The following is a 57671-nucleotide window of genomic DNA, read 5'->3' as shown; positions in this document are numbered from 1 at the left end:
CGATGATGGGTAGTGGTATTGCGAAAGGTGAAGACCGAGCTGAAGAAGCGGCTGAGATGGCAATTTCTAGCCCACTTCTAGAAGATATCGATCTTGCTGGTGCTCGCGGTGTTCTTGTTAACATCACTGCTGGTCTGGACATGCGTCTTGATGAGTTTGAGACAGTTGGTAACACAGTGAAGGCATTTGCATCTGACAATGCAACCGTGGTTATCGGTACTTCTCTAGACCCAGATATGACAGATGAAATCCGTGTGACTGTAGTTGCGACAGGTATTGGCAATGAAAGAAAGCCAGATATCACGCTAGTCGCTGGTGGTAAAGCAAAAGTAGCTTCGGCTCCTCAAGCTCAGCCACAACAAGTTGCGGCAACGCAAGCTGAAGAAAAGCCGGCACAAACTTTGCAGAATCAAGTGCAAGAGAAGCCACAGGTAACTCCTCAGCCGACAAACACAGTTTCTTCTTCTCCTGCCGCGGGCCAAAGCTCAGCAGCACCAAAGCAAGAGAAAGAAAGCGGTTACTTAGATATCCCGGCATTTTTACGTCGTCAGGCTGATTAATCTTTAACCCATAAATTTGACATGGCTCAAAATTATGGTAGCATTCACGGTCGACGTTACAGACGACCGTGTTTTGTAGCATATTTTAGAGAGGCAAGCAGATGATCAGACAACGTACTCTGAGAGAAATAGTGAAAACTACTGGTGTGGGTCTCCACTCTGGTCGTAAAGTCACGCTTACTCTGCGCCCGGCTGCTGCAAACACAGGTATTATTTACCGTCGTACAGATGTAAATCCACCTGTAGATTTTCCAGCTGATCCAGCTTCTGTTCGTGACACTATGCTTTGTACTGCATTAGTGAACGACGAAGGTGTGCGTATTTCAACGGTTGAACACTTGAACGCTGCACTTGCAGGTATGGGCATCGACAACATTATTGTTGAAGTTGACGCTCCTGAAATCCCAATTATGGATGGTAGCGCAAGTCCGTTCGTTTACCTGCTTCAGCAAGCGGGTATCGAAATGCAAAACGTTCCTAAGCGTTTTATCCGCATTAAAAAGCCAGTTCGTTTTGAAGATGGCGATAAGTGGGCAGAATTTGTTCCATTTAACGGCTTCCGTATGGACTTCGAAATTGACTTTAACCACCCTGCGATTGAATCAGACGAGCAGCGCCTGCTGTTTGATTTCTCATCTCAAGGTTTCGTTCGCGAAATTTCTCGTGCACGTACGTTTGGCTTTATGCGTGATATCGAGTACCTACAATCTCAAAACCTAGTTTTGGGTGGTAGTTTCGATAATGCTATCGTATTGGACGATTACCGAATTCTGAACGAAGAAGGTCTGCGCTTTGAGAACGAGTTTGTTACTCACAAGGTGTTAGATGCAATTGGCGACCTTTACATGTGTGGTCATCCAATTATTGGTGAATTCCGTGCTTATAAATCAGGTCACGGTTTAAACAACCAACTTCTACGCGCAGTATTGGCGGATCAAGAAGCATGGGAATGGACAACTTTCGAAGAAGAAGTCGGTTCTCCAGTCGCTTTTGCAGAGCCAAACATGGTGCTAGCATAAGTTAGTCAAAGAATATTAAAAACCAGGTTTCGACCTGGTTTTTTTCTATCTAAATTTTACCGAACTTGATGATGGTGGATGGTTATTGGCTAGATTTTTCTGCCATATCTGCGAGCCTTTTTAGTCGCTCTTGGATTTTTGGTGGGGCCATATCAGCGATGGTCATCAGTGATTGAGCTGCTGACTCAGTGAGTGGCGGGCGTTTTGGCCTATCGTCTTTCTCGTATCGATTACGATAAAGTGAAGGGTTGATCCGAACGTCTACACTTATCAATTTTGCATAACCTTGTGTGCGCAGTTTGTTTAAGATCATTAGACGATCGTAGTCGATCTTCATTTTGATGGCCGCGCTAGATACGTCTATCAGAAGATGGCCATTGCGAATATTTGCAACTCGGCAATGATCTGCCGTCCCTTTTGGTAAAATTGTTTGTAGAGCTTGGTTAAGCTGCAAGATTTCTCCGGCATGTTCTTGAATTTGCTTAAATTGAGACTCAGCAATTACATCCTCTGTCGAGGTTGGTCGATGATCACGCATAGGTAAAATCTAATTTTGTTGAGATATGACTATTCTAGAGCAGCTTTCTCACTAGGTATAGTTTACATTAACGTCTTTAGCCTCTGTTTTACAATGGAGATGGATTGAACGTGGTAAAGTCCTGTTTTTGCCAAGTTTCGTCGTGTAGCAGCTAATAATATTGGCTAATCCATCACCACTTTAACTAAAAATTTCAGAGTGCTTCAAACAAATACGTCTATTTATGGTTGTATCGATGAAAAATCCTTACACTAAGCCACATTGTTTCGAAACTTAGCCTTGAAATATGAATGTTTGAACTCAATATCTTTGATAAATGATTTATCTCAGTATTCTTAGTTCCAAACTGGCAGAGACTGAAGGCATTACGAGTAGATCGGGAACGGTCTGATTAAAGAGAGATTCACGAAAAATGATAACTAAGCTACTGACAAAAGTAATTGGCAGTCGCAACGACCGAACACTGCGCCGCCTTAGAAAAATTGTAAAAGAGATCAATAACTACGAACCAACATTTGAAGCACTTTCAGATGAAGAGCTTAAAGCGAAAACTGTTGAGTTCCGTGAGCGCCTAGAGCAAGGCGAAACTCTTGATAAGCTACTTCCAGAAGCTTTTGCTACTGTTCGTGAAGCGTCTAAACGTGTATACGGTATGCGTCACTTCGACGTGCAGCTCATCGGCGGTATGGTTCTAAATGCAGGCCAAATCGCAGAGATGCGCACGGGTGAAGGTAAAACTCTAACGGCAACTCTTCCTGCTTACCTAAATGCACTTCCTGGTAAAGGCGTACACGTTGTTACGGTCAACGACTACCTCGCTAAACGTGATGCGGAGACAAACCGTCCGCTATTTGAATTCTTAGGTATGACGGTTGGTGTTAACGTGCCTAACATGCCTCCTCAAGCGAAAAAAGAAGCGTACCAAGCTGATATTCTATACGGAACAAACAACGAGTTTGGTTTCGATTACTTGCGCGACAACATGGCTTTCCGCAATGAAGACCGTGTTCAGCGCGAACGTTTCTTTGCTGTGGTCGATGAGGTGGACTCAATCCTTATCGATGAAGCTCGTACTCCTTTGATCATCTCTGGTCCGGCAGAAGACAGTTCAGAACTTTACACTCGAATCAACCTGCTTATCCCACACCTACAGAAGCAAGATAAAGAAGATTCTGAAGAGTATCGTGGCGATGGTCACTACACTGTTGATGAAAAATCAAAACAAGTTCACTTGACTGAAACGGGTCAAGAATACGTAGAAGAGCTATTGGTTAAAAATGGTTTGATGGAAGAAGGTGATACATTGTACTCACCAGCGAACATCAGCTTGCTTCACCATGTAAATGCTGCTCTACGAGCACATGTGCTGTTTGAGCGTAATGTGGATTACATCGTTAACGATGACGGCGAAGTTGTGATCGTTGATGAACACACTGGTCGTACAATGCCAGGTCGTCGTTGGTCAGAAGGTCTTCACCAAGCTGTCGAAGCGAAAGAAGGCGTTAAGATCCAAAACGAAAACCAAACGCTAGCTTCTATCACATTCCAGAATTACTTCCGTCTATACGAGAAACTGTCTGGTATGACTGGTACAGCGGATACTGAAGCGTTTGAGTTCCAATCTATTTATGGCTTGGAAACTGTTGTTATCCCAACCAACAAACCAATGATTCGTAACGATATGCCGGATGTGGTGTACCGTACCGAAGCTGAGAAGTTTGCTGCAATCATTGAAGATATCAAAGAGCGCGTTGCGAAAGGTCAGCCAACATTGGTTGGTACAGTATCGATTGAAAAATCAGAACTACTCTCCAACGCCTTGAAGAAAGCGAAGATCAAACACAACGTTTTGAACGCTAAGTTCCATGAGAAAGAAGCGGAAATCGTTGCTGAAGCAGGTATGCCTGGTGCGGTAACTATCGCAACAAACATGGCGGGTCGTGGTACAGATATCGTGCTAGGTGGTAGCTGGCAAGCAAAAGTTGAATCACTACAAGATCCAACGAAAGAGCAAATCGACGCAATCAAAGCTGAGTGGAAAAAAGTTCACGATCAAGTTTTAGATGCTGGTGGTCTGCACATCATCGGTACTGAGCGTCATGAATCTCGTCGTATCGATAACCAGTTACGTGGCCGTTCTGGTCGTCAAGGTGATGCGGGTTCATCTCGTTTCTACCTATCGATGGAAGACTCACTACTGCGTATCTTCACTTCAGATCGTATGGCAAGCTTGATTCAAAGCGGTATGGAAGAAGGCGAAGCAATCGAATCTAAGATGTTGTCTCGTTCTATTGAAAAAGCACAACGCAAAGTGGAAGGTCGCAACTTCGACATCCGTAAACAGCTTCTTGAATACGATGACGTGGCGAACGATCAACGTAAAGTGGTTTACGAACTGCGTGATGAGCTCATGAACGTTGACGATATCAGCGACATGATTGAACAAAACCGTGAAGATGTGCTCACAGCGATCATCGACGAATACATTCCACCACAATCTCTAGAAGACATGTGGGATGTGGAAGGTCTTCAAGAACGTTTGAAAGCAGATTTCGATCTAGACGCGCCAATCAAGCAATGGCTTGAGGAAGACGACAAACTGTACGAAGAAGCGCTGCGCGAGAAGATTATCAGCCTAGCCGTTGAAGTATACAAAGCGAAAGAAGAAGTTGTGGGTGCACAAGTGCTTCGTAACTTCGAAAAATCAGTGATGCTTCAAACACTCGATACGCTTTGGAAAGAGCATCTGGCGGCGATGGATCATCTGCGTCAAGGTATCCACCTACGTGGCTACGCACAAAAGAACCCGAAACAAGAATACAAACGTGAATCGTTTGAATTGTTTGAAGGTTTACTTGAAGCGCTAAAGACTGACGTTATTACTGTTCTGTCTCGTGTCCGCGTTCAACAGCAAGAAGAAGTTGAGCGTATGGAAGAGCAACGTCGTGCACAAGCAGAAGAAGCTGCTCGTCGTGCGCAGGCTCAGCATGCAGCTGCGGAAAATCAGTTGGCTGATGGTGAAGAGTCTGAGGGCTCAAATCAACCTGTTGTTCGTGATGAGCGTAAAGTAGGTCGAAACGAACCTTGTCCATGTGGTAGTGGCAAGAAATACAAGCAGTGTCACGGTCAGATCAATTAATCTAACTTGATAACTTAATAAGAAAGAGTCGCTTAGGCGGCTCTTTTTGTATCGATAGATCCTAGGTAAATATCCATGAAAAGAATTCACATTGTTGCAGCGATCATTTTCAATCAAGATAAGTCGCAAATCTTTATTACTAAACGTCCTGATGATAAACATAAAGGTGGTTTTTGGGAGTTTCCGGGCGGTAAAGTCGAGCTAGGAGAAACAGTTGAACAAGCGATGGTTCGTGAGCTTGAAGAGGAAGTGGGGATTCGAGTGATTGAACAAGCACCGTTTGAACACCTTGAATACGATTACCCAGATAAGTCACTAAAATTTGATTTTATTACCGTCTCTCAGTTCGAGAACGAACCTTATGGTCGAGAAGGTCAAGAAGGGCGCTGGGTCGCAGTTGGTGAATTAGGGGATTACACCTTCCCTGAAGCGAACGTGCCTATCTTACAACGTGTCGTAAAAGAGTTCGCTTAAGCCCAATGAACGTGCTTGTGGTTAACACAGTATGTTGTTAGTTTAAAAAGATTCAGCGAAACGAAAGAGAACGAGAAGCCTCGTTATCCAGAGAAGGAGAGAAAGCGCAATGGTTCGTATTGCAATCGCAGGAGCTGCTGGCCGTATGGGTCGCAACCTAGTCAAAGCCTCGCACATAAACCCAGATGCATCTGTAACGGCAGGTTCAGAACGTCCAGAATCTTCGCTTGTCGGTGTTGATATCGGTGAACTTTGTGGTGAAGGAAAGTTCGATGTTTTCCTGACCGATGATCTAGAGAAAGAGGTCGACAATTTTGATGTTGTTATCGACTTTACCGCTCCAGTAAGTACGTTAGCGAACTTAGAGTTATGTAAACAGCATGGGAAGTCTATCGTAATTGGTACCACTGGCTTTAGTGAAGAAGAGCGAGCACTGATTGATGCAGTTGCGAAGCACGTACCTGTTGTGATGGCGCCTAACTACTCTGTTGGTGTGAACCTAGTATTTAAGTTGCTTGAGAAAGCTGCAAAAGTAATGGGTGATTACTGCGATGTCGAGATTGTCGAAGCTCATCACCGCCATAAAGTTGATGCTCCGTCAGGTACTGCGATTGGTATGGGAGAGGCGATTGCTGGCGCTATGGGCAACAAGTTAAGTGATGTTGCGGTGTATGCGCGTGAAGGCATTACTGGTGAGCGAACTAAAGATGAAATCGGTTTTGCAACCATTCGTGCAGGTGACATTGTCGGCGAGCACACAGCAATGTTTGCTGATATTGGTGAGCGAGTCGAAATAACGCACAAAGCGACGGACCGCATGACTTTTGCTAATGGTGCCGTGAAGGCTGCTGTGTGGCTACATTCCAAGCCGGCGGGCTTTTATACCATGACCGATGTGCTTGGTTTGAATGAGCTTTAAATACATAATTATTCGCCGGCGTAAGCCGGCTTTTTTGTATTTGAAGAAAGTTATGTAAATAAAATGAGTATTGTAGAGCGTCAGTTTTGAACTTGTTTGTGTGTATTTTTGCTGGCTTGGTTGCTTTATTTGTCTTAACTACTTAAAAGTTGATGTTTTTTTGTTGTGATTAACGTTTGCGTGAAAATCTCATAAAAATTTGTGATCTATAAAAAGTTCAAATTTGTAAAATCTAAAAAAAGAACCATCTTCAAAGTTTGCAGGTGGTGGAAACTTGTGTTTTTAGGGCTTATTGCTAGTAAATGCTATTACTCTTTAGAAAAAGATAATTTATTTTTCATTGTGTGTTGACAGGTTTGCAGTCCATCTTTAGAATACCGCCAATTTGTCTGAAATACCTATTTATGTAGATTTTATAGGTAAAGGAAGGCATGATTGCGGTTTGATTTATTTTTTTTTGCATTTTTATTCTGGAGGTTGTCTTGAGTAAATTAGCACTGTTAGTCCTAGAAGATGGGACAGTGTTCCGCGGAGTGTCCATTGGGGCAGATGGCGTTTCCGTCGGTGAAGTCGTTTTCAATACCTCGATGACGGGGTATCAAGAAATCCTCACTGATCCTTCCTATTCTCAGCAAATCGTTACTCTTACTTACCCTCACATTGGCAATACCGGAACCAATTCCGAAGACGAAGAATCCTCTTCCATTCATGCACAAGGCCTTGTGATTCGCGATCTCCCTCTTATCGCTTCTAACTTCCGTAATGAACAATCCCTTTCTGATTATCTTAAGTCGCAAAACATCGTCGGCATCGCAGACATCGACACGCGTAAGCTAACTCGTATCCTGCGTGAAAAAGGTGCTCAAAACGGTTGTATCGTAGCTGGTAACAATCTAGACGAAGCTTTGGCGCTAGCGAAAGCAAAAGAATTTCCTGGTTTGAAAGGTATGGATCTTGCGAAAGAGGTTACAACAAAAGAAGCGTATCAATGGAAACAAGGTTCGTGGACGCTTGAGAGTGGACTTCCAGAAGCGAAAGACGACAGCGAGTTGCCATACCACGTTGTTGCTTACGACTTCGGCGCAAAACGCAACATCTTACGAATGTTGGTTGACCGCGGCTGCCGCCTAACGGTTGTTCCTGCTGAAACGTCAGCCGAAGAAGTTTTGGCTCTGAATCCAGATGGCGTGTTCCTATCGAACGGCCCTGGTGACCCAGAACCATGTACCTACGCGATTGAAGCGACCAAAGTGTTCCTAGAAAAAGGCCTACCAATTTTTGGTATCTGTCTAGGTCACCAAATTCTGGCGCTAGCGTCGGGTGCGCAAACGGTGAAAATGAAGTTTGGTCACCACGGTGCGAACCACCCAGTAAAAGATTTAGAGCGTAACGTTGTGATGATCACTTCGCAAAACCACGGCTTTGCGGCAGATGAAGCAACATTACCGGAAAACTTACGTGCGACTCACGTATCACTATTTGACGGTTCTCTACAAGGTATTCACCGCACAGACAAGCCAGCATTTAGTTTCCAAGGTCACCCAGAAGCAAGCCCAGGTCCACACGACGCGGCACCGCTATTTGACCACTTTATCGAACTCATCAAAAAACACAGCGCTTAATTCGGAGTAGTAGATAATGCCAAAACGTACTGACATTCAAAGTATTCTAATTCTTGGTGCTGGTCCGATTGTTATCGGTCAGGCATGTGAGTTTGACTACTCTGGCGCACAAGCGTGTAAAGCTCTTCGTGAAGAAGGCTACCGAGTTATTCTAGTTAACTCTAACCCAGCAACCATCATGACAGACCCTGAAATGGCAGATGCAACATACATCGAGCCGATTCAGTGGGAAGTTGTTCGCAAGATCATTGAGAAAGAACGCCCAGATGCAGTATTGCCAACAATGGGTGGTCAGACGGCGCTTAACTGTGCGCTAGATCTAGAGAAGCACGGCGTTCTTGCTGAATTCGGCGTAGAGATGATTGGCGCAACGGCTGACGCGATTGATAAAGCAGAAGACCGTTCTCGCTTCGATAAAGCAATGAAGTCTATCGGCCTTGAGTGTCCTCGTGCTGATACCGCGAAGACGATGGAAGAAGCTTACAAAGTTTTAGACATGGTTGGCTTCCCTTGTATCATCCGTCCATCGTTCACCATGGGTGGTACGGGTGGCGGTATCGCGTACAACAAAGAAGAGTTTGAAGAAATCTGTCGTCGTGGTCTGGATCTTTCTCCGACTAACGAACTTCTTATCGATGAATCGCTAATCGGTTGGAAAGAGTACGAAATGGAAGTAGTTCGCGACAAAGCGGACAACTGTATCATCGTATGTTCAATCGAAAACTTCGACCCAATGGGCATCCACACCGGTGACTCAATCACGGTTGCTCCAGCGCAAACTCTGACTGACAAAGAATACCAGCTAATGCGTAATGCATCGCTAGCGGTTCTGCGTGAAATCGGTGTTGAGACAGGTGGTTCAAACGTACAGTTTGGTATCAACCCGAAAGATGGCCGTATGGTTATCATCGAGATGAACCCACGTGTATCTCGCTCTTCTGCTCTGGCATCAAAAGCAACAGGTTTCCCAATCGCTAAGATTGCGGCGAAACTGGCTGTTGGCTTTACTCTAGACGAGCTGCAAAACGACATTACAGGTGGTGCAACTCCGGCATCATTCGAACCTACTATCGACTACGTAGTGACCAAGATTCCTCGTTTTAACTTCGAGAAATTTGCTGGCGCTAACGATCGCCTGACGACTCAGATGAAGTCAGTTGGTGAGGTAATGGCGATTGGTCGTAACCAACAAGAATCTCTTCACAAAGCATTACGTGGCCTAGAAGTTGGCGCGACTGGCTTTGATGAGATGGTTGACCTAGATGCACCTGACGCACTGACTAAGATTCGTCACGAACTAAAAGAAGCTGGCGCAGAGCGTATCTGGTATATCGCAGATGCATTCCGTGCGGGCATGTCAGTGGATGGCGTGTTTAACCTGACGAACATTGATCGCTGGTTCCTAGTTCAAATTGAAGAGCTAGTTAAACTAGAAGAGCAAGTGAAAGCCGGTGGCTTTGCTGGTCTAACAGAAGAAGTTCTACGCCAGATGAAACGTAAAGGTTTCTCTGATGCGCGCCTATCTAAACTGTTAGGTGTGGCTGAAAGCGAAATCCGTCGTCTACGTGACCAGTTTGACATCCACCCTGTCTACAAGCGAGTGGATACGTGTGCGGCTGAGTTCTCTTCTGATACGGCTTACATGTACTCATCTTACGATGAAGAGTGTGAAGCAAACCCAACAGATAAAGACAAGATCATGGTACTGGGCGGTGGTCCAAACCGTATCGGTCAAGGTATCGAATTCGACTACTGTTGTGTACATGCATCACTAGCGCTTCGTGAAGATGGCTACGAAACCATTATGGTGAACTGTAACCCAGAAACAGTATCGACAGACTACGATACATCTGACCGTCTTTACTTCGAACCAGTAACTCTTGAAGATGTGTTGTCTATCGCCCGCGTTGAAAAGCCAAAAGGTGTGATTGTTCAATACGGTGGTCAAACGCCACTTAAACTGGCTCGCGCTCTAGAAGCTGCAGGCGTGCCAATCATCGGTACAAGCCCAGATGCGATTGACCGCGCAGAAGACCGTGAGCGTTTCCAGGCTGCAGTTGAGCGTTTAGGTCTTCTACAACCACAAAACGCAACAGTAACGGCGATGGAGCAAGCGGTTGAGAAATCTCGTGAAATCGGCTTCCCACTCGTTGTTCGTCCATCTTACGTTTTGGGTGGTCGTGCGATGGAAATCGTCTACGATGAACAAGACTTGCGTCGTTACTTCAACGAAGCAGTAAGCGTATCGAATGAATCTCCAGTTCTACTAGACCGATTCCTAGATGATGCAACAGAAGTGGATATCGACGCTATCTGTGACGGTGAGCGCGTGGTTATCGGCGGCATCATGGAGCACATTGAGCAAGCGGGCGTTCACTCTGGTGACTCTGCATGTTCGCTTCCTGCTTACACACTAAGCCAAGAAATCCAAGACAAGATGCGTGAGCAAGTTGAGAAGCTGGCGTTCGAACTTGGTGTACGTGGCCTGATGAACACTCAGTTCGCAGTAAAAGACAACGAAGTTTACCTAATTGAAGTAAACCCTCGTGCTGCGCGTACGGTACCATTCGTATCGAAAGCGACAGGCGCACCACTAGCGAAAATCGCTGCACGTGTAATGGCGGGTCAATCTCTGGAATCACAAGGTTTCACTAAAGAGATTATTCCACCTTACTACTCAGTCAAAGAAGTCGTTCTACCTTTCAATAAGTTCCCTGGCGTTGACCCTCTATTAGGTCCTGAAATGCGCTCAACAGGTGAAGTGATGGGTGTTGGTGCTACGTTTGCAGAAGCTTACGCAAAAGCAGAGCTTGGCTGTGGCAGTGTGTACCCTGAAGGTGGTCGTGCGCTACTTTCTGTTCGTGAAGGTGATAAGCAGCGTGTAGTTGACCTTGCGTCTAAGCTAGTAAAATTGGGTTACCAATTGGATGCGACTCACGGTACTGCTGTAATCCTTGGTGAAGCGGGTATTAACCCTCGCCTGGTAAACAAAGTACATGAAGGTCGTCCACACATTCTTGACCGCATCAAGAACAACGAATACACCTACATTGTGAACACGGCTGCAGGTCGTCAAGCTATTGAAGATTCGAAAGTTCTACGCCGCGGTGCTCTAGCAGAAAAAGTGAACTACACAACAACGCTAAACGCTGCGTTTGCAACGTGTATGTCTCACACTGCTGATGCAAAAGCGTCAGTAACTTCTGTTCAGGAGCTACACGCTAAAGTAAAAGCGAGTCTGGAAGCGTAATAGATAAAAATCAATAAGCCCGGTAACTAGGGCTTATATGACAACCTCATTGCCCGCTCATTTGAGCGGGCTTTTTTATTTTAGGCCTACCTAATTGAAGCGTGCTAAGAGCTTTTGATATCTAAGACTCTGTACAGCGCTAAACTTGTTATGGAAAATGATATGTTATAGAACCACTATTTTTTAATAAAATTGATACAACAAGTGCGAGGGGATTGATTTGGTGGTAATCCAGTGTATTTTCTCTGAAATGCGCCCCTCTTTTTTAAAGAATATTCGGAGGGGAAATGATAACTATGATTACGAATCATAATAGAAAGATATGCAATGAATTCTATTCATTGAGTGAAATGGGTTTATTTATTTTAAATTATTATTTTATTTTCAGGTATGGTCTCAGTGTTAAATGTAAAAATATACTCTTGATATGTTAATTATTTTAATGGGTTTTCTGCGTTATTTTAAGTTTTCTTATGTGTGACTAAGTTTTATACCTTCCAAAAAGAAAAGTACTTTTTAATGTACCAAATACTCCGGTTTAAAATGTTGATACCAGTTACTTTTTAAAAATATAAACTCTATCTTGTAACCAAGACTTGTCTTCGTCAATCGAGAAAGAATAACCTTGTCTTATTAAGTGTTCTTTAGTAAGAAACATAAGTGCAGTTGGCGCTACAATTGTTATGATTGAAAAGGAAATTATAACCCTTACGAAAAGTGCTTCTTTTTTGTGTGATAACTTTCTTTTATTTAAAAATACAGTTATTAAAAAAATAAAACAAGATATAAATATCCAGCTTCCAAATAGTCCATAAAGTGCGCCCTGAGAAATGACTATAACTTCATCTTTGTTATATATATATTTTACATAGTTAATTACATCGTTGTAAAAGAAGTAAATGCAAGATAAGCCTAATAAAAGAAATAACAATGATATCAACAGTGTTGATGTTAAATCCAAGTCATCTTCTTGTTTCATAAAAATACCCCATTCTTTATGTAACTTCTACCTATCACATCGTTGATTCTCATTTCTTCTTTTTTTAGTGATTCATTCAATGTTTTCTCTAGTGCTAGTTTGAATTTTTGTGTTATCTCATATTTATTATCAATGTGGTTTAAAATATTCCCGACAACCAAGCTTACACCTATAGCCAAAAATAATGGGCCAGAAGTTAGAGCAAAAATAGTAGTCGCTCCAGAGATTCCTTTTACAGCAATTGCTGCTATTGCGGATGAAATTCCCAGTTTTATGATGTCACTAGTTATTGTTCCAAACAGACTTAATAGTGTGGTTTTATTATTTTCTGAAAAGAAATGTTCTAGTGCTCTGAAAGAACTAACTAACACTACCGTAATAATTGTCCCACTTTTTATCGATTGAATTGCCTGTTTTGAACCAACAGCAAAGTTTGCGATTATTGGCGTTGGGGCACGAGAACCTAACACTCTTAGTTTTATTTTTAGTGCAGGAGTTCCTGTAAATACAAAATGTGCTTGGCCTGAATAATAATTGATATAGACTGGGTTTACAGCGCCGGTTAGGTTATTAGCTAATCTCGATAAAAATACAAGGTCATCTGCTGTTGCATAGTAATTGGCAGTATTATCAAATTTATCTTTTAGAATTGTCCATTTTGATACTATATCTTTCCTTTTGATGTTAATGCTAATTAAAGAGTCGAGTGTGTTAACTGATAATATATGTATTTCTTTGGCGTTGCTCGTTTTGTCTTGTTGTATTACAGGATACATGTTTTTCTCCATGAATTCGTAATGATATTAGACCTGACTAGAATTTCATAGGCAATGAAAATACTATTTTTATGTATAATCTTGAGGCAAGCCTCCTTTTTTTATGAAAATATAAATGAAATTTTCGCAAAGGTGAAAATATGGAATAGGTTCATATCTCGACTTTCCTTTTTAGTTTGAGGTGTTAAGTGCTACCGTTTAGCTCTTTTCGTATTTTTGAGCAAGGAAGTGTAAGTGGAGCTTACTTTAGAAGTATTAACCGCGTTGTTTTTGGTTGCATCTGTGGCTGGTTTTATTGATGCAATGGCTGGTGGGGGAGGGCTTCTTACGCTCCCTGCGCTTTTGGCTGCGGGATTGAGCCCTACTCAAGCTCTAGCAACCAACAAGTTACAAAGTTCGTTTGGCAGTTTCTCTGCTAGCTGGTATTTCGTGCGTAACGGTATTGTCAGCCTAAAGGAAATGCGTTTCGCGATACTCTGTACTTTTATTGGTGCTGCAATCGGTGCCGAGGCTGTACAGTTTATTGATGCTAGCGTACTCACCAGTTTGATTCCTATTCTTCTAATTGCGATTTCTCTTTATTTTTTACTCGCACCAAGTACTCGAAAAATCGATGGAGAACCAAAACTTGCCGAAGCGATGTTTGCATTGTGTATCGGTGGTGGAGTTGGTTTCTACGATGGTTTCTTTGGCCCCGGTACGGGCTCGATTTTTACTGTGTGCTTTGTTGCTCTTGGCCACTTTTCTCTCGTGGATGCAACAGCACGAACTAAGATTTTGAATTTCACTTCAAATATCGCCGCATTGTTGTTTTTCGTTATCGCAGGGTTACCTGTATGGGAAATTGGTTTGACGATGGCGGTCGGTGGCTTTATTGGCGCTCAACTTGGCGCAAAAGTGGTGGTTACCAAAGGTCAAAAGTGGATTCGACCTCTAGTGATTACCATGTCTATGCTGATGGCAACAAAACTTCTTTGGCAACAACATCAGCAATGGCTTCTAACACTGTTTTAATTCGCTGATTGCGGTATGTGTTGTGGCGAAGACAGATGTGTATTGGGCGAATTAGAGGCTCTAGTTCTTCGAATTCAAAACAGAAATTTGATGCGATGTTGAGTGTTTTGATGATGGATTTAGGTATCAGTGCTGGTGCCATACCTTTTAAAGCTAATTGCGCTGCCGCAGTGTAGGAGTCCATCTCCATCAAAGGTTGGATCTCGTACTTGGACAAAATGGCTTGCTGATATGTATTGGCTGGGTTATTCAAATCGTTAGTTAAAATCGCTTTTGGTAATTGAGTTAGCGGGTACTTACTTATTATAGAGAAAGGCTCATCGGCGAGATGAACGCTCATCAAACCGTGATGAGAAGGTAAGTAACCAGCGCAGAATCCTAGGGTTGCTCGCCCTGATTTTACGTTTTCAACGATTCTCGGAGTGTGATTGGTAGAGATTCTGAGATAAGGATCGCGTGCCAGTTGCTCTTCCATAATCATACTCAGATAACCTGCGACGAGAGTTTCTGAGCAATCCATTTTTATTAATGACGTATCTTCGAGCTCTTGCTGATCGTAAATCTGTCCTCGTAACTCATTGAATGTAGGCTCTATCGTATTGATAAGGGCCAGAGCATCCGAGGTTAGTTTAATGTGTCTGCCGTTTGGCTCGATCAGTTTCTTTCCTAACTTTTTTTCTAAATTGGCGATACGTTTACTCACCGCAGATTGGCTGATGTACAGCTGACTACCAGTGCGGCTCATGGTTTTTTCTTTACTTAGTACAAGTAACGTTTCAATGCCTTCTAATAACATAGCAATTAATGAAAATTAGGAATGAGACGGATAATTTAACGAATTGCTGAGGGATAAGCGAATCGTGTTAATTAAAATGCGAAGAGCCGAGATAAAGTCGGCTCTTTAGATTGAAAGCTGTACTTGAATTGCTTAGCGGTTGATGGCGAAAGTAGGTAAAGATAGATGCCAACGAATCGCACCAAGGCGAATCACCAGTGTTGAGATAACACCTGCGAGCAGGGCCGTGGAATGATCGTAACCCATACTCACAGCCATCGTATGGAAGATGCCACCAATGATACAGGCTGTGGCGTAGACTTCGCTTCTTAGCACCATAGGTACCTCTCGGGCCAAGACATCTCGGATTATGCCGCCACCGCAACCGGTGATTACACCCATGATCACGGCAACCATGCCGGAGGCGTTGTAGGCGAGCGCTTTTTCTACCCCAATTCCCACAAATACGGCCAGACCGATGGCGTCACACACGGGTAAAACCCACCAAGCTAACCGTTTTGGTCTGCGAACCAAGATCATAGTTAACAAACAGGTGATGAAGATAACCCAAAGATAAGTGGTATCGGTAATCCAAAAGACGGGGGTCGCACCAAGTGCCATATCACGAATAGTGCCACCGCCAATGGCAGTCACGCTGCCTAGGACGATAACACCGAAGGGATCCATTTTTAATCGGCCAGCGAGTAAAACACCAGACACAGCGAAGATTGCTGTACCGAATAAATCGATCATATAAAGCAGCATGGAATCCATGTTACTTGGTACCTATAAAAAGTGTGAGAACAAAAATGGGCGGAAATTGTACGGTATTTCCAACGAAAACGTTAGCGTTTTCGTCTAACGCTTTCAAAGTGTTCACACACTTCAATGATAGCGTTGAGTGTGCGTGGTGTTGGGCGATTTATCCAATCAGAATTGAGTGACCAAACATGATTGTTGCGCAGAGCTGGCAGTTCATTTTTCCATTGAGCCCACATTCCATCATCACTCATAGCATGACGAGAGGTGAAGAGTACTTCAGGTTGACGTGTGATCACTTGCTCGATACTAACTTGAGGATAGGGTGCTGCTGTATTGGCAAATACATTTTCACCACCACAGAAGTTAAACACTTCGCTCGGCCAGTTTTTACCTGCCACAGTAATGATCGGCTTTTCGCTGAGTTGATAAAAATAGCGGACTTTCTCTGTGGTGTTGTATGTCGCTTTGAGAGCAGTTAGCCCCTCTCTAAAGTCCCGTGCTGCTTTTTGACCTTTTGATGGCTCATCACTGTATTGACTCAGCTGCTCAATATTATTTGCGATGTCTTCTAAAGTACCCGTGGTTGAGTAGTAGATAGGTACGCCAAATTGTTTTAACTTTTCGAGCTCTTTGGCGGGGTTACCCGCAGGCCAAGCAATGACGAGATCGGGCTGAAGGGCAATGATGCGTTCCAACTTTATGCCTTGGTAATTGGATACTTTCTCCAGTTCACCAGCTTCCTTCGGATAATCACTCATCTCACTCACAGCGATCAGTTTGTCACCTAAGCCAGCAGCATAAGCAATCTCTGTGGCGTGAGGCGCTAAACTGATCACTCGTTCAACGGGTTCGTTCGCCATCGTAAGAGAGGAGAAGAAAAGGGGGAGGGATAGGCAAATTTTGTTCATCATAATCCTTGATAAATCAGTCCTAGAAGAAAGCTTTGAATCACAATCCAAGCAAAGATGCGCCAAACCAGCAAAATTTGGATTTGTGCAAGATGAATAGCAGAAGGCACAATGCGTCCACCAATCTTGGTGCGTTCTGCTCTGACGCCTTGGTATAGAGCTGGGCCTCCTAACGAAAGCTGGAACTTATTGCCGATAGTACACAGCAACCAAGCAGGCCCTGGCAATGGCCAAGATTTCACTTGTTGTTTGAGTCCATTAAGCACTGCGGACATATTGTGACCAGCAAGCAACAGTAGGGCAAATAATCTTAATGGAATGAATTCTAAAACGGCAACGATTTGAATGGCAGGTTTCCCAAATGGCGCATACTGACGACGGCTAGGAGACCAAGCTCGTGTTAGCTCCATGGTTAAGCGGTACATGAGCGCACCAATCCCACCTGCGATGGCATACCAAAACAGTACACACACTACATTGCGACCAAAGCCCATAATGATGGTTTCAGCTCCGGCTTTACCTATACCGACAAGCGACAACGTTTCGGTATCACGATTCACAAAAGGCTTGAGCAGCTCGCGACAGCGCGTTTTATCCTCACGCGACAAGGCGAGGGCAAGTTGTTTGGTGAGGGTTTCGCAACTTCGCCAATCTAACGCTAATAGTAACAAGGCAAGTTCGTACAGAGGCTCTTGCCAAACTAAAGGCTTTAGAGCGATTAAGAGCACCAAACACGGCAATGTCATCAAAATAAGAGCGAGGCTTCCTGAGAGAATGCTTTGTGAGTAGCTATGGTGGTTATTTACTTTCTCTGCTAATTGTTCGGCTACCTTGCGCCATAAAGTCGCAGGGTGAGCGGAATGAGGAATAGGGAGGATCAGGTGAAACAGTAATGCGCCCCACATCACGAGGAGCGCACCGTTAGCATAGAATTGCTGAAAAATTTCTTCCATGAATGACTTGGATTACTTAACCAGTTCCAGCATCTTGAAGACCATTTCTGAAGAGCTTTTTGCTGCTAGAGGCAGGAATTCTTCAAAGCTCATTGGTGATTCTTTATCAGCAACGTCAGAGATAGCACGTACAACAACAAATGGTGTGTTGAACTGGTGGCAAGTCTGAGCAATAGCTGATGCTTCCATTTCAACCGCAATAACGGATGGGAAGTTTTCACGAATGAACGCTTGGCGCTCAGCCGTGCAAACAAACGCATCGCCCGTACAGATCAAACCGCGAACAGCATGTGTATTTGCCATTTGCTCGAGTGCTTTTTCCGCTAGGTCCATCAGTTTTTCATCCGCTTTGAATGCTGCTGGTTGACCTGCCATTTGACCAATTTCATAGCCAAAAGCAGTCACGTCTGCATCATGGTGGCGCACTTCTGTAGAAATCACTACGTCACCTAGATTTAGGCTTGAATCGAAACCACCAGCAGAACCTGTGTTGATAACCACATCTGGTTGGTATTCATCAAGAAGAATTGTTGTACCAACTGCCGCAGCAACTTTACCGATACCAGATTGTAGTAGCACTACATCTACATCGTTAATTTGACCAGAGAAAAACGTACAACCTGCTTTGTTTACGGTTTGGCAGTTTGTCATAGCTTCTTTCAGGATGGTCACTTCTTGTTCCATCGCCCCGATGATACCAACTTTCATAGCACTCTCTTTAGGTAAAATATTTAATCGGCGAGAGTATAGCACTCCCTGTCAGCAGTTTTCTATTTGATGAGTTCTGCTTTAGAAAGTTCGGTTCGTAATTGCTCGGCCCGTTTTCGATTGACGCCAAAGTCGGAATACCCTACGCGTGATTCTGAACGCACGATCAGAGTATGCCCGTCGATCTTTAATTCGAGATCATCCACGAAGCGCATGATTTTAGATGTGCATTCAATGCGCAGATAATTGCCATCTTTCTCTGCTGTTTTAGCCCCCGGTAGTTGCAGTGCTGCTTGCTCAATTGCATCCAATGTGGCGGATTCGGTGAGAGTAAAAGGTTCGAGGTGGTGTTCTTCTCGTTGGTCTTGTGTTGAAACGCAGTTAGGTTTGTTTCCACATGGGGTTTGAGTTCTATCTGGCATCGAAGTGACTCCTTGGCTGCATGCGGTTAAGCCGAGAAAAGTGATGAGCATCAGAGCGGCTTTTTTCATGAGTTCTATTCCTTAACAGAGGAATTTAATTATATGTAATAAAAGAAAAAAGGATCCAATCTTTGGATCCTTTTTGAGTGTTGGGACGAGGCTACACGTCTAAGTAATCAAGAATACCTTCTGCTGCTTTTCGTCCTTCATCAATGGCGGTTACCACTAAATCAGAACCGCGAACCGCGTCTCCCCCAGCGAAGATCTTTTCATTGCTGGTTTGATATTGAAACTCTTGGTTGTTGGGTGCTTTGATTCGCCCCCATTGATCAAGTTCAACATTGAACGGAGTAAGCCAGTTCATTTGATGAGGTTGGAAACCAAATGCCATGATGACAGCATCGGCAGGCAGTACGTGTTCACTTCCTTCTACAGGTTCTGGGCGACGGCGACCTGCGTCATCAGGCTCGCCTAAAGCAGTTTTGACCACTTTCACGCCTGAAACTTTGCCATACGCATCAACCTCAATACCTAAAGGCTGAAGGTTAAACATGAACTTCACGCCCTCTTCTTTGGCATTTTTCACTTCTCGACGGGAGCCTGGCATGTTTTCTTCATCACGACGGTAGGCACAAATCACGTTAGATGCGCCTTGACGGATCGAAGTTCGCACGCAGTCCATCGCGGTATCACCACCACCAAGCACTACGACTTTTTTGCCAGCCATATCGATAAACGGTTGGTTATGTTCTAGCTCCATAACCTTATAGGTATTGGAAATCAAAAATGGTAGGGCGTCATAAACGCCCGGCGCGTCTTCATTTTCCAAACCCGCGCGCATGTATTTGTATGTGCCCACACCTAAGAAAACCGCATCGTATTCATCAAGCAGTTCTTGCATCTGCACATCTTGGCCGACTTCCACATTCATGCGGAACTCAACGCCCATTTCGGTAAATACCCGACGACGATTTTCCATGACCCCTTTTTCCAATTTGAAAGAAGGAATACCAAAGGTAAGTAGGCCACCAATCTCTGGGTAACGGTCAAATACCACAGGTTTTACACCGTTACGAACTAAGATGTCTGCTGCTGCCAGACCAGCAGGGCCAGCGCCGATGATTGCCACCTTTTTATCCGTCCACTCCACTTTGGACATGTCAGGTTTCCAGCCCATTTCAAAGGCTTTGTCGGTGATGTACTTTTCAATGTTACCTATCGTGACTGCACCAAAATCATCATTTAGTGTGCACGACCCCTCACACAAACGGTCTTGCGGACACACTCGGCCACACACTTCAGGCAAGCTGTTGGTTTGGTGTGAAAGTTCCACGGCTTCTAAAATTCGGCCTTCATTCGCCAGTTTTAGCCACTGGGGAATGTAGTTATGGACGGGGCACTTCCATTCACAATATGGGTTACCGCAATCCAAACAGCGATCGGCTTGCGCCGTAGCTTGTTGTTTCGTGAACGGCTCGTAGATTTCAACAAACTCAATCTTACGAATCTTAATTGGTTTTTTCGCCGGATCTACGCGTTGAACATCGATAAATTGGTAAACGTTCTGACTCATGATTCAAACATCCTCCATGATTTATTGGGCTTGAACGCGCAGTTCAGCAGCGCTGCGGCTTTGGTGACCAAGTAGCGTGTTTAAGTCAGCCGCTTGAGGTTTCACCAAGTAGAACTTCGGAATCCATTCGTCAAAGTTCGCCAAAATATGTTCTGCATGGCTAGAGCCAGTCTCTTCGAGATGCTCCGCAATTAGGCCGCGCAAGTGCTCTTGGTGGATGTATAGATCCGACAGTGAAATGGCTTCCACTGATTCGTTGTTTACACGACCTTGGAAGTCTTGATTTTCATCCAACACGTAAGCAAAACCGCCCGTCATACCAGCGCCGAAGTTCACTCCTGTGGCGCCAAGAATAGCCACAATGCCGCCAGTCATGTATTCACAAGCGTTATCGCCAGCACCTTCTATGACGGCGATGGTGCCAGAGTTACGAACACCAAAACGCTCTCCTGCTTTACCCGCAGCAAACAGTTTGCCTCCTGTCGCGCCGTACAAACATGTGTTACCGATAATGGTGGCTTCGTTACATTTAAATGCAGTGCCTAGGTGAGGTTTAATCGCGATCTTACCACCAGCCATGCCTTTGCCTACGTAGTCGTTCGCATCACCAGTGAGGTAAAGCTCTACGCCGCCCGAATTCCAAACGCCAAACGACTGGCCAGCCGTACCATCAAGATAGATTTTGATTGGCGAAGCTGCCAAACCTTGGTTGCCATAGCGTTTTGCTATCTCACCAGATAAACGCGCGCCAACAGAACGGTCGGTGTTGATGACGTTGTAGAAGAAACTTGCTGATTGGCTGTTTTCGACAGCATTCAAGGCATCATCAACGATTTTTTGGTTGAGTTCGGCTTTATCAAACGGTTTGTTTGGCTCCGTCCAAAATAGTGGATGACCTTCGGTTGAAATAGGAGCTTCTAAGATGTTTGATAGATCCAACTTGGTTTGCTTCGCTGTGAACCCCTCGACGGCTTCAAGTAAATCAGTACGACCAATTAAGTCTGTCAGCTTCTCTACGCCGAGTGTTGCGAGTAACTCACGTACTTCATCGGCAAGGCCAGTAAAATAGTTCATTACCATTTCAGGTAAGCCTTTAAAGTACTCTTTACGAAGGGTTTCATCTTGAGTTGCCACACCCGTTGCACAGTTGTTCAAGTGGCAAATACGTAAGAATTTACAACCCATAGCAACCATTGGTGCGGTACCAAATCCGAAGCTTTCCGCACCAAGAATCGCGGCCTTAACAACATCTAGCCCTGTTTTTAACCCGCCATCTACTTGAAGACGAATCTTATGGCGAAGGCCATTTGCAACCAGTGCTTGTTGGGTTTCTGCGAGGCCAAGTTCCCAAGGACTACCTGCGTATTTCACCGAAGTCAGTGGACTTGCGGCCGTACCGCCATCGTAACCTGAGATAGTGATGAGGTCGGCGTAAGCTTTTGCGACCCCTGTGGCTATGGTGCCAACACCAGGCTCGGAGACGAGTTTCACCGAAACCAGGGCATTCGGGTTGACTTGTTTTAGGTCGAAGATCAGCTGGGCTAAATCCTCGATCGAATAAATATCGTGATGTGGAGGAGGGGAGATTAACGTCACCCCTTGCACCGAGTAACGCAGCTTGGCGATTTCTGCCGTGACTTTGTGCCCTGGTAGCTGACCACCTTCACCAGGTTTAGCTCCTTGCGCAACCTTGATTTGCAGTACGTCTGCATTGGTTAGGTAATGAGGCGTAACCCCAAAACGGCCTGATGCGATCTGCTTGATTCGCGAGTTACGCTCGGTGCCAAAACGACGAGGATCTTCACCACCTTCGCCAGAGTTAGAGTAACCACCAAGACGGTTCATCGCCGTTGCAAGTGCTTCGTGTGCCTCTGGGCTCAACGCTCCGATAGACATGGCGGCAGAATCAAAACGTTTGAACAATTCTGTTTTAGGTTCGATTCGTTCAAGTGGCAATGGCGAGTCAGTTTTTTTCAGTGCCATTAGGTCACGCAACATCGCGACAGGGCGCTCGTTTACTTGTTTGGCAAAACTTTGATAATCGTTACTTTCACCAGATTTTACCGCTTTTTGCAGTGTGCCTACCACATCAGGGTTGTAGGCATGGTACTCACCGCCATGTACGTATTTGAGTAATCCACCATGTTCAATCGATTTACGTTTTGCCCACGCCTTGCGGGACAAGTTGGTTAAATCTTGTTGGAAATCATCAAAGTTTGCGCCTTCGATGCGAGTGGTTACGCCTTTAAAGCACAAGTCGACCACTTCCCGGCTCAACCCAACAGCTTCGAACAATTGTGAGCAACGGTAGGAGGCGATGGTCGAAATACCCATCTTCGACATGATTTTGTACAAGCCTTTGTTGATGCCGTACTGATAGTTCTGCATAACATCGCGGTAGTCTTTATCTAGGGCACCATCGTCAATCAACTTGCCTAGCGCTTCATAAGCTAGATACGGATAAACCGCCGTAGCGCCAAAGCCTAGCAATACGGCAAATTGATGAGGGTCACGTGCGGTTGCGGTTTCCGCGACGATGTTGGCATCACAGCGAAGGTTGGCTGTAACTAAGCGAGTTTGCACGGCGCCGACAGCCATGGCGGCTGGAATTGGTAACTTGCCTTTAACTAATGCGCGGTCGGAAAGAACCACTAAGACGGTACCTTCTCGCACCACTTGTTCAGCTTGATCACATAAGTCATCGATCGCTTGTTTGAGATCTTTCTCTTGTGGATCGTAGTTTATGTCGAGAATGGTATTGTGGTAGTGATCGTCACCCAGCTCAAGCAACTGCTGCATGTCAGAGTAAAGTAGCACTGGAGAATCAAATGTCACTCGATGCGCGTGGCCGTCGGTTTCACAGAAGACGTTCATCTCCTGACCTATACTGGTGGCTAACGACATAACATGCTTTTCACGTAGTGGATCGATAGGCGGGTTAGTGACCTGAGCAAACTTCTGGCGGAAGTAATCGGTAACCAAACGCTCTTTCGAAGACAGTACTGCCATTGGCGTGTCATCGCCCATAGAGCCTACGGCTTCTTGACCCATATCGCCAAGTACGCGCAGAACCTGATCCACTTCTTCATTGGTCATGGCGAACTGCTTTTGATAGGTCTTAAGCAAATCTTCATCGAAGCTTCGCTCACCCACTTGATCTTCAGGTAGCTGAGAGAATGGCGTTAGTTTGCGAACGTTGTTTTCCATCCATTCGCGGTATGGGTGACGAGATTTGAGATCGTTATCGATCTCGCTTGATTGCCACAGTTTACCTTTACGAGTATCGACAACTAACAACTCACCAGGGCCAACACGACCTTTTTTCGCAACTTCGTCTGGTGCGTAATCCCAAATACCGATTTCAGAAGCCAGCGTGATCAACTTGTCTTTTGTGATCACGTAGCGAGCTGGGCGCAGACCGTTTCGGTCGAGGTTACATGCTGCGTAGCGGCCATCGGAAAGTACGATCCCTGCTGGGCCATCCCAAGGCTCCATGTGTTTGGAGTTGAAATCGTAGAAGGCTCGTAGATCGGGATCCATATCTGGGTGATTTTGCCATGCTGGTGGAACAAGCATTCGCATGGCTCGGAAGATATCCATGCCGCCGGCCAAGAATAGATCCAACATGTTATCCAGACTTGAAGAATCCGAACCAGTCTCATTTACAAACGGAGCTGCGGTTTGTAAATCGGGCAGCAATGGGGAAGAGAATTTATAAGCACGCGCTCGGGCCCATTGGCGGTTGCCTTCAATGGTATTGATCTCACCGTTGTGAGCAAGATAACGGAACGGCTGCGCCAGTGGCCAGCGAGGTTGAGTGTTGGTTGAAAAACGCTGGTGGAACAGACAGATAGCTGATTCCATGCGTAGATCAGCAAGATCAAGGTAGAAGCGAGGCAAATCCGCAGGCATGCACAAACCTTTGTACACCAGCACTTGCGTCGATAAGCTACAGATGTAGAAATCAGGATCTTCGGTGATCTGTTTTTCAATACGGCGACGGGCAATATAGAGACGGCGTTCAATGTCGCGCTCACGCCAGCCCGCTGGAGCTGAGATAAAGACTTGCTGAATATTGGGCAGTGAGTTGGCCGCAATCGGGCCGAGTACTGCAGAATTTGTTGGAACTTCGCGCCAACCCGCAACCGTTAAGGTTTCTTGAGCGAGTTCTTTATTGACGATGTCTTTAGATAATTGAGCTTTAACCGGATCTTGGCTGAAGAAAAGCATCCCTACGGCATATTGTTTGCCTAGGTTGAAACCATTCTCTTCGGCGATAAGGCGTAAATAGGAATCGGGCTTTTGTAAAAGAAGACCACAACCATCACCTGTTTTACCATCGGCGGCAATACCACCACGGTGGGTCATTCGGTCAAGTGCAGAAATTGCTGTACGAACCAGCTTATGGCTTTGCTCGCCTTCCATATGTGCGATCAAGCCAAATCCACAGTTGTCTTTCTCAAGACTTGGATCATAAAGAGCCATTGCAATTCTCCCTTTGCTTATCTGTCATCCCGACAGATACATCAACACTGCTTACGTTGATAGTGATGACTAACTATGCGTCACTTTTATATTTTTGTGTGTATTTATTCAGTTAATTTAGAAAAATATTTAACAAAATTTGTGTGTTTTATTTTCATCAACTTCACAAGCTATAGCTTATTGTAAAAAAGGTCAAGTTATTAGTGGATAATCATGTGAATATGCGATTTACCGTTTAATTGCCTAAAATAGTGTAATAATTTCAATGAGATAGAAAATTGATTGTTACAAAAAAGTAACATTTGATACTGGGGGGAATAAAAAAGACCAGCATAAAATGCTGGTCAAAAGATAAAGATTGGAAGGAATTGTTTTCTTTCTTGGTCTTTAGCCATCGATATCGCTGATGGCTAAGTGATGACTTTGAAAGAAGGAAGCGTGAATGCCCCCTTTATGCTGAAAGCATTAGCGAATTTGCTTTTGCTTCAAGGTTAGTGCCACCCATCAGGTATTCATCAATAGCACGAGCACATTCGCGACCTTCGTTGATACAACGAACCACCAAAGATTGGCCAGTACGCATATCACCTGCGGCGAATACGCCTTCTTGATTCGTCGCGAAACCTTGTGTTGCAACGTTGCCGCGATCATCGAGTGCGATATCCAGTTGAGCAAGCACGCCAGTTGGTTCTGGGTGCAGGAAGCCCATCGCTAGGAAAGCCATGTCACATGGGATCACGCGCTCGCTGCCTTCTACTTCTTTAAAGCTTGGGCGCTCGCCTGGTTTCGCATCTTCCCAAACGATATCTGCAAGACGAAGACCTGTAACTTCACCTTTGTCGTTACCGATGAACTCTTTGGTCAAGATGTTCCAGTGACGATCGACACCTTCTTCATGAGAAGTCGAAGTGCGTAGGATCATTGGGTATTGAGGCCAAGGCATATTGGCTGGGCGCTTCTCTGGTGGAATCGGCATGATTTCAACTTGAGTTATGCTTGCTGCGCCGTGACGGTTTGATGTACCCACACAGTCTGAACCGGTATCACCACCACCGATTACGACAACATGTTTTTCTGCTGCGTGAATTTCTTCACCTTTTAGATCTATGTTGTTTGCTCGGCGATTGTTTTGTCCGAGGAACTGCATTGCAAAGTACACGCCTTTTAGATCGCGTCCCGGAACAGGAAGATCGCGAGGAACGGTTGAGCCTCCAGTCAGCAGTACCACATCGTACTCTTGACGCAGTTGTTGCGCGTTTACATCGACACCAACGTGTTGATTTACTCTAAACTCAACGCCAGCTTCTGCCATTAGATTGATCTTACGATCAATGACTTCCATGCTCAGTTTGAAATCTGGAATACCGAAACGCAGCAGACCACCCACTTTCTCGTCACGTTCGAATACGGTCACGGTATGGCCTGCGCTGTTTAGCTGCTCGGCAGCCGCAAGACCCGCAGGGCCAGAACCAATAATAGCGACTGTTTTACCAGTGCGAGAACGCGGAGTTTTTGGTTTGGCGTATCCTTCACGATACGCCGTTTCCACGATGGTTTTCTCAATATTACAGATAGTGATTGGGTCTTGGTTAATGCCAAGCACACATGCACTTTCACAAGGAGCGGGACAAACTCGACCAGTAAACTCCGGGAAGTTGTTGGTTGAACTTAGAATGTTCCATGCTTCTTCCCAGCTATCACGATAAACCGCATCGTTAAATTCTGGGATGATGTTGCCGATAGGGCAGCCGTTATGACAAAACGGCACACCACAATCCATACAACGAGAAGCCTGAGTATTGATTTTGCTACCAAACTCCTCGTTCAGAACGAACTCTTTGTTGTTCTTGATACGTTCAGCTGGGTCGATCTTCTGTGGTAGTTCACGACCATGCTCTAAAAATCCAGTAGGCTTACCCATTACACTGCCTCCGCTTGAGTTTCATTTCCTTGAGACTGAGCCTCCTCAGCTTTACGCTTTTGAAGAACCGCTTTGTAGTCACGCGGCATCACCTTAACCATAGAGGCTAGGCTTGCTTCAAAGTTATCTAGGAAAGACTGAGCGACTTCACTTCCTGTGAATTGAACATGCTTGGTTAGCATGTCGAGTAATAGATCTTTGTCTTCTTGCTCGATTGGGTCTAGGTCAACCAGCTCTGGGTTTAGTTTCGACTCAAAGTCACCTGATTTATCCCATACGTAAGCCACGCCGCCACTCATACCTGCAGCAAAGTTACGACCTGTTGAACCAAGGATGATGGCTGCACCGCCCGTCATGTATTCACAACCGTGGTCACCGACACCTTCTACAACCACTTTCGCGCCTGAGTTACGAACACAGAAACGCTCACCTGCCATACCGCGAATGAAAGACTCACCCGAAGTTGCACCGTAGAAACATACGTTACCAACTACGATGTTGTCTTCAGCGACAATACTGGATTTCGCGTCAGGGTAGAGCACTAAAGTACCGCCAGATAAGCCTTTACCCCAGTAGTCGTTTGCATCACCTTCCACTTCGAACTTCACGCCCTTAGCGAGGAATGCGCCGAAAGATTGACCTGCAGAACCTTTGAATTTGACATTCATTTGTTGAGGTAGACCTTGGTCTTTGTACACTTTCGAAATTTCGTTAGACAGCATGGTTCCGACAGAGCGGTCTGTGTTAACGATAGGGAAGTCAGCACTTACTGCTTCACCTTTTTCTAGAGCTGGAATTGCGGCTTGAATCAGCTTACGGTCTAGTACTGCTTCAAGGTTGTGGTTCTGCTGCGCTTGGTTAAACACGCCATCAGCTTCGCGAGGCTGTTCAACATGAAGTACAGGAGATAGATCCAGGTTCTTGTATTTCCAATGAGAAACGTCTTGGCGAACTTTCAGTTTTTGACCTTGCCCTACCATCTCATCGATAGTGCGGAAGCCAAGTTCAGCCATGATTTCTCGCAGACCTTGGGCCATGTATTGGAAGAAGGTTACGACGTCTTCTACGCGACCATCAAAGCGCTCGCGAAGTGTTTTGTTCTGAGTCGCGATACCAACAGGACAGGTGTTCTTATGACACTTACGCATCATGATACAGCCTTCAACCACCAATGCTGCGGTTGCTACGCCCCATTCTTCTGCGCCTAGTAGTGTTGCCACAGCAAGGTCGCGAGGTGTCTTCATCTGACCATCTGCTTGAACAACGATACGGTTACGTAGGCCGTTCTTCAGTAGCGTTTGGTGGGTTTCTGCCAAGCCCAGTTCCCAAGGAAGACCAGTATGACGGATTGAAGACATTGGTGACGCACCCGTACCGCCATCGAAACCTGCGATAAGCACAACGTCCGCTTTCGCTTTCGCAACACCAGAAGCGATCGTACCTACGCCCGCTTCCGATACCAGTTTCACGTTTACACGACCAGCGCGGTTGGCGTTTTTCAAATCGTAGATCAGCTGAGCCAAATCTTCGATTGAGTAGATATCGTGGTGTGGCGGTGGTGAGATCAGACCGACGCCTGGAGTCGAGTGACGAGTGGCACCGATCCAGTCATCCACTTTATCACCAGGTAGCTGACCACCTTCACCCGGTTTCGCACCTTGAGCCATCTTGATTTGAAGTTCTTCAGCGTTAGTCAGGTAGTAAGACGTCACACCGAAACGACCAGAAGCCACCTGTTTGATTGCAGAGCGTTCCCAATCACCATTTTCTTTGCGCTCAAAGCGCATTGGGTCTTCACCACCTTCACCTGAGTTGGACTTCGCGCCTAAGCGGTTCATCGCAACTGCCAGTGTTGAGTGCGCTTCATAAGAGATCGAACCAAACGACATTGCGCCTGTTGCAAAGCGTTTTACGATGCTTTCGATTGGTTCTACTTCATCGATAGAGATAGAGCCCGCAGGGTTCTTGATGAATTCCAGTTGGCTACGTAGCGTTACCGCGTTGTCACCTTGTTTATCGACGGCACTCGCATACTGCTTGAACTGCTCGTAATCTTTGTTGCGAGTTGATTGCTGGAGTAGAGAGATAGTTTCTGGGTTGAATAGGTGTTTCTCACCACGTTGTTTCCACTGGTAAACACCGCCCACATCCAGCATTTGAATTGGGATTTCGCGTTGTGGGTAACCGATGCGGTGGCGGATCAACACTTCTTTCGCGATGTCATCCAGAGTCAAGCCTTGGATGCGAGAAACCGTACCAGTGAAGTATTTGTCTACCACTGACTTGTGGATACCCAATGCTTCGAAGATTTGCGCGCCATGGTACGACTGCAGGGTTGAGATACCCATCTTCGAGAAGATCTTCAGAAGGCCGCCATTGATCGCTTTACGGTAGTTGTTGAACAGATCGCGAGGGTTCGCTTCTGGATCCAACTTCTTAGTACGTTGAAGTTCAATGATGGTTTCAATCACTAGGTAAGGGTTAACCGCATTTGCACCGTAACCAAGTAGCGTTGCAAAGTGGTGTGTTTCACGCGCGTCACCAGTTTCAACCACGATGTCACACTTCGCTCGTAGACCTTTACGGATCAAATGGTGATGTACTGCACCAACTGCCAGCATTGCTGGGATCGCTGCGTGGTTTGAGTTCACTGCACGGTCAGTTAGAAGGATGATTGAGTAACCATCGATAACCGCATCTTCCGCGTATTGGCAAATACGTTTCAGTGCACGTTCTAACTTACCTTTGTCTTCACTGGCCTGGAATACAATATCCAGTGTTTTCGCTTGCAGGTGTTCGTTATCGATAGCACGCAGTTTTTCAAGCTCAGAGTTAGCCAGTACAGGTGATTCAAGCTCAACTTTCTGACAGTGAAGCGGTGTCTCCGTCAGTAGGTTTTGGTCTTTACCAAGGTAAGTGTTCAGTGACATAACCATACGCTCACGGATCGGGTCGATCGGTGGGTTAGTCACCTGAGCAAATAATTGCTTAAAGTAGTTCGACAGATGCTGAGACTGGTGAGACAGCACGGCTAGCGGCCAGTCGGCACCCATTGCAGATAGTGGCTCTTTAGCATCATTTGCCATTGGAACGATGATTTCGTTCACTTCTTCAGTACTTACGCCAAATGCTTGTTGACGGTGTAGAAGATGTTCTGGCTTAGGTTGGCTGAACTGGTTGCTCGCATCAGGCAGCTTCTTCAAGCTCAGCAGGTTGTCTTTCACCCACTGTTCATAAGGCTGTGAAGTTGCGATGGTGTCTTTCACTTCTTCATCAGAAATGATGCGACCTTGCTCTAGATCCGCAACGAAGATACGACCTGGTTGCAGGCGACCACGGAACTCTACGTTCTCTGGTGCAATATCCACTACGCCAGATTCTGATGCCATGACTAAGAAATTATCTTTGGTCACTGTGTAGCGAGAAGGGCGTAGACCGTTGCGGTCGAGCGTTGCACCTACTTGAACACCATCGGTAAAACAGACAGATGCCGGGCCATCCCACGGTTCCATAATGTTTGCGTGGTACTGGTAAAACGCGCGACGCTTAGGATCCATGTTTTTATTTTCTTGCCATGCTTCAGGGATCATCATCATTAAGGCATGTGGCAGGCTACGACCAGAAAGAACTAGGAGCTCAAGTGCCATATCAAAGTTTGATGAATCCGAGCTGCCTTCCTGACAGATAGGAAGAAGCATGTCGATTTCAGCCTGAGTAAACAGGTCTGATTCTAGGATCGCTTCACGGGCTTTCATCCAGTTCAAGTTACCGCGAACTGTGTTGATTTCACCGTTGTGAGCGATGTAACGGAAAGGCTGTGCAAGACGCCATTTCGGGAAGGTATTGGTAGAGAAACGAGAGTGTACCAGTGCCAGAGCGGTCACCATGGTCGGGTTTTGCAGATCAAGGAAGTACTGAGGCACTTGCTCGGTCGTTAACTGACCTTTGTACACCAATGTCTTGTAAGACATTGAGTTAATGTAGAAGTCGTCACCAATGTTCGAAACGCTTTCTAGGCAAACGCGTACGGTGTAATTACGAAGTACGTAAAGTTTGCGTTCTAGCTCTTCAGGTGTGATGCCAGGACCGCCGGAGATAAACACGTGCTCAAATTGAGGCTCTGTGCTTAGAGGGTCGGCACCAATCATGGAGTTGTCGGTTGGTAATACGCGGTAGCCGATGACTTCGAGATCTAAGCGTTTGGCATTACGCTCTAAAATGTCACGGCATTGTTCGCGTTTGTATTCGTCTTTTGGGAAAAGAACGACACCAACGCCATACTTTTCAAACGAAGGCAGTTTAATGCCTAGTTTAACGGCCTCTTCTAATAGGAATTCATGAGGTTTTTGCAACAAAATACCCGCACCGTCACCGCTGCATGGGTCACAACCTTGACCGCCACGGTGTTCCATGCGAGCCAGCATATCCAATGCTTGAGTCACAACTTCATGAGATTTACGGTTTTTAAGGTGAGCAACAAAACCGATACCACAAGCGTCATGCTCCAATTCCGGAGTGTATAGACCCTGTGAATTTTGCTCTCTATCTACCATAGATACATCCTTCCAGTTCAATGCGACGCAAAGGTACGAGGCAGACCGAAGTTGCCTTGTGACACATAATGCGTCTTGTCCTTTATATTTATTATCGCCACCAGTCGAGGTTGACTGGTCTTGATTCCTTTCCGTATCTCGCAGGAAAAGTATTGCGAGAAAAACAATCCTTGGTGATATCCCTTTATTTATTCTCACTATTTAGTGATTTATATAGGTGGGAGTGGGATAACACCGACAATTCCCGCTGCGCGTGCTGTAATAAAAGTCACAAAAAATGCGGGGTTGTGTAAGTATCCTACAATTTTGTTACTTCGGATTGCAATGAAAAGTCGCCTCTGTGACCCAATTTTTTCGTTTAAATATGCATTTTTAGTTTAACATTTACGCAACATGACGCTTTTTTGTCTGTATTTATGCAAGTTTATTGATTTCACACCGATTGGGCGTTGTTTGAATTGAGTAATATTGTTTGTTTTTTCTTGCAGGGATGTAATTTAGTTACACAAATCGTAGTGAGAGTCATTACGGTTTACTATTGGTGAGAATCTATGCAGTTACATGAGTTGGTCAACACATTAGGCCAAGATCTACAGCGTCGATACGGCGAAAAAGTTCATAAGCTGACGTTGCACGGTGGTTTCAGTTGCCCAAACAGAGACGGAACAATCGGCCGTGGTGGGTGCACTTTTTGTAATGTAGCGTCGTTTGCTGACGAAGCTGTACAAATCAAAAGTATTCATGAACAGTTGAAAGATCGTGCTGGTGAGATCCATCGAGCGAAGAAATATCTGGCGTATTTTCAGGCTTACACCAGTACTTATGCAGAAGTACAAGTACTGAAAAATATGTATGAAGAAGCGCTCAAAGCTGCTGATATTGTGGGTTTGTGTGTGGGAACTCGCCCAGACTGTGTGCCTGACTCGGTATTGGATTTGCTGTCAGATTATGTAAACCAAGGTTATGAAATTTGGCTCGAGCTAGGTCTTCAAACTGCAAATAACGATACGCTCAAACGCATCAACCGCGGACATGATTTTGAATGTTATGCGGAGATCACTCAGCGAGCTCGAGCCTTAGGGATCAAAGTTTGTACTCATTTGATTGTTGGATTACCGAAAGAAACCCGCGACGATAATATTGAAACGCTGCAAAAAGTGTTGGCCGTGGGCACTGATGGCATCAAGTTACATGGCCTGCATATTGTGGAAGGCAGTACGATGGCGAAAGCTTGGAGAGCTGGCAGATTAGAAGCTCCTGGATTGGAAGAATATGTTGCGATTGCCAGTGAAATGATTCGTATGACGCCCGCTGATGTTGTGTTTCATCGTGTCTCTTCCGCAGCTCGTCGTCCAACGTTGTTGTCCCCGCTTTGGTGTGAAAACCGTTGGTTAGCCATGACTGAAATTGGTCGCGCATTAAATAAAGATGGCGCTCAAGGCTGCTTAATAGGAAAGCCTTTTATCTACACGAAGCCGGAATTAAAAGCAGATTGCTCAATAAATAACTGATATATTTTTAGCAGTTTGCTTTATAGGTGGAAAAATGGATCAGTTACTTAATTGGCTTTGGAATGGGCAGGAGAGTTATGGATATATTGTCCTGCTATCGATAGTCAGTGCGATTGCGATAGCACTTATCTACTTTCGTTTCCAAAACGCACTTAAGCAGCTTATTACTGATTCGCCTTATCCAGTGCTGGTGCTAGATGCCAGCCATGGACAAATCCTACTTTCGAATCAAGCAGCGATGCAGTTGCTTGGCATTCGATCTCTGGGTACAGGCTTTTTGTACCCAGCCTTGTTTGAGCTTCACAAACTCTCTTCGTTGCTAGATAGTTTTTCCAGTCGCTATTTCCGTCACCAAGTCTTTGATTGGCGTTTATCTGAAAACGAATCTATTAAGGTTGAATTGTCCGGCCGAAAGAGTTTGCTACGTGGTCATCGTGTTTGGATCATGTACGCGCAACCTTATCAAGTCACTTTACAAGAGCAGCAGCAAGAGTTGGCGCAGTTAGAGATGGCTCGCTCAGCGCTAGATTCGCTGTCCGAGTTGATCTGCTTGCAAGATTGTCAAGGTAACTTATTGACGACGAATCGTGCCTTTGACCAGTTTTGGGAGGGGCGACGAGAAGAAGCCATCACTGCAACGGCGAGCCGAGTCGCTACCCGTAAAAGTGAACGAAAATGGACGACGGACACGCAAGGTCGCAGCTGCTTGCTTGAAGTGAATTTAAGCTCGTTAGTATCGCCAAGTGGTGAGCTACTCGGAACGTTGTCTATTAGTCACGATGTGACGGAATGGCATAAGATTCAACAGAACTTACGTGATGAAATGGAGCGTCGTAAAGACACTGAAGTCGCTTTGGCTCAGCGTGACACCATTCTTCAAACAATCTTAGATGCAAGCCCTGACTCTATCGGTATTTTTAATGAGAATATGGTGTACCAAGCGTGCAATAAGCCATTTGTAAACGCTTTAGGTATATCTGAAGTTTCTGATTTGATTGGAAAGCGTCTTCAAGATGTCATTCCCGTTGAAATGTACACGCGGTTGGAAACGAGCGACCTACATGCTCTACGACAAGCGGAACCGGTAAGGTACATCGATAAGGTCGTGAGTAGTGATGGCCATATTACGTGGTTTGATGTGGTGAAATCGCCGTTTAAAGACAAGGCATCGGGTACGAATGGCGTTCTTATCATGGCGCGTGATATTTCAGAGCGTTATCTCGCCGAGCAAAAACTTGAACAAGCGAACCTTGAACTTGAGAAATTGAGCTTTATGGACAGCTTGACGCAAGTGGCGAATAGACGCCGATTTGATGAACGTCTTCATGTACTTTGGTATCACCACATTCGTGAAAAATTGCCTTTGACTATCATGTTGTGCGACATCGACTTCTTTAAAGATTACAACGACTGTTACGGACACCAACAAGGCGACGAGGCGTTGATTCGTGTCGCGGCGGTCTTCAAGCAAGTGATCAACCGTTCTTCAGACTGCGTGGCTCGATACGGTGGTGAAGAATTTGGTTTTATCTTACCAAACACGACAACAGAAGGCGCAGAGCAAGTCGCTCAACGCATTCATCAACAAATTAGACAGCTTGATATGGAGCACGGTAGTTCGGAAGCTTCAGAGCACCTGAGTGTGAGTATCGGCTTTGTTTCTTACGTTCCTCAGCATGGTGATGAACCTGAAATGGGCATCGCTATGGCCGACAGTGCGCTATACCAGGCCAAAGCCGATGGCCGTAATCGCACCTGCATCCACCCTAGTTCCTTCTAGCGCTTTGTGACCGCTTGCTCTAAGTTGATAGCAAGCGGTTTAAATCACCGTATTAAACACGTTAAACTGCTTATACCTTGTGTTCTCGTCTGTGATCCTCTGATTGTCGCCAGTTCATCAAGGTGAATGCCTCAAAATCAAACAGACCTAAATTGCGTTAGGCCTTGTACATCTGCCCGTTTTCAATATGTCGGGTTGATAGCTTGCTTGTGCCATGGAGTAGTGAATGAAGCCCATGAAAAATCTCGCCCAGTACTATGTAGACTTACTGGTGAAACTAGGGATTGTCCGTTTTTCAATTTTGTTAGCCCTAGCGCTGGTGGCACTTGCTGTCGTCGTACAAGTTGGTATCACTTTGGCTCTCAAAGGGCGCGTCGATGATATCGACATCGTACGTTCCGTTTTCTTTGGTTTGTTAATCACGCCCTGGGCCGTTTACTTCCTATCTGTGGTGGTAGATCAGTTAGAAGAGTCTCGTCAACGATTGACTAAGCTGGTTTCTAAATTGAAAGACATGCGTTCACGCGACCAAGAACTGAACTTCCAACTACAGCAGAACATCGAAAAGCTCAATCTAGAGATTGAAGAGCGGATTAAAGCGGAAGAAGCGCGTGAAGAGGCGATGCAGGATTTAGAAAATGAGGTTTTCCAGCGTGAGCGAACGCAATTAGAGTTAGCAGAGCGTACCGCTTTGTTACGTTCATTCATCGATGCGTCACCTGATTTGATTTATTACCGTAATGCCGATGGCGTCTTCTCTGGTTGTAACCGAGCGATGGAAGAGTTAACGGGCAAGAAAGAGCATCAACTTGTCGGTTTGAGCCCGTGGGATGTCTACAGTAAAGAAATTGCGCAACCAATCGTAGATACCGACCAAAAAGTCTTTAGCGACAACCAAGCGATCACTTACGAGCAATGGTTGGAATACCCTGATGGGCGAAAACACTATTTTGAATTGCGCAAAGTACCATTCTATAGCAAAGACGGTCGCCACTTAGGATTGGTTGGTTTTGGGCGAGACATTACTGAGCGTAAGCGTCACGAAGAATCTCTAGAAAAAGCCAGCCGAGATAAAACGACGTTTATCTCCACAATTAGCCATGAACTTCGCACACCGTTAAACGGCATTGTTGGCTTGAGTCGAATGTTGCTTGATAGCCCGCTGACGGAAGAGCAGCGTAAGCACATGCAGACGATTAACGTGAGTGCGATTACGTTGGGGAATATCTTCAATGACATCATCGATATGGACAAATTCGATCGTCGTAAGCTTGAACTGTTACCTGCGCCATTGAACTTTGAAGACTTTGTCGCCGAGATAGAGAGTATTTCGGCGCTCATGGCGGAACAAAAAGGACTGCGTTTCGACTTAGAACGTTTGAGTGACCTACCAAAAGCGATCGAGGTGGATGCGACCCGTTTACGTCAGGTGATTTGGAACCTAGTGAGCAACGCGATGAAGTTCACCAAAGAAGGGGGCGTTGTGATGACAGTCAGCGCTGATGTCGAAGAAGACTTCGCGACTATCATTATGGAAGTCGAAGACACTGGCATCGGTATTCCTGAAGCTGAACTGGATAAGATTTTTGCTATGTACTATCAAGTTAAGTCGGGTAAAGACAACTTGCATGCAGTAGGTACAGGTATTGGGTTAGCGGTTTCGAAACAGCTGATCAATATGATGGATGGGGACATTACGGTCACAAGTGAAGAAGGCTTTGGTAGTACTTTTACTGTGTCGATTCACGTTCCTATTGTTGAACTCGAAGAGCCGGTAATCGATGCGAAGCGCGACAATGTGCATCTCAACATCTTTATGGTTGAAGACATTGAACTTAACGTGACGGTGGCTAAGTCGCTGCTAGAAAGTTTGGGGCATTCCGTGACGGTCGCGATGACTGGGGAAGAAGCGTTAGTCAACTTTGTGCCGGATCAATACGACCTTGCGCTGTTGGACATTCAACTGCCAGACATGACAGGGTTTGATGTGGCGAAGTACTACCGTGAGCATTATGACCACTTACCTCCGTTGGTGGCGTTAACGGCGAACGTGATGAAAGATCGTCGAGAGTACTTAGAAAATGGAATGGATGACGCAATCAGTAAACCATTAGCTGTGCATGCTATTCAGTCAGTGATAGATAAGTTCTTTGTTGATCGAGTCGATAAACCCGCGGTGATTGTTAAGCCTGAAGTCAAGGAAGAAGCGGCGCCTTCTCCTGTGATTGAGACACATCTACTGGATCTGGATATGCTAGAGTCTTATGTGGATATTGTCGGCGTTAAACCCGTGTACGACAGCATCAAGATGTTTGAAGACATGATGCCAGATTACATTGAGGTATTAGACTCAAACATGACCGCAAAAGATCAGGATGGCATTGTTTCTGAAGCGCATAAAATCAAAGGTGCGGCAGGATCTATTGGTCTTAAACGTATCCAAAGCGTTGCTCAAAAAGCGCAATCCCCGGATATGCCGGCATGGTGGGAAAATATTTCTGACTGGGTCGAAGAGATAAAGAATGAATACCAAAACGATATTCAGGTACTCAAAAGTTGGTTAGATCAAAGGAAATAACATGAAGAAACTTGCACCCGTAGCCTTACTTATTGCATCGCTCGTAGGTTGTAGTTCTGTTCCTCAAGTGAACTGGCAACAAGGCAGCCAAATTACGATGAATCAGGTGAATGTTGAACTAAAGAGCAATCTTTGGGTGAACTTAATGCCTGCGATTGAGGAAGAACCCGTGCAAGACGTTCAAGAGTTGAGTATTCAAGGTGCTCTGTATCTGGAAGGCGACAAACAGCTGCCTGCGAATTTGACTGCTGAGGCTCTGATTATAAAGCAGGGTACTACCGAGTGGATGATTGATGGTGGGGACTTGGAAACTCGCACTCACAGCGAAAATCAGTGGGAAGTGACGTTTACTTGGCAAGTTGAAGCCGATACAGATAAATCCGTCGATTTGGCGTTGCTGCTTGATGATGCGGGTAAACAACGTTGGCTTGTTGAAAAGCACGTGAAGATAAACAAGGTTTATTAGTTTCTTTCCCGCATAGAAAAAGGGCTTGCTCCAATGAGCAAGCCCTTCGTATTTCTAGCAGACTGAATTAGTCTTCTAAGTCTCCACAGAAGCGGTAGCCTTCACCGTGGATAGTCGCGATGATTTCTGGCGTACCAGATACTGATTCGAAGTGTTTACGAATACGGCGAATCGTTACGTCGACAGTACGGTCATGTGGTTTAAGCTCACGGCCAGTCATCTTCTTAAGAAGATCAGCACGTGTTTGGATCTTACCTGGGTTCTCACAGAAGTGCAGAAGTGCACGGAATTCAGAACGAGGCAGCTTGTAGCTATCGCCAGCAGGGCTCACTAGTGAGCGGCTGTTAATATCTAGCACCCAACCGTTGAATTCGTATTTTTCTACTGAGCGCTTTTCTTCTTGAACTGCGTTAGTGCTCATTGAGCGGCTTAGCAGGTTGCGCGCACGAATAGTCAATTCACGTGGGTTGAATGGTTTTGTGATGTAGTCATCAGCACCAATTTCAAGACCTAGGATCTTGTCTACTTCATTGTCGCGGCCTGTTAGGAACATCAGAGCGATGTTCGCTTGCTCACGTAGTTCACGTGCTAGCAATAGACCATTCTTGCCTGGAAGATTAATGTCCATAATGACCAAGTTGATAGAGTTGTCAGACAACACTTGGTGCATCTCTTCACCGTCACTGGCTTCAAAAACAGCGTATCCCTCTGCTTCAAAAATACTCTTAAGAGTGTTACGAGTTACTTGCTCATCTTCTACGATAAGAATCTGCGGGGTTTGCATTGGCGGTACCTAAATTTGTGACAAAATTGTGCTAATAGAATAAATTCTAGGCAAAAATATAACATACAGGTAATGTGATTTTGATAATAAATCAAGTTGATCAAAAAAACACTTCTTTCAGCTATCCGCCTTCCTTGGAATTTTGCCAACTCACCAGTATCCAATGGCGACGTTTATTCTATAGGGCTTGTTTACCTTTCAGTTCCTTGCTTTGCAGGGCATGAAACGTAAACACCCTAAGATATGGAGCGGATTTTATATTGTTAACAGCATGCTAACAATGCTCAAATGTTAATTCCATTCAGTTTGTTGATTTACATCAATTGATGAAATGTAACTGTTATTAATCGTTTAAGAGTTATGATAGAAAAAAGTAATACGAACATAGATGTATCGTTATGGAATGCTTATTCAGAATCTTTTTTTCATTTTGAGGCTGAATGGCATACGTCAAGTTATGCGGTGATAACTGCTTGGAACCCCTACAGTAATTTGCGGTCAAAGAAAGAGAACTGCATAAGTAATCAAGAGTTAGAAAAACAGCTTAAACACGCGAATTACGTGCTCGTTAACGTAGGTGATCGCAGCTTTGAATGGTGTGAAGAGAGTTTTGCGGCGGATATATCATTAGAAGAGGCTGTGCGATTGGCAAAGGCGTTTCAACAAAATGCCATTTACTATGTGATAGATGGTGATCTTTACTTAGTTGCGTGTGCGGCACCGAGCAAAAAACATTGGCTAGGAAAAATTAACGACAGGCTCGTATAACAGGATATCTCTCGTTGGGGTTATGCCCGAGCGAGCAAATTCACGGAGGAAATATGAGAGACATAACACCAGATATTTGTGACCAATTTGAAGACCAAGTGACGTTGCTAAATTTACCACTACAGAACTTTGGTCAACGTACCGCCTTTCATGGCGAAATTGTCACAGTGCGTTGCTATCACGATAATTCTAAAGTACGTGAAGTTCTAGAACAGGATGGCACTGGCAAAGTCTTGATTGTTGATGGACACGGTTCCTGCCAAAAAGCGCTGCTTGGTGATCAGCTGGCGATACTCGGTATCGAAAATGGTTGGGAAGGCATCATTGTGTACGGAGCAGTGCGTGATGTGGCACAAATGTCGCAAATGGACATAGGAGTGCAAGCGTTGGGTACATGTCCGTTTAAAACGGAAAAGCGTGGTGTGGGTGAAGTCAACGTGACGTTAACGATGCTGAACCAAATTGTTCAACCAAAGCATCATGTTTATGCCGATTGGAATGGGGTGTTGATTTCAAAAGAAGCACTCGATTTTTAAAATCGGAAACCTAAACCTACCTCAAAGCCTTGTTGCCAATCTTGGTAATCCAACGTCGCGTGAATGTCTAACTTATCGGTAATTTTCACGCGGCTAGAAAGTTCAGCAGCGAGGCTACTGTCTTCGGTTTGAATGCCGTTGCTATTCTCAGATTTGTAAGATCTTACGGTACTTTTTACGGTGACACGATCATTGAAGTGGTAGCTGATCCCGCTGAGAAAGCCGCTTTGGTTTTGAGTCGGAGAGTTATTGACTCGCGCACCTACATAAAGGTCAACAGAATCAAAAAGTTCATAGGCGTAGCCACCATCAATATTCCATACATCAAAGCTGTCGGTTTGGTAACTTTCACTCGAGATAAAGAGTTTGTGAGGAGACGTGCTTGTTTTCCCTGGAAGGGGAGGGAGATCGTTAGCAAAAGAAACGCCAGACACTAAAAACAGTAACAGAAAAAGCCATTTTTTCATGTCCACCACTCCTTGTGTCTAACTTTTTTATTAGTATCTGCTAAAAGCTTCTCACTATTAAAGCATAGAATATGAAAGCCAACACATCTATTTTCTAAATAATTCAATCCTAGGAACATTGATCACAGTTAAGTTGTTGTTAACTAGAAACAACACCGTCTAAATGTTTGATCTTGCGCTTTATGAGAAAGATCCGCTTACCTATGGCTCCTAATCACCCTTCGTTTAATGGCATTAACTCCTGAAGTTAGAAAACAAGGATGTTTTTCTTAAAATCAAGCGTAAGTAATTACACTTATATATCAATGACATTACGCAGAATAAACCTCTGGAAGACTGGAAAATAAACAATTTTTTGTTGACTCTGAATAGGAAACTCGGTAAACGTAGATATAAGCAAACACGATTAACGTTGAATATTTATTTATGCCATCTAACAGCCTAGTAGTAATGACCACGACCATTATTATTACCGACACGACAAATGTTGGGGCAGGCTGCTGAGCGAAAGAAATTCACAAAAAAGGCCTGTATCCAACAAGATACAGGCCTTTTTTTATGCGTTTTTAGACAGAATTTAGACAAAAATTAAGAAAATACATCGGAGGAAGGGATGCGAGTATTGAAGTTTGGCGGCTCATCACTAGCGGATGCAGATCGCTTTTTAAGAGCGGCAGATATCATTGCCAATAACGCTCAACAAGAAGAAGTGGCCGTTGTACTTTCGGCGCCGGGTAAAACGACGAACAAGTTAGTAGCAGTCATTGAAGGTGCACTTCGCAATGGTGAAGCTGAGCTGCAAATCAATGAGTTGGAAGAGTCGTTTAAAACTCTTTTTGCTGATATCCAAGCGGTATTGCCTAACCTAGAAGGTGCGGCGTTCGATAACCAAGTTAAAACCTCTCTTTCTCAACTGCGTCAGTTTGTGCACGGCATTAACTTACTTGGTATGTGTCCAAACAACGTCAATGCTCGCATCATCAGTAAAGGTGAGCGAGTTTCGATTCAATTGATGAAGGCGGTACTGGAAGCCAAAGGGCAAAAAGCGAACCTCATTGATCCTGTTGAATATCTGTATGCGAAAGGCGATCACCTAGAAGCCATGGTGGATGTTGATGTATCGACACAGAACTTCCGTCAAAATCCTCTTCCTAAAGATCATGTGAACATCATGCCGGGCTTTACTGCGGGTAATGAAAAAGGCGAATTGGTGACGCTGGGTCGTAACGGTTCTGACTATTCAGCGGCAGTATTAGCGGCTTGTTTACGTGCTGATTGTTGTGAAATCTGGACGGACGTGGATGGTGTTTACAACTGTGATCCTCGATTGGTTGAAGATGCACGACTGCTTAAGTCACTGAGCTATCAAGAAGCAATGGAGCTTTCTTACTTCGGTGCATCCGTTCTGCATCCGAAGACCATTGCTCCTATCGCGCAATTCCACATTCCATGTCTGATCAAAAACAGCTTTAACCCTCAAGGTGCGGGTACGCTTATCGGCCAAGATACTGGTGAAGATAATCTTGCGATCAAAGGTATTACAACGCTTAACGACCTAACCATGGTTAACGTATCAGGCCCAGGTATGAAGGGGATGGTAGGCATGGCGAGCCGAGTATTTGGTGCGATGTCTTCTGCTGGTGTCTCTATTGTATTGATTACTCAATCATCGTCTGAGTACAGCATCAGCTTCTGTATCGAGGCCGATGATAAGCTGAAAGCTCAACAAGTTTTGGCAGATGCGTTTGAGCTTGAACTAAAAGACGGTCTATTGGAACCGGTTGATTTTATCGATGATGTTTCTATCGTTACCTTGGTTGGTGACGGCATGCGTACATCCCGTGGTGTTGCTTCACGTTTCTTCTCTTCTCTTGCGGAAGTGAACGTTAATATCGTCGCGATTGCGCAGGGTTCTTCAGAGCGTGCTATCTCTGCGGTAATTCCGGAAGACAAAATTTCTGAGGCGATCAAAGCGTGTCACGAAAACCTATTTAACTCCAAATACTTCCTCGATGTGTTTGTTGTTGGTGTTGGCGGTGTTGGCGGTGAGCTGGTGGATCAGATCCAACGTCAGCAATCCAAACTGGCAGAAAAAGGTATCGTGATTCGAGTGTGTGGTTTAGCAAATAGCAAAGGCTTGCTACTCGATAGTGAAGGCTTACCACTAGAGCACTGGCGCGACCGCATGTCAGCGGCAACAGAAGAATTCAGTTTAGCTCGTTTAATAGCGTTGGTTCAGCGCAATCACATCATCAACCCTGTACTTGTGGATTGTACGTCTAGTGAAGACATTGCAAATCAATATGCAGACTTTCTAGCAGCAGGTTTCCACGTGGTCACGCCAAACAAAAAAGCAAACACAGCAAGCATGGCGTACTACCATCAGCTTCGAGATGTCGCTCGTAGCTCGCGTCGCAAGTTGATGTACGAAACAACCGTAGGGGCAGGCCTACCGGTTATCGAAAACTTACAAAACCTGATTGCAGCAGGCGACGAGCTTGAACGATTTAGTGGCATTTTGTCAGGTTCACTGTCTTACATCTTCGGTAAACTTGACGAGGGTATGAGCCTGAGCGAAGCGACGAATATTGCGAAAGAAAATGGCTTCACTGAGCCAGATCCTCGTGATGACCTTTCTGGTATGGACGTTGCGCGTAAGCTGCTCATCCTAGCTCGCGAAGCAGGTATGTCATTAGAGCTTGAAGATGTGGTCGTTGACCAAGCGCTACCACCAGGCTTTGATGATTCAGGCAGTGTTGATGAATTTATGGCTCGTTTGCCAGAAGCGGATGCGTACTTCAAAGAGTTATCTGCGAAAGCGGCAGAAGAAGGCAAAGTGCTACGTTATGTCGGTGAAATTAATGATGGCAAGTGCACTGTGAGCATGGCCGCTGTCGATGAAAATGATCCAATGTTCAAAATTAAAGACGGTGAAAACGCGTTGGCGTTTTATAGTCGCTACTACCAGCCAATTCCTTTAGTGCTGCGTGGTTACGGTGCCGGTACAGAAGTGACGGCAGCAGGCGTATTCTCGGATGTAATGCGTACTTTAGGTTGGAAACTAGGGGTATAACAAGAATGAGTTCAAGTGATATGGGCGTAGTGGTTTATGCCCCAGCTTCAATTGGTAATGTTAGCGTAGGTTTTGACGTGCTGGGGGCTGCAGTTTCTCCAGTTGACGGCACTTTGTTAGGTGACCGAGTTCAAGTAAAAGCAGGGACTGAGCCGTTCACTTTAAACACTGCTGGGCACTTTGTTTCGAAGTTACCAACCGATCCAAAAGAGAACATCGTTTACGATTGTTGGGTGGTGTTTGCTCGTGAACTGGACAAAAAAGGCATTGAGCTAAAACCACTTGAAATGACGCTAGAGAAAAACATGCCTATTGGTTCTGGTTTGGGCTCAAGTGCTTGTTCTATTGTGGCAGCGTTGGACGCGCTAAACCGATTCCACGACCAGCCTTTGAATGAAACGGAATTGCTGGCTTTAATGGGTGAAATGGAAGGCAAAATTTCGGGTGGTGTTCACTACGACAATGTTGCTCCATGTTACCTTGGTGGTGTTCAGTTGATGCTTGAAGAGCTGGGCATCATCAGCCAAGAAGTCCCTTGCTTTGACGAGTGGTATTGGGTGATGGCGTATCCGGGCATTAAAGTGTCGACGGCTGAAGCGCGTGAAATTCTACCATCTCAATATCGTCGACAAGATATCATTGCTCATGGCCGTCACCTTGCGGGCTTTATTCATGCATGTCACTCTGGTCAGCCAGAGCTTGCTGCAAAAATGATCAAAGACGTGATCGCAGAACCGTATCGTGAGAAACTGCTTCCGGGCTTTGCGAATGCGCGTCAGTACGCAGCATCAGCAGGCGCGTTAGCAACTGGTATTTCTGGCAGTGGTCCGACACTGTTCAGTATTTGCAAACAGAAAGATGTCGCTGAGCGAGTTGCTCGCTGGCTAGAACAAAATTACGTACAAAACGAAGAAGGATTCGTCCATGTTTGTCGTTTAGATAAGCAGGGTTCGAAAGTAACAGGAAGTGAGCTATGAAGCTTTACAATATAAAAGAAAATGATGAACAAGTTTCCTTTGGCCAAGCCGTTCGCCAAGGATTAGGTCGTAATCAAGGCCTATTTTTCCCATCGGAATTACCAAAACTTGAAGACGTTGATGCGTTGCTAGCAGAAGATTTTGTTTCTCGTAGCACCAAGATTCTATCAGCACTGATTGGTGATGAACTGGCGGAAGAGCAAGTTAACGCAATGGTTGATGCTGCATTCCAATTCCCAGCACCAATCAACCAAGTAAAAGAAGGCGTTTACGCGCTAGAACTTTTCCATGGCCCGACGTTAGCATTTAAAGATTTCGGTGGCCGCTTCATGGCGCAATCCCTTGCGGCAGTTTCTAATGGCGGCAAGATCACCATTTTGACCGCAACGTCAGGCGATACTGGCGCAGCTGTTGCGCATGCTTTCTACGGAATGGAAGACATTAATGTTGTGATTCTTTACCCGAAAGGCAAGATCAGCCCGCTGCAAGAGAAGCTGTTTTGTACACTAGGTAAAAACATCCACACTGTAGCAATCAATGGTGATTTCGATGCATGTCAAGCATTGGTGAAACAAGCGTTTGATGATGCGGAGCTGCGTGAAGAGATCGGTCTGAACTCTGCAAACTCAATCAATATCAGCCGTTTGATGGCACAAATCTGTTACTACTTTGAAGCTGCGGCGCAAATGAGTAAGCAAGAGCGTGAAAACCTCGTGGTTTCTGTACCAAGCGGTAACTTTGGTAACCTAACAGCAGGTCTATTAGCAAAAGCGCTAGGTTTACCTATCAAACGTTTTATTGCTGCTACCAACGCGAATGACACGGTGCCTCGTTACCTCGAAACGGGTAAATGGGAGCCAAAACCAACGGTTGCAACCACTTCAAATGCGATGGACGTAAGCCAACCGAACAACTGGCCGCGTATCGAAGAGCTATGCCGTGTGAAAGAGTGGGGCCTTGAGACACTAGGTAAAGGCGCAGTTTCTGATGAGCAAAGCGCACAATCAGTAAAAGACTTGTGCGCATTAGGCTACCTATGTGAGCCACACGGTGCGATTGCTTACCGTGTATTGGAAGAGCAACTGCAAGAAGGTGAAACGGGTCTGTTCTTGTGTACTGCGCACCCAGCGAAGTTCAAAGAGGTTGTAGATGATATTCTTCAGACGGATATCGAACTGCCTGCACCATTAGCTAAACATGCTGCAATGGAGTTGTTGTCTGAAGATCTTGATGCGGATTTTGATGCACTAAAAACAGTATTACGTCGCGTTCAGTAACCAAAACTGAATGTGCGTTAAAAGGTGGGGCATTGTCTCCGCCTTTTTGTTTTTATAGGGCTGGTCTCGGGCAGAAATCGAACATAAAAAAACGGCGCTCATTGAGCGCCGTTTTTAAAACCTACCTGAGCGTACTCTATTATAGAGTCTCAGTAAATGTACGAGCGATAACATCACGTTGTTGTTCTGGCGTTAGCGAGTTGAAGCGTACTGCGTAACCAGAAACACGGATTGTTAGCTGTGGGTATTTTTCTGGGTGAGCAACTGCATCTTCTAGCGTTTCACGTTTAAGAACGTTCACGTTTAGGTGTTGACCACCTTCGATGCGAGGTGCAGTTTCGATAGCTACTTCGCGGCTTTCGTATTCACCTAGGTCGCTGATTGCGATAACTTGGTCTGCTTCGTAACCAGTTGCTGCAGCAACACAACGTGCTTCATTCTTCTCGCTATCTAGTAGCCAGATTGAGTTTAGTAGTTCGTCGTTTGCTGCTTTAGTAATTTGGATACCTTGGATCATCACTATCTCCTAGACCACTTACGTGGTGATTATTGGTGTTAATTTTCGAATTTTTGTTGAGCTGAGTATTATATAGCTAATATCCACTATTTTAATATTGATTTAAGTCAAAAAACAACCAAAAACATTATTTTTATTAAGGTGATTTTGTTGAGTTAAATCAATAAAACCTTTGAAAACATACTAATTACAATTTATTTGATAATATAAAAAATATTTAATAACTCAGATTGTTGTAAATTTACTACAAATTGAGCTTAAAATTTAAACTGATTAACGCAACTATCTGTATTTGGGTAGCGATACTGAAAGTCTAAAGTGATTAAATGACAAACATGAAAAACAAGTTTGGTAATAAACTCATAGGTGCACATGTCTCTGCTGCTGGTGGGGTCGATCAAGCGCCGTTGAGAGCTCGCGAAATTGGTGCGAATGCGTTCGCACTATTTACAAAAAACCAACGCCAGTGGGTGGCGAAGCCTTTAGAAGCAAAAACCATCAGTGCATTTAAAGCGAACTGTAAAATGCTGGGTTTCGGCGCAGAACATATTCTCCCGCACGACTCATACCTGATTAACTTAGGTGCTCCAGAAGCGGACAAGTTGGATAAGTCACGCGCTGCATTCATCGATGAAATGGAGCGTTGTAATCAGTTGGGACTGACTTTGCTTAACTTCCACCCGGGTAGTCACCTAAAGAAAGTCTCTGAACAGGAATGCTTGGCAACGATTGCTGCATCAATCAACTTAGCGCACAAAACTGTACCGGATGTGGTAGCGGTGATTGAGAATACTGCGGGGCAGGGCACAAATCTTGGCTGGAAGTTTGAGCACTTAGCTGAAATCATCGAGCAAGTGGAAGATAAAGATCGTGTCGGTGTTTGTATTGATACCTGCCACACCTTTACGGCTGGTTATGACTTGCGTACAAAAGAAGATTGCGAACGCACTTTTGCTGAATTTGACCGTATTGTGGGTATGCACTATTTGCGAGCAATGCATCTAAATGATTCAAAAGTAGAGTTTGCTAGCAAAGTGGATCGTCACCATTCTTTAGGTAAAGGAGAGATCGGGTGGGATTGTTTCGAGTACATTGCGAAAGACTCTCGTTTTGATGGTATCCCTCTGATTTTAGAAACAATTGATCCGGACATCTGGCAGCAAGAGATCAACGCACTGCGTCAGTTTCATTTAGCCGCTGTTAACAACCAATAATGTAATCGCAAAGTTGGCACCTTTCTTTCTTAGTCGCTTAAGTCAATTTGAATTAAGAAAGAAGGATGCCACTATGTCTCGACCACTCTCTTTTGCTCCCTATGCTTACAGTCGCCGCGTACTGCGTCTGCCGATGCCTAATCGCCACATTACTGGGCAAGGTCATTTTAGAACGCCGCAGAAGCATTAGTCTTTTATTGCTGTTCTCAAGTTCGTGGTAAGTTTTTTGTTTGTTTGGGTTTCGCTCGTTAGAATAGAAGCAAAATTTAGGACAGGAACTTTCCATGAATCAGTCACCCACTTGGCACGATGTGATCGGCGAAGAGAAAAAGCAGAGCTACTTTGTAGACACGTTGAATTTTGTTGAAGCAGAACGAGCAGCAGGCAAAGCGATTTACCCGCCAGCAAAAGATGTTTTTAACGCATTTCGTTTCACGGAGTTTAACGATGTGAAAGTGGTGATCTTAGGACAAGACCCATACCACGGTCCAAATCAGGCGCATGGTTTGTGCTTCTCTGTGCTTCCTGGAATCAAAACGCCACCGTCGCTCGTGAACATGTATAAAGAATTGGCTCAAGATATCGAAGGATTCCAGATCCCTCAGCACGGATTCTTGCAAAGCTGGGCAGAGCAAGGCGTATTGTTGCTCAATACGGTTTTGACGGTTGAGCAAGGCAAAGCGCACTCACACTCTAAAACAGGGTGGGAAACATTCACAGACCGAGTGATTGAAGCGATAAACCAGCATCAGCATGGGGTCGTGTTCCTTTTATGGGGATCTCACGCTCAGAAGAAAGGGCGTTTCATCGACCGCTCGAAGCACCATGTATTAGCCGCGCCGCATCCATCGCCATTGTCTGCTCATCGAGGGTTCTTGGGTTGTAAGCATTTCTCCCAAGCAAACCAATTACTTGCTTCGCAAGGAAAAGAGCCAATCAACTGGCATTTACCGTTAACGGTATAAAAGAAGAGACAGCGATCATGGTGCTATGATCGCTGTTTTTTTGAGCATGCTCGAAGCTGGTAGCGAATTTCTCATGTACACTTATTGAAAGTAGGTGTTAAGGAGAGACGCTATGATGATCGAAAGAATTCGACGCGAACACGGCTACATGGTTCGCCTGCTGGCCATATTGCGCCATAAACTCAACGAAATAAAAGAAGAAAACGCCATTAATTACTCGCTAGTAAGCGAGATTGTTGACTACCTCTCAAACCATTCGGAAAAAATTCATCATCCGAAAGAAGATATTCTCTACCATCATTTCCTCAAGCATTACGGTAAGCAACAAACCATGGAAAACTTGGAGAAAGAGCACCAAGAGCTCGCCGAGAAGACCAAAGAGTTTTCGATGCTCATTGAGATGATTTTGCAAGATGCGGTTGTTCCTCAAGACATCTTTATTGCTCAGCTAGAAGATTTCATTGAGTCGCAAAAGCGTCACCTTGAGCTCGAAGAGAGAAAAATCCTGCCATTAATTGAAGAGCTTTTTACTACTGAAGACTGGCAACACGTTGAAAGTCTGTGGACAGAGAGCGAAGACGACCCTGTATTTGGTGACACGATTGCGGATCGCTACAAACAGCTTGCCGAGCGCGTTCGTCAAAGCGATATGGAGTTTGTTTAACTTACTCAAAGCCCGAGTCTCTATAAATCTTGCTCGGGTTTATTTGTGGTAATTCTTATTGTTTGAGAATTGAATGGAAATTCAACATAACCAATTCTCGATAAAAAGAACGGCTAATTCTCATTGAGTAAGAATTCCGTCAACGTAAACATTTAGACGTAGAGAATCAGGACATGTAACCCCGCTCTATACAAAAACAAAAGGCACCGTTAGGGTGCCTTTTGTTCAAATTAGAGTTTGATGTCGTCTAAGCTGTAGTCGTTGCAAACATCAAGTTCACGTAGTTCTTTAAGTAAGTTACGTCTGTCGTTCATCTCTTCTATTTCACGCCACTTTCTTTTTACTGGTTTAGCGCGAGATCTTGTTGTTGAGGTAGTATCCAGATTGAAAATCTCATCTAGTTGAAAGCCTTCCATAAGCCACCTTTACCCTTCTTTATCTAAACTGTTGTAACCAGTCCTTGTGGAGTTTTTTAAGTACCACAATAGGTGTGAGAATAACCATGATATATTTCGCATTTGTGTCGGTAACATGACAGTTTCGTGCAAAAGTTCTCTCAAAATCACATTTTGCTTCGTGAACGATTGAATAAAAAATGTACAAACGAGAAAGGGAAAACGATTAAATGAAGAGATTTTCAATGTTAATTTGATGCGTTCAATTAGAGTACTAAGCAAAGGTTGAAGTTGCATAAAATGTGTTTGATGAAATAGTGTTCGATTACCTCTCTGGCGGCAAAGATAAATTTATGTAACACCTTGTGAATACTAGCTTGGTTCGTTTTTTATGGAGTGCTGTTCCATTAATGTCGGTGTAATTATTTATGTTGGATGTTGGTGATTGAAATGTTGCATATTTGGGGTGTTAAGTCCTCTTTTTATGTTATTTTTTGGTGACTTTATAGTGAAAAATAACAATGTTATTGTAATGGTTGCATATTGATTTTTGCGTTCCTAGGTTGCATTATCCGCCCGTCAAAAAATACGCTGGTACGTAAAATGGATGCATGAAGCGACGTTTACGATTCTAGATTGCGCATAAACATTACTCAAAAAGCTAAGCACACTTTGACACTTAGCAGGCAATCTGGTGGATGGCTCGGACGCACAGACTGGCGCAACTCACTTTGAGGTACACATGACAGACTTAATCAATTTGATGAACGATCTCCTTTGGGGTTCGATTCTGGTTTATCTTCTTGTAGGTGTAGGAATCTACTTCACCGTTCGATTGGGATTCATCCAATTCCGCCACTTCGGCCACATGTTCTCTGTTCTTAAGAACAGCCGTAAAGCAGACAAAGCTGGTATTTCTTCTTTCCAAGCGCTTTGTACTAGTCTTGCTGCACGTGTAGGTACTGGTAACATGGCGGGTGTTGCAGTTGCATTGACTGCGGGTGGCCCTGGCGCGATCTTCTGGATGTGGCTGATCGCAATGCTTGGTATGGCAACGTCGTTTGCAGAGAGTACTCTGGCGCAGCTATACAAAACCAAAGATGATGATGGCAACTACCGTGGTGGTCCTGCTTACTACATGGAAAAAGGCTTGGGCATGCGTTGGATGGGCGTGTTGTTCTCTGTTTTCCTAATCATCGCTTTTGGTTTGGTATTCAACGCCGTACAAGCGAACTCAATTGCAAACGCAATGAGCAACGCATTTGGTTGGAATGACCTATACGTTGGTATTGCTGTTGTTGCACTTTCAGCTGTAGTTATCTTCGGTGGTATCAAGCGTATCGCGAAAGTAGCTGAGCTGATCGTTCCTATCATGGCACTGCTATACCTAGTACTAGCATTGTTCGTTGTATTCTCAAACCTAGAGAAACTACCAGATGTATTGATGCTGATCTTCAAGAGCGCATTCGGTCTGCAAGAAGCTGCAGCGGGTGGTCTTGGTTATGCGATTGCACAAGCAATGATCAACGGTATCAAACGTGGTCTATTCTCGAACGAAGCGGGTATGGGTTCTGCGCCTAACGCGGCAGCGTCGGCAACGCCTTACCCACCGCACCCAGCATCTCAAGGTTACGTTCAGATGCTAGGCGTGTTCATGGATACGATTGTTATCTGTTCTGCAACAGTAGCGATTATCCTGATGTCGGGCGAGTATGTAGGTCAAGCAACGGAAGTTACTGGTATTGAGCTAACTCAGCGTGCATTGAGCTCGCAAGTGGGTGATTGGGGCGGCATCTTTGTTGCAGTTGCAATCTTCTTCTTCGCGTTTACTTCAATCATCGCGAACTACTCTTACGCAGAAACGAACCTGATCTTCTTGGAGCACAACCATAAAGCTGGTCTAAGCATCTTCCGCGTTGTGGTTCTGGGCATGGTAATGTTTGGTGCGCTAGCGTCTCTTCCTGTGGTTTGGTCGTTGGCTGACGTTTCGATGGGTCTGATGGCGATTGTTAACTTGGTAGCGATTCTGTTGCTATCGGGCATCGTGATCAAACTGGCGAAAGACTACAACCGCCAGCTAGGCGAAGGTAAAGTACCAACGTTCGATGCGAACGATTTCCCTGAGCTTAAGTCTCAGCTAGAAGACGGTATTTGGGACAACACTAAGAAAGACTAAGTGTTCTCCTATCGTTAAAAGCTATTAAGACGATTCGTAAAGCCATGCAGACAATGCATGGCTTTTTTTGTACCCTAATAAAAAACAAAATTAGGGAAGTGAAAGTCATGCTTATCGTAGTTTCTCCAGCGAAGACCCTCGATTACGAGTCTCCGTTAGCGACAGAAAAATTTACTCAACCAGAGTTAATTGAATATTCAAAAGAATTGATCGACGTTTGCCGCAAACTGACGCCTGCTGATGTTGCCTCTTTAATGAAAGTGAGTGACAAGATAGCCGATCTGAACGTCGGGCGATTCCAAGAGTGGAGCGAAACGTTCACAACGGAAAACTCGCGTCAGGCCATTTTTGCGTTTAAAGGTGATGTGTACACGGGCTTGGAAGCTGAAACACTATCAGATGCGGACTTCGAATACGCGCAAAAACACTTACGCATGCTATCTGGTCTGTACGGTCTGCTCAAACCGCTCGACTTAATGCAACCATACCGTCTGGAGATGGGGACAAAACTGGCGAACGATAAAGGTAGCAACCTGTACCAGTTCTGGGGCAATGTGATTACCGACAAGCTCAATGAAGCGATTGCTGAGCAAGGCGACAATGTTTTGATCAATCTTGCGTCGAATGAGTATTTTAAAGCGGTGAAGCCAAAGAACTTGGATGCACAAGTGATTACGCCAATTTTCAAAGACTGTAAGAATGGTCAATACAAGGTGATCAGTTTTTATGCGAAGAAAGCACGTGGCATGATGGCGCGTTACATCATCGAAAATCGCATTGAGAGCGTGGCGGACTTAACGAAGTTTGATACCGCTGGCTACTACTTCGTTGAGGAAGAGTCGACACCAACAGACTTGGTATTTAAACGTGAAGAGCAAAACTGATTGAAGCGCAATACGCGTTATTAATTGAAAGCTACACAAACGAAAAAGGGGTGGCACTGCCAACCCTTTGTTATTTCTATTTGGGCTTTTTAAGCCTCAACAAGATTACTTCTTCTTAGCGGTTTTCTTTTTCGCTGTTTTCTTCTTGTCTTCTTTTTTCTTTTTCTTCTTAAACACAGGTTTCTTGTGCTTAGGGCGCATCTCTTTAATGAAACGCTCTTTGATGTCTTCTTTCACGTAACGTGCTACGCGATCCATCATTGGCTGGTCGTGCGCTTCTACGATTGAGATTGCGTTACCTTTCTTACCTGCACGAGCTGTACGGCCGATACGGTGAAGGTATACGTCAGCCGTGCGCGGCATGTCGTAGTTGATAACGTGAGAAACATCAGGAAGGTCGATACCACGCGCCGCAACGTCAGTTGCTAGTAGCACGTTCACAGTGCCGTCACGGAAACGTGCAATGGCATTATTACGACGATCTTGAGGCATTTCACCTTGAATCCACGAACACGGGATTTGTGCGCTCTCAAGTTGTGCACGTAGCTCTGCCAAGCGTTCACGAGTTTTTAAGAACACGATAGTGCGCTCAGCTTGCTCTGTGATGATATGTTTCAGCAGAGCCAGTTTGTGTTCTGCGCTATCAGCACGGTGATACCATTGAGCAATCTTCTTACGCTCACGCAGTGGCGATTTTGCGTCGATCTCTGCTGGCTCGTTCAATAGGTCAGCCGTGAAGCCTTCTACGCCTTTACCTTCTAGTGTTGCTGAGAACAGAAGGGTTTGCTTACGCCAGCGACATTCATTCGACAGACGGTCAACCGTTGGAGCAAAGCCCATGTCCAGCATGCGGTCTGCTTCATCGAGAACCAGCCATTCGATAGCACGACAATCAAAACGTTCTGCATCAATGTACTCACGTAGACGGCCTGGTGTTGCAACTACGATGTCTTGCGTAGTTGCTAGGATGTCTGCGTGTTCTTGGTATTGAACGCCGCCTGTGATCGTGAAGATGTTCAGCTTAGTGTTCTTTGCCAAAGCACGAGCTTGGTCGGCAACCTGCATCGCCAGTTCGCGAGTTGGCGTAAGGATCAAAATACGCGCAGGCCCAGGTTTACGACGAGGGAAATCTTGCAAGTATTGCAATGCTGGCAGAACGAAGGCTGCCGTTTTACCAGTACCCGTTGGCGCTGACGCTAGAATGTCACGACCATCCAACGCTTGTGGAATCGCTTCTGCCTGAATTTTAGTTGGGCGTTCGTAGCCCATCTCTTCAATGGCTTCAAGTAGGTTTTGGTCTAGATCAAGTTCAGCAAAGGTTCTGATCACAATGAGTTCTCCACAAGCAAAGCTTGGTTAATGGTTCGCCAAAGCAGCATAGAATATAAAAAGGTCGCACATTATAAAGTGATTGGTGATAAGGATCACATGTTATTTCACATCTTAAGATAAAACTCGTGGGTTAAGCGGACAAAATCATTGCTGTAACCGTCTGATGAGTGAATGATCAAATGTGACTCTTGAGTATCGCAAGGTTGCTTTGCCAGTTCAAACAGCAAACGGTGCACGGGTTTCTTTTCCGATGGTTGCACGCGGCACAGTCGAGATAGAGCCCAACCCTGGGTTAATGCTAGTTCAATAAATAGCTCCCCTTCGGTGATTGGCAGCACAAAGCTGGCTTTTCCTTCTGCATCTAGCAACTGATAACAACACTTAAGCAACGCATCATGGCGTAGAGAGTCGGTATGCCTAGCGGTTGCTCGCTGGCTTTGTTTAGCTTGCTCACCAGTGTTGAAATAGGGTGGGTTGCAAACAATGCGTTGAAAGCGTTGCGGCGGTGAAAAACTCAAAACATCGGTATGCTGAACTGAGAGTCGGTCGTGCCACGGCGAGTGCGAAAAATTGTGGCTTGCGGCTTCAACCGCTGTGGTTTCGATGTCAACGGCGGTAATTTTTGCGTCAGGAAAGCGTTGAGCACACATCAAAGCGAGTAACCCTGTTCCTGTCCCGATATCCAAGATATGGGCTGAGCTCGGACTTTCCATCCACGCGCCAAGCATCACGCCGTCGGTACTCACCGGCATGCCACTTTCGCCTCCTTCGATACAAAACTGCTTAAACTTGAAGCCTTTAGTTTGAAATTTTCCGCTCTTCATGATTGTTTTTTATCTGCTCAATATTTAAGTGAAATTCTCTATTGTTTCTTATTTGTATAGATTGTTGTTTTGTTGGTTATTAAATTGTATGGTTAATTGATCGAGATAAAGAACTGTACGGTTCTTTTGATCTAGTTAGATACACTGCTTTTAAGTTTAAAAACTAAATTAATATGGTGTTTTTTTCTTAAAGGTTGCCAAATGATGAGTCTTTCGTCATTATGCGGCGAAAATTTTATAGATTGAACCACAGATACTCATTAACTTTTGGGTATACAAAAAAGTGGTCGATGCATACACAACATTCATTAAATAAAGAAAAGGGTTATCTGTGAAGCAGACGTTAAAACTAACAGATATTGTCGCAGTAGGCTTTATGCTATTTGCGTTCTTTTTAGGTGCAGGCAACATCATCTTTCCACCTCTAGCGGGTCAGCTCGCGGGTGAAAACCTATTGCCAGCGATGTTCGGTTTCTTGCTAACAGCGGTAGGTCTACCTCTTATTACTATCGTTGCTATTGCTGTAGCAGGTGGATCATGGGATCACTTGACTCAAGATCTTCCGAAAAAAGCAGCAGTATTGATGGCAGCACTTATCTTCATCATTATTGGTCCTGCGTTTGCAGCGCCTCGTACAGGTCTAGTGGCTTACGAGATGGCCGTGAAGCCATTCTTTGTTGAAGCTTCTCAAGCGCACCTTACCGCGTTTTCTGTGATCTTTTTTGCGGTTGCAATGCTGTTCTCTTGGTTCCAAGGCCGTCTTATCGACTTGATCGGTAAAGTGCTGACTCCAGCGCTGTTTGTCGGTTTGATCATTCTTGCTGTTGCAGTATTCCTAGATCCTCAAGGCGATATGATTGGAGCTCGTGGTGAGTACCTAACTCAGCCACTAACCAAAGGCTTCCTTGAAGGCTACAACACCATGGATACTTTCGCATCGCTGATGTTTGGTATGTTGATGGTGGATGCACTGCGCGGCAAAGGCATCACGGAGCGTTCTGCGACGACTAAGTACCTGATTTTTGCAGGTTGTATCGCGGCGGCTGGTCTAGCATTTGTTTACATTTCGCTATTCTACCTAGGCGCTACCAGTGCAACAGTTGCTGCGGGCGCAGACAACGGTGGTCTGATTCTAAGCCAGTACGTTCAAGCATTGTTTGGCCCTTACGGTCAAATCGTTCTTTCTGTGATTGTATTGCTAGCGTGTCTGACAACGGCTATCGGCCTGATTTCAGCATGTTCTGATTTCTTCAGCTCGAAGACATCACTGTCATACAAGCAGTGGGTTCTAATCAACGGTGCCGTATGTGCGCTAGTTGCTAACGTTGGTCTAGCGCAATTGATTTCGCTCTCTGTACCTGTACTGTTTGCCCTTTACCCAGTGGCGATTGCTTTGGTTGCTCTTACCTTTGTTCGTAGCAAACTGCCAAATCCTCGCTTTGCATACCGTGCGGTACTGCTAGTATCACTATTGTTCGCACTTGTTGATGCAGCGAAAGTTGCTGGTTTGGATGTATCTGCGTTCAACGTACTACCGCTGTTTGAAGTGGGCATGGGTTGGGTTCTTCCTACTCTGGCAGCTATCATCTGCATGTTCTTCATCTCTAAATCTGTTCAACCAGAACTACGAGAAGAAGCGGCGTAAAGACGCTAGAAATTGAATAATGAAAAAGCCCGATGAAGTGATTCATCGGGCTTTTTTGTATCTGGTTCGCATCAACGTAAGCGTCGGTGCTTAAAGCGTATCGTGGAACTCCACAAGTACTTGTTCACACCACTTTTCAATTCGCTCGTCACTCAAATCGTATTGAGAATCTTCATCTAGTGCTAGGCCAACAAATTGGCTGCCATCTTCCGTTAGCGCTTTAGAGGCTTCAAACTCATAGCCTTCGTTTGGCCAATAACCGATAAACTGGGCGCCGGTTGCTTTTAACTCGTCGTGCAGTAGGCCCATGGCATCAAGGTACCATTCACCGTAGCCTTCTTGGTCGCCAAGACCAAATAGCGCCACAACTTTGCCTTTCAACGGCGTAGACGTGATGTCTTGCCAAATGGCGCTCCAATCTTCTTGGATCTCACCAAAGTCCCAAGTCGAGATGCCTAGAAGCAATAAATCATACTCAGCCATCAGCGATAGCGGCGTCTCTTTCACATTGTGAATATCGACAAGGTTTGCACCAATAATGTTGCGAATTTTCTCTGCTGCCATCTCGGTGTAGCAGGTTGTTGAGCCGTAAAAGAGTCCGATTTTCATTATATTCGTCGTTTTTTGTGTTGCTGTTGTAGAGGATTTTAACCTTAAACTGCCTAGGAATGCAGCGAATATCGTGAGATTCCCCACCTGAGCCAATTTTTTATAGCATTCACACTGGCGCTGTCTTACTCTCACTGGGTATAGATGAACAATAAAAGGAAGCGTGAATGACGGCACAACAGCCTGTCAATCAACAAGATTTTGCGCTTGTTGAGCAATTCTTAGATGCAATGTGGATGGAGCGCGGTCTGTCAGAGAATACGCTGGCTTCGTACCGAAATGACTTAATGAAGCTTCTCACTTGGATGGAGCATCATCGTTACCGCCTCGATTTCATCAGTTTGTCTGGACTTCAAGAATACCAAACGTATCTGGTGGATTTGGATTACAAGCAGACGTCACGTGCTCGTATGCTATCAGCCATTCGCCGTTTGTTTCAGTATCTTCACCGCGAAAAAGTGCGTGCCGATGACCCAAGTGCCTTGTTGGTCAGCCCGAAATTGCCACAACGCTTACCGAAAGACATCAGCGAAGAGCAAGTGGACGCACTTTTGGACGCGCCAGATCCGAATGATCCGGTAGAACTGCGCGATAAAGCCATGCTTGAGTTGTTGTACGCGACTGGGTTGCGTGTGACAGAACTCGTCAGCCTGACGATGGAAAACATCAGTTTACGTCAGGGCGTCGTGCGTGTGACGGGTAAAGGTGGCAAGGAACGTTTGGTGCCGATGGGGGAGAATGCGATCGATTGGATTGAAACATTCATCCAGCAAGGTCGCCCTGCATTATTGGGAGATACGTCTTCTGATGTGGTATTCCCAAGTAAACGAGCACGCCAAATGACTCGTCAGACGTTTTGGCATCGTATCAAATACTATG

General features: G+C 45.1%; 44 protein-coding genes and 1 other annotated feature (2 of these 45 cut by a window edge). Of the genes, 24 read left to right on the top strand and 20 right to left on the bottom strand.

Going from position 1 to position 57671, the window contains the following annotated elements:
- Positions 1–560, top strand: partial view of a cell division protein FtsZ gene (ftsZ, locus tag ACF8CV_RS20225; protein WP_005497096.1) — the 3' end only. Its footprint begins 670 nt before the window's first position; 560 of the gene's 1230 nt are visible here — the last part of the coding sequence; the start codon falls outside the window, past its left edge; it ends in the stop codon at positions 558–560.
- Between the two features lie 101 nt (positions 561–661).
- Positions 662–1579: a UDP-3-O-acyl-N-acetylglucosamine deacetylase gene (lpxC, locus tag ACF8CV_RS20220; RefSeq protein ID WP_025499599.1), complete on the top strand. Its 918-nt coding sequence runs from the start codon at positions 662–664 to the stop codon at positions 1577–1579.
- A gap of 82 nt (positions 1580–1661) precedes the next feature.
- On the opposite strand, the gene ACF8CV_RS20215 is transcribed toward lpxC, so the two are convergent.
- Positions 1662–2117 carry a DUF721 domain-containing protein gene (locus ACF8CV_RS20215; protein WP_005461181.1) on the bottom strand — a complete coding sequence of 152 codons (456 nt, stop codon included), beginning with the start codon at positions 2115–2117 and terminating at the stop codon, positions 1662–1664.
- 412 nt (positions 2118–2529) lie between these two features.
- Between ACF8CV_RS20215 and secA the strand changes: the two genes are divergently transcribed.
- The 5 genes from secA to carB all read left to right on the top strand — a co-directional run bounded on the left by secA (position 2530) and on the right by carB (position 11521).
- A complete protein-coding gene (gene secA, locus ACF8CV_RS20210; protein WP_005461206.1) occupies positions 2530–5256 on the top strand; it encodes a preprotein translocase subunit SecA in 2727 nt (908 codons plus the stop codon).
- A 75-nt stretch (positions 5257–5331) separates the two neighbouring features.
- On the top strand, positions 5332–5730 hold the full coding sequence (gene mutT / locus ACF8CV_RS20205; protein ID WP_005461225.1) for an 8-oxo-dGTP diphosphatase MutT: 399 nt from the start codon (positions 5332–5334) through the stop codon (positions 5728–5730).
- A 109-nt stretch (positions 5731–5839) separates the two neighbouring features.
- Entirely contained in the window at positions 5840–6649 is an 810-nt protein-coding gene (gene dapB, locus ACF8CV_RS20200; RefSeq protein ID WP_015296233.1) for a 4-hydroxy-tetrahydrodipicolinate reductase, read from the top strand.
- A gap of 482 nt (positions 6650–7131) precedes the next feature.
- The gene (gene carA, locus ACF8CV_RS20195; protein WP_011105665.1) at positions 7132–8271 is read left to right on the top strand and encodes a glutamine-hydrolyzing carbamoyl-phosphate synthase small subunit; all 1140 of its coding nucleotides are present in this window, start codon (positions 7132–7134) and stop codon (positions 8269–8271) included.
- 16 nt (positions 8272–8287) lie between these two features.
- Positions 8288–11521, top strand: coding sequence for a carbamoyl-phosphate synthase large subunit (gene carB / locus ACF8CV_RS20190; RefSeq protein WP_005461228.1), 3234 nt, complete (start codon positions 8288–8290; stop codon positions 11519–11521).
- 556 nt (positions 11522–12077) lie between these two features.
- Here the strand turns inward: carB and ACF8CV_RS20185 are convergent.
- Both ACF8CV_RS20185 and ACF8CV_RS20180 read right to left on the bottom strand, forming a co-directional pair.
- Positions 12078–12500 (bottom strand): hypothetical protein, encoded by a 423-nt coding sequence (locus ACF8CV_RS20185; RefSeq protein ID WP_011105666.1) that lies wholly within the window; start codon positions 12498–12500, stop codon positions 12078–12080.
- A complete protein-coding gene (locus ACF8CV_RS20180; protein ID WP_171055996.1) occupies positions 12497–13276 on the bottom strand; it encodes a hypothetical protein in 780 nt (259 codons plus the stop codon). Before ACF8CV_RS20180 ends, ACF8CV_RS20185 begins: the two co-directional genes overlap by 4 nt.
- A 234-nt stretch (positions 13277–13510) precedes the next feature.
- Here ACF8CV_RS20180 and ACF8CV_RS20175 point away from each other — a divergent pair, with 234 nt between their 5' ends.
- On the top strand, positions 13511–14290 hold the full coding sequence (locus ACF8CV_RS20175) for a TSUP family transporter (protein ID WP_025504579.1): 780 nt from the start codon (positions 13511–13513) through the stop codon (positions 14288–14290).
- On the opposite strand, the gene ACF8CV_RS20170 is transcribed toward ACF8CV_RS20175, so the two are convergent.
- The 10 genes from ACF8CV_RS20170 to gltB (ACF8CV_RS20125) all read right to left on the bottom strand — a co-directional run bounded on the left by ACF8CV_RS20170 (position 14226) and on the right by gltB (ACF8CV_RS20125) (position 31350).
- The gene (locus ACF8CV_RS20170) at positions 14226–15086 is read right to left on the bottom strand and encodes a LysR family transcriptional regulator (RefSeq protein WP_025637266.1); all 861 of its coding nucleotides are present in this window, start codon (positions 15084–15086) and stop codon (positions 14226–14228) included. The genes ACF8CV_RS20175 and ACF8CV_RS20170 overlap by 65 nt on opposite strands.
- 132 nt (positions 15087–15218) lie before the next feature.
- Positions 15219–15839 carry a TRIC cation channel family protein gene (locus tag ACF8CV_RS20165; protein WP_005461192.1) on the bottom strand — a complete coding sequence of 207 codons (621 nt, stop codon included), beginning with the start codon at positions 15837–15839 and terminating at the stop codon, positions 15219–15221.
- Between the two features lie 71 nt (positions 15840–15910).
- Positions 15911–16735 (bottom strand): vitamin B12 ABC transporter substrate-binding protein BtuF, encoded by an 825-nt coding sequence (gene btuF / locus ACF8CV_RS20160; protein ID WP_171055998.1) that lies wholly within the window; start codon positions 16733–16735, stop codon positions 15911–15913.
- Positions 16735–17688 carry a cobalamin biosynthesis family protein gene (locus tag ACF8CV_RS20155; RefSeq protein WP_138938666.1) on the bottom strand — a complete coding sequence of 318 codons (954 nt, stop codon included), beginning with the start codon at positions 17686–17688 and terminating at the stop codon, positions 16735–16737. The genes btuF and ACF8CV_RS20155 overlap by 1 nt, the downstream gene beginning before the upstream one ends.
- Before the next feature lie 12 nt (positions 17689–17700).
- The gene (gene mtnN, locus ACF8CV_RS20150) at positions 17701–18396 is read right to left on the bottom strand and encodes a 5'-methylthioadenosine/S-adenosylhomocysteine nucleosidase (RefSeq protein ID WP_005461186.1); all 696 of its coding nucleotides are present in this window, start codon (positions 18394–18396) and stop codon (positions 17701–17703) included.
- Between the two features lie 62 nt (positions 18397–18458).
- A complete protein-coding gene (locus tag ACF8CV_RS20145; protein WP_138938667.1) occupies positions 18459–18887 on the bottom strand; it encodes a DUF1499 domain-containing protein in 429 nt (142 codons plus the stop codon).
- A 91-nt stretch (positions 18888–18978) separates the two neighbouring features.
- The gene (locus ACF8CV_RS20140; RefSeq protein WP_020904222.1) at positions 18979–20391 is read right to left on the bottom strand and encodes an FAD-dependent oxidoreductase; all 1413 of its coding nucleotides are present in this window, start codon (positions 20389–20391) and stop codon (positions 18979–18981) included.
- 21 nt (positions 20392–20412) lie between these two features.
- On the bottom strand, positions 20413–24876 hold the full coding sequence (gene gltB / locus ACF8CV_RS20135; protein ID WP_138938668.1) for a glutamate synthase large subunit: 4464 nt from the start codon (positions 24874–24876) through the stop codon (positions 20413–20415).
- A 451-nt stretch (positions 24877–25327) separates the two neighbouring features.
- Positions 25328–26797, bottom strand: a complete 1470-nt coding sequence (locus tag ACF8CV_RS20130) for a glutamate synthase subunit beta (protein WP_138938669.1) — start codon at positions 26795–26797, stop codon at positions 25328–25330.
- Positions 26797–31350, bottom strand: a complete 4554-nt coding sequence (gltB, locus tag ACF8CV_RS20125) for a glutamate synthase large subunit (RefSeq protein ID WP_138938670.1) — start codon at positions 31348–31350, stop codon at positions 26797–26799. Before gltB (ACF8CV_RS20125) ends, ACF8CV_RS20130 begins: the two co-directional genes overlap by 1 nt.
- A gap of 551 nt (positions 31351–31901) precedes the next feature.
- Here gltB (ACF8CV_RS20125) and ACF8CV_RS20120 point away from each other — a divergent pair.
- The 4 genes from ACF8CV_RS20120 to ACF8CV_RS20105 all read left to right on the top strand — a co-directional run bounded on the left by ACF8CV_RS20120 (position 31902) and on the right by ACF8CV_RS20105 (position 37685).
- On the top strand, positions 31902–32861 hold the full coding sequence (locus ACF8CV_RS20120) for a TIGR01212 family radical SAM protein (protein WP_138938671.1): 960 nt from the start codon (positions 31902–31904) through the stop codon (positions 32859–32861).
- 34 nt (positions 32862–32895) lie between these two features.
- Positions 32896–34641: a diguanylate cyclase gene (locus ACF8CV_RS20115; protein WP_138938672.1), complete on the top strand. Its 1746-nt coding sequence runs from the start codon at positions 32896–32898 to the stop codon at positions 34639–34641.
- 226 nt (positions 34642–34867) lie between these two features.
- Positions 34868–37219, top strand: coding sequence for an aerobic respiration two-component sensor histidine kinase ArcB (gene arcB / locus ACF8CV_RS20110; protein WP_017449171.1), 2352 nt, complete (start codon positions 34868–34870; stop codon positions 37217–37219).
- 1 nt (position 37220) lies between these two features.
- A complete protein-coding gene (locus ACF8CV_RS20105) occupies positions 37221–37685 on the top strand; it encodes a hypothetical protein (protein ID WP_015296247.1) in 465 nt (154 codons plus the stop codon).
- Positions 37686–37752: 67 nt separating this feature from the next.
- On the opposite strand, the gene arcA is transcribed toward ACF8CV_RS20105, so the two are convergent.
- Positions 37753–38469, bottom strand: a complete 717-nt coding sequence (gene arcA / locus ACF8CV_RS20100) for a two-component system response regulator ArcA (protein ID WP_005479585.1) — start codon at positions 38467–38469, stop codon at positions 37753–37755.
- Positions 38470–38829: 360 nt separating this feature from the next.
- On the opposite strand from arcA, the gene ACF8CV_RS20095 reads away from it, so the two are divergent.
- A complete protein-coding gene (locus ACF8CV_RS20095; RefSeq protein WP_017449170.1) occupies positions 38830–39237 on the top strand; it encodes a DUF3293 domain-containing protein in 408 nt (135 codons plus the stop codon).
- Between the two features lie 53 nt (positions 39238–39290).
- Positions 39291–39773, top strand: coding sequence for a putative 4-hydroxy-4-methyl-2-oxoglutarate aldolase (locus tag ACF8CV_RS20090; RefSeq protein ID WP_005460676.1), 483 nt, complete (start codon positions 39291–39293; stop codon positions 39771–39773).
- On the opposite strand, the gene ACF8CV_RS20085 is transcribed toward ACF8CV_RS20090, so the two are convergent.
- Complete coding sequence (locus ACF8CV_RS20085; RefSeq protein WP_005460677.1) at positions 39770–40240, bottom strand: hypothetical protein; 471 nt, start codon at positions 40238–40240, stop codon at positions 39770–39772. The genes ACF8CV_RS20090 and ACF8CV_RS20085 overlap by 4 nt on opposite strands.
- A gap of 439 nt (positions 40241–40679) precedes the next feature.
- Positions 40680–40799 (top strand) — a sequence feature (Thr leader region).
- Positions 40800–40853: 54 nt separating this feature from the next.
- On the opposite strand from ACF8CV_RS20085, the gene thrA reads away from it, so the two are divergent.
- Genes thrA through thrC form a run of 3 tightly spaced genes read left to right on the top strand, consistent with a single transcriptional unit; the run spans position 40854 to position 45567 of the window.
- Positions 40854–43313 carry a bifunctional aspartate kinase/homoserine dehydrogenase I gene (gene thrA / locus ACF8CV_RS20080; protein WP_005479590.1) on the top strand — a complete coding sequence of 820 codons (2460 nt, stop codon included), beginning with the start codon at positions 40854–40856 and terminating at the stop codon, positions 43311–43313.
- Positions 43314–43333: 20 nt separating this feature from the next.
- Positions 43334–44290 carry a homoserine kinase gene (gene thrB / locus ACF8CV_RS20075; protein ID WP_031831207.1) on the top strand — a complete coding sequence of 319 codons (957 nt, stop codon included), beginning with the start codon at positions 43334–43336 and terminating at the stop codon, positions 44288–44290.
- Complete coding sequence (gene thrC, locus ACF8CV_RS20070; RefSeq protein ID WP_138938673.1) at positions 44287–45567, top strand: threonine synthase; 1281 nt, start codon at positions 44287–44289, stop codon at positions 45565–45567. Before thrB ends, thrC begins: the two co-directional genes overlap by 4 nt.
- A gap of 139 nt (positions 45568–45706) precedes the next feature.
- Here the strand turns inward: thrC and grcA are convergent, their stop codons facing one another.
- The gene (gene grcA, locus ACF8CV_RS20065; RefSeq protein ID WP_005459053.1) at positions 45707–46084 is read right to left on the bottom strand and encodes an autonomous glycyl radical cofactor GrcA; all 378 of its coding nucleotides are present in this window, start codon (positions 46082–46084) and stop codon (positions 45707–45709) included.
- Positions 46085–46410: 326 nt separating this feature from the next.
- Between grcA and nfo the strand changes: the two genes are divergently transcribed.
- The 3 genes from nfo to ACF8CV_RS20050 all read left to right on the top strand — a co-directional run bounded on the left by nfo (position 46411) and on the right by ACF8CV_RS20050 (position 48927).
- Positions 46411–47298, top strand: coding sequence for a deoxyribonuclease IV (gene nfo / locus ACF8CV_RS20060; RefSeq protein WP_138938674.1), 888 nt, complete (start codon positions 46411–46413; stop codon positions 47296–47298).
- Positions 47299–47582: 284 nt separating this feature from the next.
- Positions 47583–48263, top strand: coding sequence for a uracil-DNA glycosylase (ung, locus tag ACF8CV_RS20055; protein ID WP_005465920.1), 681 nt, complete (start codon positions 47583–47585; stop codon positions 48261–48263).
- A gap of 112 nt (positions 48264–48375) precedes the next feature.
- Positions 48376–48927, top strand: a complete 552-nt coding sequence (locus tag ACF8CV_RS20050; RefSeq protein ID WP_005459058.1) for a hemerythrin domain-containing protein — start codon at positions 48376–48378, stop codon at positions 48925–48927.
- A gap of 230 nt (positions 48928–49157) precedes the next feature.
- On the opposite strand, the gene ACF8CV_RS20045 is transcribed toward ACF8CV_RS20050, so the two are convergent.
- Positions 49158–49343 (bottom strand): DUF3545 family protein, encoded by a 186-nt coding sequence (locus tag ACF8CV_RS20045; RefSeq protein ID WP_005459060.1) that lies wholly within the window; start codon positions 49341–49343, stop codon positions 49158–49160.
- A gap of 721 nt (positions 49344–50064) precedes the next feature.
- Here ACF8CV_RS20045 and ACF8CV_RS20040 point away from each other — a divergent pair.
- Positions 50065–51498: a sodium:alanine symporter family protein gene (locus ACF8CV_RS20040; protein ID WP_005459389.1), complete on the top strand. Its 1434-nt coding sequence runs from the start codon at positions 50065–50067 to the stop codon at positions 51496–51498.
- A gap of 107 nt (positions 51499–51605) precedes the next feature.
- Positions 51606–52382, top strand: coding sequence for a peroxide stress protein YaaA (yaaA, locus tag ACF8CV_RS20035; protein WP_025506583.1), 777 nt, complete (start codon positions 51606–51608; stop codon positions 52380–52382).
- A gap of 105 nt (positions 52383–52487) precedes the next feature.
- Here the strand turns inward: yaaA and srmB are convergent, their stop codons facing one another.
- Both srmB and ACF8CV_RS20025 read right to left on the bottom strand, forming a co-directional pair.
- On the bottom strand, positions 52488–53711 hold the full coding sequence (srmB, locus tag ACF8CV_RS20030) for an ATP-dependent RNA helicase SrmB (RefSeq protein WP_005479730.1): 1224 nt from the start codon (positions 53709–53711) through the stop codon (positions 52488–52490).
- Positions 53712–53818: 107 nt separating this feature from the next.
- Complete coding sequence (locus ACF8CV_RS20025; RefSeq protein ID WP_138938675.1) at positions 53819–54538, bottom strand: tRNA1(Val) (adenine(37)-N6)-methyltransferase; 720 nt, start codon at positions 54536–54538, stop codon at positions 53819–53821.
- A 331-nt stretch (positions 54539–54869) separates the two neighbouring features.
- Between ACF8CV_RS20025 and brnQ the strand changes: the two genes are divergently transcribed.
- On the top strand, positions 54870–56183 hold the full coding sequence (gene brnQ, locus ACF8CV_RS20020) for a branched-chain amino acid transport system II carrier protein (protein ID WP_005459396.1): 1314 nt from the start codon (positions 54870–54872) through the stop codon (positions 56181–56183).
- A 90-nt stretch (positions 56184–56273) separates the two neighbouring features.
- On the opposite strand, the gene fldB is transcribed toward brnQ, so the two are convergent.
- Positions 56274–56792 (bottom strand): flavodoxin FldB, encoded by a 519-nt coding sequence (gene fldB / locus ACF8CV_RS20015; RefSeq protein WP_138938676.1) that lies wholly within the window; start codon positions 56790–56792, stop codon positions 56274–56276.
- A gap of 167 nt (positions 56793–56959) precedes the next feature.
- On the opposite strand from fldB, the gene xerD reads away from it, so the two are divergent.
- On the top strand, positions 56960–57671 hold the 5' portion of the coding sequence (gene xerD, locus ACF8CV_RS20010) for a site-specific tyrosine recombinase XerD (RefSeq protein WP_020904209.1). The gene runs 206 nt beyond the window's last position; only the first 712 of its 918 coding nucleotides appear in the window; its start codon is at positions 56960–56962; its stop codon lies beyond the right edge, outside the window.

This window comes from Vibrio sp. zbq_1 (genome assembly GCF_043102935.1).
Taxonomy (GTDB): Bacteria; Pseudomonadota; Gammaproteobacteria; order Enterobacterales; family Vibrionaceae; genus Vibrio; species Vibrio parahaemolyticus.
This window is presented reverse-complemented; position numbering and strand designations above follow the sequence as displayed.

Coding starts and splice junctions, on each gene's coding strand:
- lpxC (WP_025499599.1), top strand. CDS start 662: ATGATCAGACAACGTACTCTGAGAGAAATAGTGAAAACTACTGGTGTG.
- ACF8CV_RS20215 (WP_005461181.1), bottom strand. CDS start 2,117: ATGCGTGATCATCGACCAACCTCGACAGAGGATGTAATTGCTGAGTCT.
- secA (WP_005461206.1), top strand. CDS start 2,530: ATGATAACTAAGCTACTGACAAAAGTAATTGGCAGTCGCAACGACCGA.
- mutT (WP_005461225.1), top strand. CDS start 5,332: ATGAAAAGAATTCACATTGTTGCAGCGATCATTTTCAATCAAGATAAG.
- dapB (WP_015296233.1), top strand. CDS start 5,840: ATGGTTCGTATTGCAATCGCAGGAGCTGCTGGCCGTATGGGTCGCAAC.
- carB (WP_005461228.1), top strand. CDS start 8,288: ATGCCAAAACGTACTGACATTCAAAGTATTCTAATTCTTGGTGCTGGT.
- ACF8CV_RS20185 (WP_011105666.1), bottom strand. CDS start 12,500: ATGAAACAAGAAGATGACTTGGATTTAACATCAACACTGTTGATATCA.
- ACF8CV_RS20180 (WP_171055996.1), bottom strand. CDS start 13,276: ATGTATCCTGTAATACAACAAGACAAAACGAGCAACGCCAAAGAAATA.
- ACF8CV_RS20170 (WP_025637266.1), bottom strand. CDS start 15,086: ATGTTATTAGAAGGCATTGAAACGTTACTTGTACTAAGTAAAGAAAAA.
- ACF8CV_RS20165 (WP_005461192.1), bottom strand. CDS start 15,839: ATGGATTCCATGCTGCTTTATATGATCGATTTATTCGGTACAGCAATC.
- btuF (WP_171055998.1), bottom strand. CDS start 16,735: ATGAACAAAATTTGCCTATCCCTCCCCCTTTTCTTCTCCTCTCTTACG.
- ACF8CV_RS20155 (WP_138938666.1), bottom strand. CDS start 17,688: ATGGAAGAAATTTTTCAGCAATTCTATGCTAACGGTGCGCTCCTCGTG.
- mtnN (WP_005461186.1), bottom strand. CDS start 18,396: ATGAAAGTTGGTATCATCGGGGCGATGGAACAAGAAGTGACCATCCTG.
- ACF8CV_RS20145 (WP_138938667.1), bottom strand. CDS start 18,887: ATGAAAAAAGCCGCTCTGATGCTCATCACTTTTCTCGGCTTAACCGCA.
- ACF8CV_RS20140 (WP_020904222.1), bottom strand. CDS start 20,391: ATGAGTCAGAACGTTTACCAATTTATCGATGTTCAACGCGTAGATCCG.
- gltB (WP_138938668.1), bottom strand. CDS start 24,876: ATGGCTCTTTATGATCCAAGTCTTGAGAAAGACAACTGTGGATTTGGC.
- ACF8CV_RS20130 (WP_138938669.1), bottom strand. CDS start 26,797: ATGGGTAAGCCTACTGGATTTTTAGAGCATGGTCGTGAACTACCACAG.
- gltB (WP_138938670.1), bottom strand. CDS start 31,350: ATGGTAGATAGAGAGCAAAATTCACAGGGTCTATACACTCCGGAATTG.
- ACF8CV_RS20120 (WP_138938671.1), top strand. CDS start 31,902: ATGCAGTTACATGAGTTGGTCAACACATTAGGCCAAGATCTACAGCGT.
- ACF8CV_RS20115 (WP_138938672.1), top strand. CDS start 32,896: ATGGATCAGTTACTTAATTGGCTTTGGAATGGGCAGGAGAGTTATGGA.
- arcB (WP_017449171.1), top strand. CDS start 34,868: ATGAAGCCCATGAAAAATCTCGCCCAGTACTATGTAGACTTACTGGTG.
- ACF8CV_RS20105 (WP_015296247.1), top strand. CDS start 37,221: ATGAAGAAACTTGCACCCGTAGCCTTACTTATTGCATCGCTCGTAGGT.
- arcA (WP_005479585.1), bottom strand. CDS start 38,469: ATGCAAACCCCGCAGATTCTTATCGTAGAAGATGAGCAAGTAACTCGT.
- ACF8CV_RS20095 (WP_017449170.1), top strand. CDS start 38,830: ATGATAGAAAAAAGTAATACGAACATAGATGTATCGTTATGGAATGCT.
- ACF8CV_RS20090 (WP_005460676.1), top strand. CDS start 39,291: ATGAGAGACATAACACCAGATATTTGTGACCAATTTGAAGACCAAGTG.
- ACF8CV_RS20085 (WP_005460677.1), bottom strand. CDS start 40,240: ATGAAAAAATGGCTTTTTCTGTTACTGTTTTTAGTGTCTGGCGTTTCT.
- thrA (WP_005479590.1), top strand. CDS start 40,854: ATGCGAGTATTGAAGTTTGGCGGCTCATCACTAGCGGATGCAGATCGC.
- thrB (WP_031831207.1), top strand. CDS start 43,334: ATGGGCGTAGTGGTTTATGCCCCAGCTTCAATTGGTAATGTTAGCGTA.
- thrC (WP_138938673.1), top strand. CDS start 44,287: ATGAAGCTTTACAATATAAAAGAAAATGATGAACAAGTTTCCTTTGGC.
- grcA (WP_005459053.1), bottom strand. CDS start 46,084: ATGATCCAAGGTATCCAAATTACTAAAGCAGCAAACGACGAACTACTA.
- nfo (WP_138938674.1), top strand. CDS start 46,411: ATGACAAACATGAAAAACAAGTTTGGTAATAAACTCATAGGTGCACAT.
- ung (WP_005465920.1), top strand. CDS start 47,583: ATGAATCAGTCACCCACTTGGCACGATGTGATCGGCGAAGAGAAAAAG.
- ACF8CV_RS20050 (WP_005459058.1), top strand. CDS start 48,376: ATGATGATCGAAAGAATTCGACGCGAACACGGCTACATGGTTCGCCTG.
- ACF8CV_RS20045 (WP_005459060.1), bottom strand. CDS start 49,343: ATGGAAGGCTTTCAACTAGATGAGATTTTCAATCTGGATACTACCTCA.
- ACF8CV_RS20040 (WP_005459389.1), top strand. CDS start 50,065: ATGACAGACTTAATCAATTTGATGAACGATCTCCTTTGGGGTTCGATT.
- yaaA (WP_025506583.1), top strand. CDS start 51,606: ATGCTTATCGTAGTTTCTCCAGCGAAGACCCTCGATTACGAGTCTCCG.
- ACF8CV_RS20025 (WP_138938675.1), bottom strand. CDS start 54,538: ATGAAGAGCGGAAAATTTCAAACTAAAGGCTTCAAGTTTAAGCAGTTT.
- fldB (WP_138938676.1), bottom strand. CDS start 56,792: ATGAAAATCGGACTCTTTTACGGCTCAACAACCTGCTACACCGAGATG.